The sequence below is a fragment of the Bacillus sp. AY3-1 genome (assembly GCF_008368785.1).
Lineage (GTDB): Bacteria > Bacillota > Bacilli > Bacillales > Bacillaceae_G > Bacillus_A > Bacillus_A wiedmannii.
Window position 1 is genome coordinate 1 of record NZ_QORZ01000004.1, and the last position, 57,671, is coordinate 57,671.

49 protein-coding genes and 1 pseudogene (1 of these 50 running past the window's edge) are annotated in these 57,671 nt (G+C 35.0%); 32 read left to right on the forward strand and 18 right to left on the reverse strand.

The window, feature by feature from the left end:
- Positions 1–193: 193 nt before the first annotated feature.
- From DN389_RS29300 to DN389_RS01895, 6 genes and pseudogenes are all read left to right on the forward strand, one after another.
- Positions 194–1,207, forward strand: a pseudogene (locus tag DN389_RS29300) (HAMP domain-containing protein); the annotation flags it as partial.
- 120 nt (positions 1,208–1,327) lie between these two features.
- Positions 1,328–2,146: a methyl-accepting chemotaxis protein gene (locus tag DN389_RS29305; RefSeq protein ID WP_458102727.1), complete on the forward strand. Its 819-nt coding sequence runs from the start codon at positions 1,328–1,330 to the stop codon at positions 2,144–2,146.
- Positions 2,147–2,224: 78 nt separating this feature from the next.
- Positions 2,225–3,829 carry a sensor histidine kinase gene (locus tag DN389_RS01880; RefSeq protein WP_149236768.1) on the forward strand — a complete coding sequence of 535 codons (1,605 nt, stop codon included), beginning with the start codon at positions 2,225–2,227 and terminating at the stop codon, positions 3,827–3,829.
- The gene (locus tag DN389_RS01885) at positions 3,826–4,533 is read left to right on the forward strand and encodes a response regulator (protein WP_000598659.1); all 708 of its coding nucleotides are present in this window, start codon (positions 3,826–3,828) and stop codon (positions 4,531–4,533) included. Before DN389_RS01880 ends, DN389_RS01885 begins: the two co-directional genes overlap by 4 nt.
- Before the next feature lie 122 nt (positions 4,534–4,655).
- Positions 4,656–6,002 carry a 2-hydroxycarboxylate transporter family protein gene (locus DN389_RS01890; protein WP_000512725.1) on the forward strand — a complete coding sequence of 449 codons (1,347 nt, stop codon included), beginning with the start codon at positions 4,656–4,658 and terminating at the stop codon, positions 6,000–6,002.
- 60 nt (positions 6,003–6,062) lie between these two features.
- A complete protein-coding gene (locus DN389_RS01895; protein ID WP_075310641.1) occupies positions 6,063–7,262 on the forward strand; it encodes an NAD(P)-dependent malic enzyme in 1,200 nt (399 codons plus the stop codon).
- Between the two features lie 297 nt (positions 7,263–7,559).
- Here the strand turns inward: DN389_RS01895 and DN389_RS01900 are convergent, their stop codons facing one another.
- A complete protein-coding gene (locus DN389_RS01900; protein ID WP_060487037.1) occupies positions 7,560–8,084 on the reverse strand; it encodes a DUF4871 domain-containing protein in 525 nt (174 codons plus the stop codon).
- A 115-nt stretch (positions 8,085–8,199) separates the two neighbouring features.
- Positions 8,200–9,126 carry a DMT family transporter gene (locus tag DN389_RS01905; RefSeq protein ID WP_149236769.1) on the reverse strand — a complete coding sequence of 309 codons (927 nt, stop codon included), beginning with the start codon at positions 9,124–9,126 and terminating at the stop codon, positions 8,200–8,202.
- A 120-nt stretch (positions 9,127–9,246) separates the two neighbouring features.
- On the opposite strand from DN389_RS01905, the gene pdxR reads away from it, so the two are divergent.
- Positions 9,247–10,647, forward strand: a complete 1,401-nt coding sequence (gene pdxR, locus DN389_RS01910) for a MocR-like pyridoxine biosynthesis transcription factor PdxR (RefSeq protein ID WP_149236770.1) — start codon at positions 9,247–9,249, stop codon at positions 10,645–10,647.
- A 32-nt stretch (positions 10,648–10,679) separates the two neighbouring features.
- Here pdxR and DN389_RS01915 read toward each other — a convergent pair whose 3' ends face one another.
- The 3 genes from DN389_RS01915 to DN389_RS01925 form a co-directional block, all read right to left on the reverse strand.
- Positions 10,680–11,192 (reverse strand): GNAT family N-acetyltransferase, encoded by a 513-nt coding sequence (locus tag DN389_RS01915; RefSeq protein ID WP_000351216.1) that lies wholly within the window; start codon positions 11,190–11,192, stop codon positions 10,680–10,682.
- A 255-nt stretch (positions 11,193–11,447) separates the two neighbouring features.
- Entirely contained in the window at positions 11,448–12,902 is a 1,455-nt protein-coding gene (locus tag DN389_RS01920) for a HAMP domain-containing sensor histidine kinase (protein WP_088608953.1), read from the reverse strand.
- A 65-nt stretch (positions 12,903–12,967) separates the two neighbouring features.
- Positions 12,968–13,639, reverse strand: coding sequence for a response regulator transcription factor (locus tag DN389_RS01925; protein ID WP_088121252.1), 672 nt, complete (start codon positions 13,637–13,639; stop codon positions 12,968–12,970).
- A gap of 329 nt (positions 13,640–13,968) precedes the next feature.
- On the opposite strand from DN389_RS01925, the gene DN389_RS28715 reads away from it, so the two are divergent.
- The gene (locus DN389_RS28715; protein ID WP_001068388.1) at positions 13,969–14,091 is read left to right on the forward strand and encodes a hypothetical protein; all 123 of its coding nucleotides are present in this window, start codon (positions 13,969–13,971) and stop codon (positions 14,089–14,091) included.
- Positions 14,092–14,601: 510 nt separating this feature from the next.
- Here the strand turns inward: DN389_RS28715 and DN389_RS01930 are convergent.
- A complete protein-coding gene (locus DN389_RS01930; protein ID WP_000405878.1) occupies positions 14,602–15,108 on the reverse strand; it encodes a GNAT family N-acetyltransferase in 507 nt (168 codons plus the stop codon).
- A 230-nt stretch (positions 15,109–15,338) separates the two neighbouring features.
- Positions 15,339–16,145, reverse strand: coding sequence for a formate dehydrogenase accessory sulfurtransferase FdhD (gene fdhD / locus DN389_RS01935; RefSeq protein WP_088121253.1), 807 nt, complete (start codon positions 16,143–16,145; stop codon positions 15,339–15,341).
- A 299-nt stretch (positions 16,146–16,444) separates the two neighbouring features.
- On the opposite strand from fdhD, the gene fdhF reads away from it, so the two are divergent.
- The 7 genes from fdhF to DN389_RS01970 all read left to right on the forward strand — a co-directional run bounded on the left by fdhF (position 16,445) and on the right by DN389_RS01970 (position 27,950).
- Positions 16,445–19,381, forward strand: a complete 2,937-nt coding sequence (fdhF, locus tag DN389_RS01940; RefSeq protein ID WP_149236771.1) for a formate dehydrogenase subunit alpha — start codon at positions 16,445–16,447, stop codon at positions 19,379–19,381.
- A gap of 12 nt (positions 19,382–19,393) precedes the next feature.
- Positions 19,394–19,876, forward strand: a complete 483-nt coding sequence (locus tag DN389_RS01945) for a helical membrane plugin domain-containing protein (protein WP_001040529.1) — start codon at positions 19,394–19,396, stop codon at positions 19,874–19,876.
- Positions 19,877–20,032: 156 nt separating this feature from the next.
- Entirely contained in the window at positions 20,033–21,904 is a 1,872-nt protein-coding gene (locus tag DN389_RS01950; RefSeq protein ID WP_149236772.1) for a glycerophosphoryl diester phosphodiesterase membrane domain-containing protein, read from the forward strand.
- 369 nt (positions 21,905–22,273) lie between these two features.
- Positions 22,274–23,407, forward strand: a complete 1,134-nt coding sequence (gene ald / locus DN389_RS01955; RefSeq protein ID WP_001219749.1) for an alanine dehydrogenase — start codon at positions 22,274–22,276, stop codon at positions 23,405–23,407.
- Positions 23,408–23,510: 103 nt separating this feature from the next.
- Positions 23,511–24,926 carry an amino acid permease gene (locus tag DN389_RS01960; protein ID WP_001284892.1) on the forward strand — a complete coding sequence of 472 codons (1,416 nt, stop codon included), beginning with the start codon at positions 23,511–23,513 and terminating at the stop codon, positions 24,924–24,926.
- Positions 24,927–25,182: 256 nt separating this feature from the next.
- On the forward strand, positions 25,183–25,560 hold the full coding sequence (locus tag DN389_RS01965; RefSeq protein ID WP_149236773.1) for an ArsR/SmtB family transcription factor: 378 nt from the start codon (positions 25,183–25,185) through the stop codon (positions 25,558–25,560).
- Positions 25,561–25,583: 23 nt separating this feature from the next.
- The gene (locus DN389_RS01970) at positions 25,584–27,950 is read left to right on the forward strand and encodes a heavy metal translocating P-type ATPase (protein ID WP_097917733.1); all 2,367 of its coding nucleotides are present in this window, start codon (positions 25,584–25,586) and stop codon (positions 27,948–27,950) included.
- 197 nt (positions 27,951–28,147) lie between these two features.
- Here the strand turns inward: DN389_RS01970 and DN389_RS01975 are convergent, their stop codons facing one another.
- A complete protein-coding gene (locus tag DN389_RS01975) occupies positions 28,148–29,611 on the reverse strand; it encodes a nicotinate phosphoribosyltransferase (protein WP_000222888.1) in 1,464 nt (487 codons plus the stop codon).
- 199 nt (positions 29,612–29,810) lie between these two features.
- On the opposite strand from DN389_RS01975, the gene DN389_RS01980 reads away from it, so the two are divergent.
- The 3 genes from DN389_RS01980 to DN389_RS01990 all read left to right on the forward strand — a co-directional run bounded on the left by DN389_RS01980 (position 29,811) and on the right by DN389_RS01990 (position 33,078).
- Positions 29,811–31,082, forward strand: coding sequence for a helix-turn-helix domain-containing protein (locus DN389_RS01980; protein ID WP_064449798.1), 1,272 nt, complete (start codon positions 29,811–29,813; stop codon positions 31,080–31,082).
- A gap of 2 nt (positions 31,083–31,084) precedes the next feature.
- A complete protein-coding gene (locus DN389_RS01985; RefSeq protein WP_000738188.1) occupies positions 31,085–31,210 on the forward strand; it encodes an NprX family peptide pheromone in 126 nt (41 codons plus the stop codon).
- A gap of 167 nt (positions 31,211–31,377) precedes the next feature.
- Entirely contained in the window at positions 31,378–33,078 is a 1,701-nt protein-coding gene (locus DN389_RS01990) for a M4 family metallopeptidase (RefSeq protein WP_149236774.1), read from the forward strand.
- Between the two features lie 63 nt (positions 33,079–33,141).
- Here DN389_RS01990 and DN389_RS01995 read toward each other — a convergent pair whose 3' ends face one another.
- Entirely contained in the window at positions 33,142–33,690 is a 549-nt protein-coding gene (locus tag DN389_RS01995; RefSeq protein ID WP_088121262.1) for a TVP38/TMEM64 family protein, read from the reverse strand.
- Between the two features lie 396 nt (positions 33,691–34,086).
- Between DN389_RS01995 and DN389_RS02000 the strand changes: the two genes are divergently transcribed.
- A complete protein-coding gene (locus tag DN389_RS02000; protein WP_064477118.1) occupies positions 34,087–34,605 on the forward strand; it encodes an RNase A-like domain-containing lipoprotein in 519 nt (172 codons plus the stop codon).
- A 15-nt stretch (positions 34,606–34,620) separates the two neighbouring features.
- Positions 34,621–34,893 (forward strand): hypothetical protein, encoded by a 273-nt coding sequence (locus DN389_RS02005; RefSeq protein WP_087983406.1) that lies wholly within the window; start codon positions 34,621–34,623, stop codon positions 34,891–34,893.
- A 39-nt stretch (positions 34,894–34,932) separates the two neighbouring features.
- Here the strand turns inward: DN389_RS02005 and DN389_RS02010 are convergent, their stop codons facing one another.
- The 3 genes from DN389_RS02010 to DN389_RS02020 form a co-directional block, all read right to left on the reverse strand.
- Entirely contained in the window at positions 34,933–36,195 is a 1,263-nt protein-coding gene (locus tag DN389_RS02010; protein ID WP_088121263.1) for a VanW family protein, read from the reverse strand.
- A gap of 234 nt (positions 36,196–36,429) precedes the next feature.
- Positions 36,430–37,449 (reverse strand): LCP family protein, encoded by a 1,020-nt coding sequence (locus DN389_RS02015; protein ID WP_303394014.1) that lies wholly within the window; start codon positions 37,447–37,449, stop codon positions 36,430–36,432.
- Between the two features lie 185 nt (positions 37,450–37,634).
- Positions 37,635–38,813, reverse strand: a complete 1,179-nt coding sequence (locus DN389_RS02020; protein WP_098086114.1) for a NupC/NupG family nucleoside CNT transporter — start codon at positions 38,811–38,813, stop codon at positions 37,635–37,637.
- 91 nt (positions 38,814–38,904) lie between these two features.
- Here DN389_RS02020 and gloA2 point away from each other — a divergent pair, with 91 nt between their 5' ends.
- From gloA2 to aspA, 3 genes are all read left to right on the forward strand, one after another.
- On the forward strand, positions 38,905–39,291 hold the full coding sequence (gloA2, locus tag DN389_RS02025) for an SMU1112c/YaeR family gloxylase I-like metalloprotein (RefSeq protein WP_098190561.1): 387 nt from the start codon (positions 38,905–38,907) through the stop codon (positions 39,289–39,291).
- 107 nt (positions 39,292–39,398) lie between these two features.
- Complete coding sequence (locus DN389_RS02030; protein WP_097917728.1) at positions 39,399–40,697, forward strand: hemolysin family protein; 1,299 nt, start codon at positions 39,399–39,401, stop codon at positions 40,695–40,697.
- A gap of 274 nt (positions 40,698–40,971) precedes the next feature.
- A complete protein-coding gene (aspA, locus tag DN389_RS02035) occupies positions 40,972–42,405 on the forward strand; it encodes an aspartate ammonia-lyase (protein ID WP_098190559.1) in 1,434 nt (477 codons plus the stop codon).
- 40 nt (positions 42,406–42,445) lie between these two features.
- Here the strand turns inward: aspA and DN389_RS02040 are convergent, their stop codons facing one another.
- Entirely contained in the window at positions 42,446–44,065 is a 1,620-nt protein-coding gene (locus tag DN389_RS02040) for an L-lactate permease (RefSeq protein WP_046957351.1), read from the reverse strand.
- Positions 44,066–44,888: 823 nt separating this feature from the next.
- On the opposite strand from DN389_RS02040, the gene DN389_RS02045 reads away from it, so the two are divergent.
- The gene (locus DN389_RS02045) at positions 44,889–45,176 is read left to right on the forward strand and encodes an ArsR/SmtB family transcription factor (protein WP_000081429.1); all 288 of its coding nucleotides are present in this window, start codon (positions 44,889–44,891) and stop codon (positions 45,174–45,176) included.
- Positions 45,177–45,367: 191 nt separating this feature from the next.
- Positions 45,368–45,547, forward strand: a complete 180-nt coding sequence (locus DN389_RS02050; RefSeq protein WP_000382688.1) for an acid-soluble spore protein H — start codon at positions 45,368–45,370, stop codon at positions 45,545–45,547.
- Positions 45,548–45,588: 41 nt separating this feature from the next.
- Here the strand turns inward: DN389_RS02050 and DN389_RS02055 are convergent, their stop codons facing one another.
- Positions 45,589–46,974 (reverse strand): peptide MFS transporter, encoded by a 1,386-nt coding sequence (locus DN389_RS02055; RefSeq protein ID WP_046957350.1) that lies wholly within the window; start codon positions 46,972–46,974, stop codon positions 45,589–45,591.
- 381 nt (positions 46,975–47,355) lie between these two features.
- On the reverse strand, positions 47,356–48,321 hold the full coding sequence (locus DN389_RS02060) for an ABC transporter substrate-binding protein (RefSeq protein WP_060487020.1): 966 nt from the start codon (positions 48,319–48,321) through the stop codon (positions 47,356–47,358).
- Between the two features lie 172 nt (positions 48,322–48,493).
- Here DN389_RS02060 and DN389_RS02065 point away from each other — a divergent pair, with 172 nt between their 5' ends.
- The 3 genes from DN389_RS02065 to DN389_RS02075 are packed head-to-tail and all read left to right on the forward strand — an operon-like array spanning position 48,494 to position 51,387.
- A complete protein-coding gene (locus DN389_RS02065; RefSeq protein ID WP_149236775.1) occupies positions 48,494–49,498 on the forward strand; it encodes a FecCD family ABC transporter permease in 1,005 nt (334 codons plus the stop codon).
- Positions 49,495–50,553: a FecCD family ABC transporter permease gene (locus DN389_RS02070; RefSeq protein ID WP_087983390.1), complete on the forward strand. Its 1,059-nt coding sequence runs from the start codon at positions 49,495–49,497 to the stop codon at positions 50,551–50,553. The genes DN389_RS02065 and DN389_RS02070 overlap by 4 nt, the downstream gene beginning before the upstream one ends.
- Positions 50,554–50,565: 12 nt before the next feature.
- Complete coding sequence (locus DN389_RS02075; RefSeq protein ID WP_098856869.1) at positions 50,566–51,387, forward strand: ABC transporter ATP-binding protein; 822 nt, start codon at positions 50,566–50,568, stop codon at positions 51,385–51,387.
- Between the two features lie 32 nt (positions 51,388–51,419).
- On the opposite strand, the gene DN389_RS02080 is transcribed toward DN389_RS02075, so the two are convergent.
- Positions 51,420–52,151 (reverse strand): class I SAM-dependent methyltransferase, encoded by a 732-nt coding sequence (locus DN389_RS02080; RefSeq protein WP_149236776.1) that lies wholly within the window; start codon positions 52,149–52,151, stop codon positions 51,420–51,422.
- A gap of 213 nt (positions 52,152–52,364) precedes the next feature.
- Between DN389_RS02080 and DN389_RS02085 the strand changes: the two genes are divergently transcribed.
- The 4 genes from DN389_RS02085 (at position 52,365) to DN389_RS02100 (ending at position 55,627) form a co-directional block, all read left to right on the forward strand.
- The gene (locus DN389_RS02085; RefSeq protein WP_000095914.1) at positions 52,365–53,555 is read left to right on the forward strand and encodes a glycine C-acetyltransferase; all 1,191 of its coding nucleotides are present in this window, start codon (positions 52,365–52,367) and stop codon (positions 53,553–53,555) included.
- Positions 53,556–53,599: 44 nt separating this feature from the next.
- Entirely contained in the window at positions 53,600–54,565 is a 966-nt protein-coding gene (locus DN389_RS02090) for an L-threonine 3-dehydrogenase (RefSeq protein WP_098190766.1), read from the forward strand.
- Positions 54,566–54,675: 110 nt separating this feature from the next.
- Positions 54,676–55,218, forward strand: coding sequence for an orotate phosphoribosyltransferase (pyrE, locus tag DN389_RS02095; RefSeq protein ID WP_142343652.1), 543 nt, complete (start codon positions 54,676–54,678; stop codon positions 55,216–55,218).
- Complete coding sequence (locus DN389_RS02100) at positions 55,205–55,627, forward strand: NUDIX hydrolase (protein ID WP_001189955.1); 423 nt, start codon at positions 55,205–55,207, stop codon at positions 55,625–55,627. The genes pyrE and DN389_RS02100 overlap by 14 nt, the downstream gene beginning before the upstream one ends.
- Positions 55,628–55,665: 38 nt before the next feature.
- On the opposite strand, the gene DN389_RS02105 is transcribed toward DN389_RS02100, so the two are convergent.
- A complete protein-coding gene (locus DN389_RS02105) occupies positions 55,666–57,549 on the reverse strand; it encodes a vWA domain-containing protein (RefSeq protein WP_088121273.1) in 1,884 nt (627 codons plus the stop codon).
- Between the two features lie 3 nt (positions 57,550–57,552).
- Positions 57,553–57,671, reverse strand: the 3' end of a protein-coding gene (locus tag DN389_RS02110; RefSeq protein ID WP_000892986.1) for an ATP-binding protein. 775 nt of this gene lie beyond the right edge of the window; 119 of the gene's 894 nt are visible here — the last part of the coding sequence; its start codon lies off the right edge, out of view — the gene reads right to left on this strand; the stop codon is at positions 57,553–57,555.

A 57,671-nucleotide genomic window follows, 5' to 3' on the forward strand; every position in this document is an offset into this window, starting at 1 on the left:
AAGCTGAAGTTCTCTTATTTTTTATGATTAAATATTTAGAAGTAGTGAATATGTAAAAATGCATAATTGACAAAAAAATTACATGTTATCATTATATATTGTTTTATATATGTTACTTGTATAAAATTACACAAGTATCCACATTACATAAAGGAGGATTATTATGCAAAAAATATTTAACTGGGTTAAATGTATGAGTATCAAGAAAAAATTAATCATTTCATTTTTTCTTATTTTAACTATACCAGGACTTATTATCGGTGGTGTTTCATATCAAACTGCCAAAACAAATTTTGAACAACAAATTACAGGTAAAGCAAAGGAAAATATTTCAGTTTTAAATACTGTTATTTCTCAAAATATAGAAGAGAAATTTGTTGATGCGGCGTACTTCGCAGATATTTTAACAGAGGACACATATCCAAACGGACAAGAAGAAATAGTAAGAACGAAGTTAGCGCAATATATAAAACTTCATCCAGAAGTAGAAGGTATTTATATGGGAACACAGGCAGGAAAGTTTATAAGAGAACCATTTATCCAAATGGCTGATGGGTATAATCCAACAGATAGATCTTGGTATAAAGAAGCACATGAAAATAAAGGGAAAGTAATTGTTACTGCACCATATCAATCAGCATCTACTAAAAATATGGTAGTGACAATTGCTAAAGAAGTAAAAGATGGTAAAGGTGTTATAGGAATTAACTTAAATTTAGATAACATCTTAAAAATTTCCAAAATGATTAACATTGGTGAAAAAGGTTATGCAGTTATTCTAGATCAAAATAAGCAAATTGTTAGTCATCCATCTAGAAAACCAGGTGCAAAAGTTACTGATCCGTGGATTAAACCAATTTATGAAGAAAAACAAGGAAATGTGTCTTATACAGAACAAGGTGATAAAAAGAATTTAATCTTTGCAACAAATGAGAAAACAGGATGGAAAGTAGTTGGGGTTATGTTCGACGAAGAAATTACCCAAGCTGCGAATCCAGTGTTTTATAAGACTTTGATTGTCATTGCTATCGCTATTGTATTTGGTAGTGTATTAATTTATTTCATTACAAAGTCTATTACAAGACCATTAAGAAAAATAGCTGACTCGGCACATAAAATTAGTAAGGGAGATTTGACAGAGAAAATTACAATCCATTCCAAGGATGATATAGGGAAATTAGGGAATTCATTTAATGAAATGTCTGCCTCTTTACAAGATGTGATTACTCAAATTAGTTTTTCAGCAGAACATGTCGCTGCATCGGCTGAAGAGTTAACAGCGAGCGTACAGCAAGCAAATGATGCGACAGATCAAATTACAATTGCAATGGAACAAGTATCAGGTGGGGCTGAGTCACAAAGTCAAGGTGTTGAAGAAGGTGCGGCTACATTACAACAAGTAAATACAGCAATTCAAGATGTAACTGGAAGCGCGGAATCAATTTCTATCTCCTCATTACATGCGAGAGAAAGAGCTGAAGAAGGGGAAGAATTGGTTGAACAAACAGCAAAACAAATGCAGTCTATTTCTAAATCGGTATCCGAGTCAGATGCTATTATTAAACTTCTTGATGAGAAATCAAAGCAGGTAGGAGCTATTTCTGAAGCGATTCAAAACATCGCTACTCAAACGAACTTATTAGCTTTAAATGCGGCTATTGAAGCGGCAAGAGCAGGTGAACAGGGCCGAGGGTTTGCTATTGTAGCTGATGAGGTTAGAAAATTAGCGGAGCAATCAGGAGAATCATCTGGAGAGATTGCAAATTTAATTGCAGAAATTAAGGCGGATATTGAACATACTGTTAAGGCGATGGATAATGTGAATGGAGAAGTTCAACAAGGCCTTGATGTTGTAACAAAAACGAAAGCAAGTTTTACGGAAATTTTAAGTTCTACTACACATATTGTTTCTCAAGTTAATCAAATGGTAGAAACAACGAAGAGAATTGCTGGAGATGCAAATGAAGTGACAAATGCTATTGATGAAATTGCAGCGGCTGCAGAAGAAAATACAGTTAGTATGCAAAGTGTTGCTGCTTCAACAGAAGAACAAGTGAATTCAATGGAAGAAATTAGTTCAGCTTCGCAAAACTTAGCTGGGATGGCCGAAGAACTACAAGCGATGACTAGTAAATTTAAAGTATAATAACAGCAGATAAGTAAGGTGATATTATTTTCACCTTACTTATTTTTCTATTCAGCAATTAGGGGAGTCATTAACGGGATGAAAAAAAGAAAAAGATTATGGAATTTATGGAAAACGATTACATTGTTAGTTTGTACAGTTGTAATTTTTTCTTTACTTGTGACAGATATATTAATTAGTCATAATGTAGAACGGACGACGGAGGATAGCCAAGCAGAGAAAGCAAAAACAATTGCACACATTGTGGCGAATGATTCAATTGTAATCGATGGTTTGATTGGGAAGGCAGATACTTCTGCAATCCAAACGTATACAAATAGAATATTAAAAAACACAGGTGTTCAATTTATTGTAGTTATGGACATGAATGGAATAAGAAAATCACATCCAAATCCTCAAAAAATAGGCCATCATTTTATTGGGGGAGATGAAGGGCCTGCATTGAAAGGAAAGGAACATGTATCGCTGGCAGAAGGAACTTTAGGTATTTCAATGCGAGTGTTTGTACCTGTATTTTCTGAAACAGGTGAACAACTTGGAGCGGTGGCCGTTGGTATTTCAGCAGATAATGTAAAAGAGAGAGTTAAGGAAAGTAGACATATCATTTACATTGGTGTCGGAGTTGGAGTACTAGTCGGAATTATAGGAGCAATATTGCTAGCTAGACATATAAAGAAAAGTTTATTCGGTCTTGAACCTCACAGGATAGCGAAAATTCTTGAAGAAAGAAATACGATGCTACAATCTGTAAAGGAAGGTATTATTGCTGTAGATAAAGAAGCCAATGTAACTTTAATAAATAATGAGGCAAAACGATTGTTTAAGAAAAGTGGACTTGAAGAAGATTTTATCGGTAAAGATGTTGAGTTGTATATGCCTAATTCACGTATAAAAGAAGTATTACAAACGGGAGAGGTACAATTAAACGAAGAACAAAATATTTATGGAATTACGATTGTGACGAATCGTGTTCCTTTATATGTAAAAGGAGAAATAGTTGGTGCAATTGCAACATTTCGTGATAAAACAGAGGTTAGAAAATTAGCAGAAGAATTAACTGGTATTAGACTATATGCGGAAGCATTACGGGCACAATCGCATGAATTTATGAATAAAATGCATGTCGTATTAGGACTTACACACATGAAGCAGTATGAAGAATTACAGAAGTATATAAGCGGTATGGTATCAGAGCATCAATATGAAATTGGTGGGGTTATGGAGAGAATAAAAAGTCCAGTATTTGCTGGTTTTTTACTTGGGAAACTTAGCTATGCTAGAGAGAAAAATATAAAATTAATCATAAGTGAAGATTCTTACATGCCGGAAATAGATGATGAAAGTATTATTCATGAACTAATTACGATTGTCGGAAATTTAATTGATAATGCATTAGAGGCAGTGATGAATTGTAAAAAGAAGCAAGTTGAACTTGAGATACAATATGGGGATACATTAATCATTACAGTACAAGATACGGGGAAAGGTATACCAGAAGAAGAAATAGGGGTATTATTTACGAAAGGTTATTCCACAAAGGGAGATAACCGCGGTTATGGTTTGTATCTTGTAAAAGAAAGTATACAGCGAATAAATGGGAAAATTCATATGCATTCATTAGTAGGAAAGGGAACAACGATAACAATTGAAATACCTAGAGGTAGGGATGAGAGGCAAATATGATTAAAGTTTTAATTGTAGAAGATGACCCGATGGTAGCAATGTTAAATACGCATTATTTAGAGCAAGTAGGAGGGTTTGAACTTGTTCAAGCAGTTAACTCCGTTAAAGAAGCGATAGAAGTATTAGAGGAATCACGAGTAGATTTAGTATTACTTGATATTTTTATGCCTGAAGAAACTGGATTTGAGCTTTTAATGTATATTCGGAACCAAGAAAAAGAAATCGATATTATGATGATTTCAGCTGTACATGATATGGGGAGTATTAAAAAAGCATTACAATATGGTGTAGTAGATTATTTAATTAAACCATTTACATTTGAACGATTTAAAAAGGCATTAACTATATATCGAGAAAAACTTACTTTCATGAAAGAACAAAAAAAAATTAGTCAATCGGAATTAGATTCGTTAATTTTGCAAAAAGAAAAAAGAGAGCCTACTGTCACTAAAGAGCTTCCGAAAGGATTAACAAAACAAACTATGCAATTAATTTGGCAAAAGATCGAGTCGCTGAATGGACGAGCGTTTACAACAGATGAAATGGCGCAATTAGTTGGAGTTTCAAGAGTTTCTATTCGAAAGTATGTAATGTTTTTGACTGAAGTTGGAGTATTAGAAAACGAAATGGTGTATCAACACGTAGGAAGACCAGTGAGTAAATTAAGATGTATTGACAAAAATAAAATAGAGTTTTACGTATAAGCGACTTATTATAAGTCGCTTATACTTTTTTTAATTACAAAATCAATTACAAAACTTACAAAAACTATTTTTACTATTGAAAGCGTTTTAATATTGTTATTAAGAAAACAAGGGGGTGCCATATGGGAATTCAAAAGAATGTGGAAGCGGTATCATTTTCTGAAGGAAATGAAGTACAAAGAGAATCTTTCGCTTCTAAAATTATGAATGTAAAAATCGGTGTTATACCTTTACCGTTATATGTAGTATTGGCTGCTATTATTTATGGGGCATCTGTATATAATAAATTGCCAGCAGATATGATTGGTGGATTTGCAGTTATTATGATCATGGGTATTTTCTTAGGCGACATTGGGATGAGAATTCCAATTTTAAAAAATATCGGTGGTCCAGCAATACTTTCGTTATTTATTCCATCATTACTTGTATTTTTTAACTGGATGAATCCAGCTTCAATGGAAGCTGCGACTATGTTAATGAAAAAATCGAACTTTTTATATTTATATATTTCTTGTTTAGTAGTCGGAAGTATTTTAGGAATGAATCGTAAAGTATTAGTACAAGGTTTCGTTCGTATGTTTATACCTTTAGTAGTAGGGACGTTAGCTTCTGTAGCAGTAGGATTATTGGTCGGTTCACTATTTGGGTTTGAAATGAAGCAAACATTTTTCTTTATCATCGTACCAATTGTGAGTGGTGGTATTGGGGAAGGGATTTTACCATTGTCGCTAGCTTATAGTGATATTTTAAATGAATCATCAGCAACGTTTGTATCACAACTTATTCCAGCGGCTATTATTGGAAATATGTTTGCAATCGTGAGTGCAGGGTATATGAAGCGTTTAGGTGAGAAGAAACCAGAGCTTAGTGGTAACGGTGTATTAGTGAAAACAGACAATCAAGCAGAGTTATTAAAAGAACAAAATACAGAGAAGCCAATTGACTTCTCATTAATGGGAGCAGGTTTATTAATTGCGTGTACGTTCTTCATCTTCGGAGGATTTGCTTCTAAGTTCATCGGTATTCCTGGGGCAATCATTATGATTTTCTCAGCAGCACTTGTGAAATACTTTAAATTAATGCCAGCAAAAATGGAGCAAGGAGCATTCCATTTATATAAATTCATTTCGAAGAATTTAACTTGGCCGTTAATGGTTGGACTAGGATTGCTATATATTCCGTTAAAAGACGTAGCAGCAGTTCTTTCAGTAGGATATGTTGTTGTGTGCGCATCAGTTGTTCTTACAATGGTAGCATCAGGTTTTCTTGTAGGGAAAGTGATGAAAATGTATCCAGTTGAATCAGCAATTGTAACGGGATGTCATAGTGGTTTAGGTGGAACTGGAGATGTTGCTATTTTATCAGCTTCAAATCGTATGGAATTAATGCCGTTTGCGCAAATTTCAACACGTTTAGGCGGGGCAGCAATGGTTGTAACAGCGACAATTTTATTGAAAATGTTTTCATGATCAAACAAGCTAGCTATATTCATATAGCTAGCTTGTCAATTTAAGGGGGAGATTATAAGTATGTTAGATAATCAAATTAATGAAAGATCATTGTTACTGCATAAAGAATTAGTAGGGAAAATTGAAATTACAAGTAAAGTAGAAGTAAATTCAGCGGATGATTTAAGCCTGACATATACACCAGGTGTAGCGGAGTCTTGCAAAGCAATTGCGGCGGATGAAGAAACAGTGTATGACTATACGGCACGCGGTAATATGGTGGCAGTTATCTCAGATGGAACAGCGGTACTTGGTTTAGGGAATATTGGACCGAAAGCAGCTATGCCTGTTATGGAAGGGAAGAGTATTTTATTTAAGAAATTTGCGAATGTAGATGCTTTCCCGTTATGTTTAGGTACGACTGATGTGGATGAAATCGTTACTCTTGTGAAAAATTTAGAGCCTACGTTTGCAGGAATTAACTTAGAAGATATTGCGGCACCACGTTGTTTTGAAATTGAAAAGCGATTAAAAGCAGAAACAAATATTCCTGTATTCCATGATGATCAACATGGGACCGCTATTGTCGTCTTAGCAGCTGTTATTAATGCATTAAAAGTTGTTAGCAAACAAATGGATAATGTGAAAATTGTTATTAACGGTGCGGGTTCGGCAGGAATTGCAATTGGAAAATTATTATTAAAAGCTGGTGCAAAGCGCATTACGTTAGTTAGCTTAGAAGGTATTGTTTGTGAAGGTGAATCATGGATGAACGAAGCACAAATTGAAGTTTCCAAAAAGACAAATCGAGAATATGTGCGTGGAGCGTTAAAAGAAGCGATTCATCAAGCTGATATTTTTATTGGCGTATCTGCTCCTAACGTATTAACGAAAGAACTTGTACAAACGATGAATGAGAAAGCAATTGTGTTTGCTATGGCGAATCCAATTCCAGAAATCTTCCCAGAGGATGCATTAGAGGCTGGGGCAGCTGTAGTAGGAACTGGACGCTCGGATTATGCGAATCAAGTAAATAATGTATTGGCGTTCCCAGGGATATTCCGTGGTGCGTTAGATGTGCGCGCGACTGATATTACAGAAGAGATGAAATTAGCGGCAGCATATGGGATCGCTAACATCATTACGGACGAAGAACGTAATGCGAATTATGTAATCCCGAATCCGTTAGATAAAAGAGTTGTTCCAAGTGTTGCGGAAGCTGTAGCGAAAGCGGCCATTGATTCAGGTGTGGCGCAAATTATGAAAATACCAAGTTATTAATAGCTAAAAGCAGTGCCTAAAAAGGCACTGCTTTTTTGAGATAAGAAATCAAAATAATGAAGAAGTGTAAAATTATTTATTTGTGTGTCTTCACTATTTATTTAATTCCATTGCAACTTGTTTACCATTTACTAAAACCTCAGTTACTGCTACGATTACTTCTATCATTTTTTTCATCTCTCATCTCTCCTCGTGTCATTTCTTACTTTAAGTATAAGAGAAGAGAGATACTTCAACTATCGAAGTACATGACGGAGAAATTACATTGTTGTAAGAAAGTGTTTTAGTTTTGTCACTTTACTCAGCGGTAATTAAAAACTGATCATAATATTTTTCATTCACATATATATTTAATATCCATAATCCAGATGAAGGTAGTGACATAGTGAGAGGGAGTTCGTTTGTAGTAGAATCAATTGTATTTGAAGTAGTCCAAGTTGGTTTGGAAGTTTCTTGTTGAAAGAGTACGGGTGTTGGAGTTATTGATCCTTGTTTTAGTGCAATAATAGATAGTTTTCCAGTTGGCATTTCAGGATCTAAAAAGTACCACATTATTTCATTTTTTTCATTTGCGATAATAGGACTATCAGCCATTGCGATTTTTTCTTCGATGCCTTTTAAAGGTATTTTTTCTTGTATGAAGGAGGGTGTTTCTTCCCAATTTACATCTTTTAAAACGCTAAGATGAAAGAAGGAAGGTGCATTAACTTGAGTGGATGACGTTGCGATGGCTTCTTTTTTAGGTGTTTCTGAATCAGGTTGCGCTTGTGTGCATCCAGCGATGAGAAAAGAGAAAAGTAGCATAGTTCCGATTTTTTTCATGGTGTCACACTCCTAAATTTTATTGTTAGTGTAATTGTATTTGCTAGAAAGCGGGACAATTCCTTTAAAGTATAAAAAGAGGTCGTAAGTTTTGTACGACCTCTTTTGACATTTTCTATATTTGTTCAGTTGAAAAGGTAGGTTCATTCTCTTTTTGTGGCATCGTTAAGAAAATAACAGAAAGAACGATACATACGCCGCCTAATAATTGATATGCTCCAAAGGATTCATTTAGCCAAGCGATTGAAACGATGGCAGCTACAAGTGGTTCAATGCTAGATAAAATGCTCGTTTCTGTTGCTGCTAAATATTTCAGACTACCGATATAAAGGAGGAAAGAAAGAGTGCCACTTATGATGATAAGAATAAGCATAGAAAAAGTTCTTGATGTAAAAGTTTGTGAAAGCTGATTCCATTCAAACGAGCGATTACAAATAAGCAGGGCAATACCGCCAATTAACATTCCCCAGCCAATTACTACAGTTGTTCCGCATTCTTTAATAAGAGAGGCTGGATGAAGGGTATAAAATGCAAATCCAATTGCTGTTAATAGGCCGAAAATAATGGCTTCTTTCGATAAAACAATATTTTCAATGGAACCGTTTGTAATAATAAAGTACGTTCCTGTTAGGGCAGTTATAATTGCGAGTAGTTGCATAGAAGCAGGGAATTTTCTTTGTCCAAATGAGACATAAATGGTAATAAGAACAGGACCTAGAAATTGAAATAATGTCGCTGTGACCGCATTACTAATATGAACTGTTTCGATAAAGGCATATTGCGCACCGAGCATGCCGAGAATAGAGAAAATAATAAGTTGTATAGAATGTCTAGGATGTTTCCAAATTTGAAATATGTTTTGTTTCTTTATAAGCAAGAAAGATAAAATAAATATTCCCGCAAGCAACAAGCGAATTGTTAAAAAATCAATTGATGATACGTTAGTATGTTGAAATAGCCACTGAATCATCGGGCCAGATAATCCCCATAAGGTAGCTCCTGTAATAATCATAATGAGTCCAATCCGTCTATTGTTGTTCATGATCATGCATCTCCTCTCGAGTATTTGATTTTTTATGTGTGACATGATAAAAGGAATTATATATAACTTCTGGTACTGTAAAAAGTATCAGATTTTAGTTTTATTAAGGGGTCAGATATTATGTTAGAATTAACGCCTAATTTAAATACGAAAAGTAAAATAGCATTGTATGTGCAATTGTATGAGTATATAAAAAAAGAGATTAAAGATGGAACGATTCCGGCTTTTACAAAATTACCTGCTAAAAGAAAGCTGGCGAGCTATTTACAAGTGAGTAAGAATACAGTAGAAGCAGCTTACGAGCAATTACTTGCAGAAGGTTATATTGAATCGGCATCGAGAAAAGGTTATTTCGTATGTAAAATTGAACAAATGATTTATGTAGAAGGAAGCGAAGCGAAAGTAGAAGAAGTATCGTTTCGGGAGGAGAACTATACATTTGATTTCACCCAAACAGGGGTTGATATGGATACTTTTCCGTTCACTATGTACCGCAAGCTTATAAATGATGTATGGCAGCCGCATAATAATGAGTTGCTTTTTCTTGGACACCCTCAAGGAGAATTGAACTTAAGGGAGGAAATTGCGAGCTATTTGTATGAATCTAGAGGTGTGCGTTGTTCAGCTAGTCAAATTGTATTAGGGGCGGGAACACAAATATTAGTGAAGTTACTTTTTCAATTGTTGAAGGGAAGCAATTATGCTGTTGAAAATCCAGGTTATCATAGGAAAATGGTCGTTTTTGAACAGGGAGAGAAGAAGGTTCAAATGTTGTCTTTAGATAGAGACGGAATTTGTATGGCAGATTTAGAAAATAGCGATGCGAATGTTGTATTTGTAACTCCATCTCATCAATTCCCATATGGAATGATTATGCCTATTACGAGAAGGACGCAGCTTTTACAATGGGCGAAGAAAGAGGAAGACAGGTATATTATTGAAGATGATTACGATAGTGAATTTCGTTATTCAGGAAAGCCAATGCCGGCACTACAAGGTTTAGATACAGATGGGAAAGTTATTTATATGGGGACGCTCTCAAAAGCTTTGTTGCCCTCATTACGGATGAGCTATATAGTATTACCGAAGAATGTAATTGAAAAATATCAAAAGGAATATTTGTTTTATACACAAAGTGTTTCAAGAATGGACCAAGAAGTGATTAGAAAGTTTTTAAATGAAGGCTATTGGGAAAAACATATTCATAAAATGCGCGTCGTCTATCGAAAAAAGAGGGATCGACTTGTTTTTGAAATAGAGAAGTATTTCTCTAATCGTGTTGAAGTGATAGGAGAAGATTCTGGATTACACATTTTATTAAAAGTGCATAATGGAATGCGAGAAGAAGAACTAATTAAAGAAGCTGCAAAATATAGTATTAAAATATATCCTGTTTCTACGTACTATAAAGACGGTGCTGCGCCTGAAAATGTAGTTTTACTTGGGTTTGCAATTTTATCAGAAGACGAAATTGCGAAAGCGGTTCAATTATTACATAAGGCATGGTATACAAGAAAGTAAAAAACATCCTCCAGGCATGAGGATGTTTTTTATTATTTATTTTCATCTAAGAATAAGACCATATGCTCTTCGTCCCAATACTGTCCGTTATATTTCAGTGAACGTTCTTGTACACCGAATGTTTTAAAACCTAATGATTCATAAAGTTTCTTCGCACCATCGTTGCCAACAACAACATCAAGCATAACTTGTTCTACTTCTAAAGATTTAGCAAGTTCAAGACATTCTTTAATAAGTGCTTTTCCTGCTCCAAGTCCGCGTGCTTTTGGAGACACATATACAGAACCAATTTTAGCTTTATGTTCTTGTTTTACATATGGTTTCGTTTCCAGCGTTGCAACTCCGATTAATTGTCCATCTTTAAATGCACCTAGCGTATAGTTTTCATCTTGTGCTAATTTTTGTGCTTTATATTCAATCGCACACTCTTTATTAATAATATCTTCATAAGAAGAGCTGAAAGCTTCAGGGTTTTGCTTTAATCCTTCTACACGAAGTTCTAAGTAAATTTCTGCTTCATCTTTTGTTAATACATGGATATCCAATTATATCACCCTCCAAATCTTTGCAAATGTACCTTTACCCCGCTATTTGCGGGCAGTAAGAATCCAACTTTAAAATCCGGCGAATGCGCGGAATTTAGGTGGGAGATAACTGCCCGTAAATGCCCGATTGGTTAAAGTTTTACTTTATTTTATATTGAAATAAGAATAATTTCAAAAGGTTAGCTTATATGAGCTGATTTTATGAACAAAATAACACCAGTAGTGTTTACTACTACTGGTGTTTTCACACGCATCTTATTCAAAAGGTAGCTCGATTCTAAAGTTTGTTCCTACTCCTAATTGGCTTGTTACTAGAATGGAACCGTTATGCAATTCTACAATTTCTTTTGCAACAGCTAGCCCGATACCTTTTCCTCCAGTAGCTCTCGTTCTAGATTTATCAACACGATAAAAACGATCAAAAATATGCGGGATATCTTCTTCAGGAATACCTTCTCCTTCATCGGCTACACTTATTGTAAAAGAATCTGTTTCTGTGAGTACGCGTATCGTAATAGTAGTGTTTTCTGGCGAATGTTGATAAGCGTTGTGTAATAAATTTAACATAACTTGTTCCATACGTCTTTCGTCTATGCAAACTTCTAAATCATCTTTGCAATATACATGGAGTTGCATTTGTTTATTTGTTAATGTTGTTTTTGTTTTTTCAACCATTCGTTCTAAAAATGGTTGAAGAATCACTTTTTGTTTTTTTATAACAAACTGGTGTTGTTCTAATTGCACCAGCATAAATAAATCTTGGACGAGATCGGTTACACTATCTGTTTCATCCTCAATGATTTGTAAGTATTCTTCACGCTCTTCTTTCGTTAAAGAGTCTCTCTTTGCTACCTTCGCATAACCTTTCATATAGGTTAATGGAGTTAATAGTTCATGGGCAACACTAGCGAGAAATTCATTGCGTTCTTTTTTCATATAAGTCAGTTCACTAGATAAATCTTCAATCGTTTTTGCTAAACTTCCAAGTTCATCATTCCGTTTAATACCTAATTGAATTGGCTTATTTAACTTTGACATTTTTTCTGTTGCCTTCTTCATTTTTATAAGCGGTTCTGTAATAACACGAGAAAAAACAAAGACAGAAATAGTCGTTAAAATAATTGTTAAAACACTAATGATAAGAAATTGGTTCATGAGTTTAAGTAACATATTTTCTAAGAAAGATGTTTTTAATAACATATATAACTTTCCTTGAAACTTTGTTGTGTTAAGTTGGCTTACTGTTGTGATGAATTTTGATTTTTTCCAGTTTCTTTCAACGATTAATCCGCTTTCTGGGACAGATTCTGTTTTACAAGTAAGTTGTTTTTGCATTTCTTTTGTTACGGGTTCTGAGGTGGAAATAATTTTGCCGTTATGGTCAGTAATAATGATAGCTATATCGGAGTTAGAAATTGATTCCGATTCAACTAAGTGTGCAGCCGCATTCGCAATATCGAACTCGGGGTACACGGGGCGTTTAGGATTTTTATTGTGTTCAGCGTGTTGCATTTCTTTATAATATTCATCCCGTCTCTCGCGACTTTTAATTTTTTTACTATAGCGATTACCTTTTTCTAAAAGAGCAAGTGTTTCTTCCTCAATCCGCATTGTTGAAATGCTTTTGTAAAAAGAAACGAAAGCAATTGTTTCAATGCATAAAGCTAATATTAAAAAGTATGTCCCGATTTTAAGTGAAAGTTTACTCATTTTCTCACCATACCTTATTCATAATAAAGGGTCAGTGGTACGATATTTTCCACTGACCGAAGTAATTATTCACTTTTCCATTTATATCCGACTTTATAGACAGTTTCTAAGTAATTTTCAACTGGAAATCCTTTTTTGCGTAGTTTATCACGGATATTGCGAATATGTGAATCGATTGTTCTATATTCAATGTCTGTTTCATAACCCCAAATTTTTTCGATTAAATCATCTCGGCTATAAGCACGGTTTGTATTTTGTAAAAATAGTCCAAGTAACGAAAATTCGATAGGAGTTAGTGAGATTTTTCCGTCATATACTGTGACAGTATGTTTCGTTTTATCCCACTCAATACCATTGAAGCTAACGAAGCCGTCTTTCTTTGTACGGCGTAATATAGCCTCGATTCTTGCGACTAATACATGCTCATCAAAGGGTTTTGTAATATAGTCATCCGCGCCCATAGTGAGGCCTTTCACCATATCGTAATTTTGATTACGAGCTGTTAGCATAATAATTGGAACGTTGGAAATTTGACGGATTTGATAGCAAGTATCCCATCCATCCATATTAGGCATCATAACATCTAACAAAATAATATCGAAGTCTTTTTGTTCTATTAACTTTAGTGCTTCAAGGCCAGAGGTAGCTTTCATACAAAAATAGCCACGAGGACTTAAGAACAGATCTAATAATCGTAACATGCGTTCTTCATCGTCTACTAATAAAATTTTAACCATAATATTGTGCACCCCAAACTGTTCATTCTACTTGTATAGTTTACATGAAAATAATAAAAAACTCTTTTTATGTGATTGAGTTGAAGAGTTATTTTTCGCTCAGAGTAATTGACATAAAAAATGCACTAGTTTTGCACAACTATTTTTTATAATAGAAAACGTAGCGACACAAAATACCCTATGTTGCGACATAACGTCATGTCATTTTATTTATAAAATGACAATTCCATTCTATTGTGTATGTGAGATAGAGAGGGTTTTCGTATTCACCTCGCATCGGATAAGAAAAATTTCCTATCTCACACTTTTTTTAAAAGGAGATCATACACATGAATCCAAAAGAAGAAATTTCAAAAAAAGAAAAGCAAGATCGTAATACGGTTGTCATGTGCATTGCCGTATCTATGGTTATTATTATAAGTTGTGTAAATAAAATTTTGGGGATTTTATAATATAGAAAAAGCTTATTGCTTCTTAAGAAGCAATAAGCTTTTTTTCGTTATTAGGGGAATAGTTTTATATAATAAACCAAGGTAAAATTGCTAACCCAGAAGTTACAATTGCTGTAGTAAATATTAAAAGCATAGCTCGTTTGTTTTGTTTCATGTCACATTCTCCTTTATATATCAATTGAATGCTATACGTTCATTTCATGATTGGTACCTCACTAATGAAAGTGTCACTTTACCCCGCATTAATGGGCAGTAAGAATTCCATCTAAAGATGTAGTGGATGCGAAGAAGTTAGATGGAAGATCAACTGCCCATAAAAGCCCGATTGGTGAGGGCTAATACTCAGTGGAGGTAAAGCTTTCCACTGAGTAAAGTTTTACTTTATACTTTTAGTATAATGAATGGAAAGGTTTGGTACGATCGATAAAGGTGACATGAAGATTACATTGTTGTAATGAAAAAAGCACCTTCCTTAATAAGAAGATGCTTTTAAAAAACTATATTGAAGTATTAATCATTTAAGAACAGAACCATATGTTCCTCGTCCCAATATTGCCCGTTATGTTTTAATGAACGCTCTTGTACGCCGTAAGTTTGGAAGCCTAATGACTCATATAATTTTTTTGCGGCATCGTTACCAACTACAACATCGAGCATAAGTTGTTCTACATGTAATTTATCGGCATTTTCAATAATTGCTTTAATTAGAGCTCTTCCTGCTCCAAGGCCACGCGCTTTTGGGGAAACAAAAACGGAACCGATTTTTGCTTTATGTTCTTGTTTAATGAAAGGCTTTGTTTCTAAAGTAGAAATGCCGATTAAATCGTTATCTTTGAAGACCCCTAGAGTATACTTATCCGGATTGCTTAATCGTTTTGCCATAGCAGCTACAGGATCCTCATGTTTAAGAACATCTTCATAAGAAGAGCTAAAAGCTTCCGGGTTCTTCGTTAAACCTTCCATACAAACTTTTAAATATATTTCTGCGTCCTCTGTCGTTAATAAGCGAATTTCCATAGTTATAACCTCCTTGGTCGATTTCAAATAAAATAAATCCATTACTTCTATAAGATTGTGTATGCGTTTTGTTAACAGTCTCTTTTAATTTGTAAAAGAATGAAAAGATATATGCTACAATGTTTTGTTTTTAATATGTAATGAAATTATATATTAACTTCATTAACTATTCAAGTCTTTAATATATTACATTTTTATAACTAAAATAACTCCTCAACCGAGGAGTTATTTTAGTTATTCGATTGATAACCATCAATTCGATGTGGATGTGTGTAAATATTGCAAGATTCATTTCTAATAAATCCTACGACTGTAATGCCTAAATCGTGAGCAAGTTGTAATGCTAATTTTGTTGGAGCGGATTTAGATAAAACCATTTCACATCCGATTTTTGAAACTTTGAGTAAAATTTCGGATGAAATACGCCCGCTAAATGCGATGATTTTTTCTTTAACGGATATATCGTTGCGTAAACAATGACCATATATTTTATCTAATGCATTATGTCTTCCAATATCCATTCTTGATAGGAGGATATTGTTTCGATCACATAGCGCGGTATTGTGAACCCCACCGGTTTGGCGAAAGGTAGTGGAAGATTGTTGTAAAGTATTCATTAAGTGAAAGCATTCTTCAGGAGTAATTTTTACATGTATATCATGTAAATCTTTTGCTTTTGCTGCATCGTTAACGAAAATAAAACCTTGTCTACCTTTTCCGCAGCAAGAAGTGATGTATCGTTTATTATATAAAGTTTGATAGAGTGGATTTACTTTTGATGATGTTACATGGACAATTCCGTTATCTTTTTGCACCCATAGTTCTTCAACATCTTTATAGGAAGCAATAATTCCTTCAGAAATTAAAAAACCAATTACCATATCTTCAATATAATTTGGTGTGCATACAACTGTTACATATTCTTCACCATTTAATTTAATAGTAATAGGAGATTCTGTAACAATCTCATCCAGTTGTTTTGAAAATGTACCAGATTGATAGCGTACAATTGTATAAGTCTCTTGCGTAGGCCCCATATTTAATTCCCCTTTTATATGTATTTCTCTCCCATATTTATCATAAAACAATGGGGAAATAAAAACACCTATTAGCAAGGAAATCACAGATTATTTTGGTTATTATTGTATATGTACGATATAATAGAACTGTAGAATAGTGATATTTTCAAGCTTTCGTAGTTATACCTTATAACATCTAGAATCGACTTCATAAGAAAAGTATTCGGACAGAGCGTTCAAAAATATGTACAGTAATGCGATTTTGAAAACGGATTCATAATTGTGTTGTACAGTTGGTTGTAAGGAGAGGGGAAACTATGGCAGAACAGACAGTCCATGTAACCGTGGATGGTAAAGACTTTTCCACATCGGGTGAAAAGACGATACTACAATTATTTAACGAGAGTAATTTGGAACATCCTCAAATTTGTCATGTACCAGAAGTAGATCCAATTCAAACTTGTGATACGTGTATTGTAGAAGTAAATGGGAAGTTATTACGTGCTTGTTCAACAAAATTAGAGAACGGTATGCATATTGAAAGACAGTCCCAGCGTGCAAAAGAGGCACAGACTGAGGCAATGGATCGAATATTAGAGAATCATTTATTGTATTGTACCGTTTGTGATAACAATAATGGTAACTGTAAAGTTCATAACACGGTACATATGATGGGAATTGAAGAACAGAAATATCCGTATGAGCCGAAAGTAAGTGCTTGTGAAGTGGATATGTCACATCCGTTTTATCGGTATGATCCAAATCAATGTATTGCTTGTGGACAGTGTGTAGAAGTATGTCAAAACTTACAGGTTAATGAAACTATATCGATAGACTGGAACTTAGATCGTCCACGTGTTATATGGGATCATGGTGTAAGCATAAATGACTCATCTTGTGTAAGTTGTGGGCAGTGTGTAACAGTATGTCCATGTAATGCGTTAATGGAAAAAACAATGCTAGGTGAAGCTGGGTTCATGACTGGATTAAAACCAGATGTGTTAGATCCAATGATTGATTTTGTAAAGGATGTAGAGCCTGGATATAGTAGTATTTTAGCGGTTTCAGAAGTAGAGGCTGCGATGCGTAAGACGAAAGTTAATAAAACAAAAACAGTTTGTACATTTTGTGGTGTCGGTTGTTCCTTTGAAGTATGGACAAAAGATCGCCATATATTAAAAGTACAACCTGTTTCAGATGCACCTGTTAATGGTATTTCCACATGTGTAAAAGGTAAATTTGGATGGGACTTTGTAAATAGTGAAGATCGAATTACGAAGCCATTAATTCGCCAAGGAGATATGTTTGTTGAAGCTTCATGGGAAGAAGCATTAGAAGTTGTTGCTTCTAACATGCAGCATATTAAATCTGAATATGGCAGCGATGCATTTGGATTCATTTCTTCATCGAAAGTAACGAATGAAGAAAATTACCTTATGCAAAAACTAGCTCGACAAATATATGGAACGAATAATGTAGACAACTGTTCTCGTTACTGTCAGTCGCCAGCGACAGATGGTTTATTTAAAACTGTCGGTATGGGCGGGGATGCTGGAACAGTGAAAGATATAGCTGAAGCAGGACTTGTCATTATCGTTGGTGCGAATCCAACAGAAGGACATCCTGTACTTGCGACGCGTGTAAAACGTGCTCATAAATTACACGAGCAAAAACTAATTGTAGCAGACCTCCGTAAACATGAAATGGCAGAGCGTGCGGATTTATTTATTCATCCGAGCCAAGGAACGGATTACGTATGGCTTGCTGGTATTACGAAATATATTATTGATCAAGATTGGCATGATAAAAAGTTCATAGCTGAAAACGTAAAGAATTTTGATGAATATAGCAAAATGGTAGAGAAATATACGCTGGACTATACAGAGAAAATTACAGGGATTTCGAAAGAAAATCTGAAAGAAATGGCCCGTATGGTATATGAAGCAGATGGTACTTGTATACTTTGGGGAATGGGTGTAACTCAAAATACAGGAGGAAGTACGACATCAGCAGCAATTTCAAATTTACTACTTGTTACGGGTAACTACCGTCGTCCTGGTGCAGGTGCATATCCATTAAGAGGACATAATAACGTACAAGGTGCTTGTGATATGGCAACATTACCAAACTGGCTTCCAGGTTATCAAGCAGTATCAGATGATACGCTTCGTGCTAAGTTTGAAAAAGCATATGGTACAACTATTCCGAAAGCGCCAGGATTAAATAATATTGCAATGTTACTTGCGGCAGAAGAAGGAAAACTACGTGGTATGTATGTCATGGGTGAAGAAATGGCTTTAGTCGATTCAAATGCGAACCATGTACAACATATTTTATCGAATTTAGACTTCCTCGTTGTTCAAGATATGTTCTTATCAAAAACAGCTCGTTTTGCTGATGTTATTTTACCGGCAGCACCAAGCTTAGAAAAAGAAGGAACGTTTACGAATACAGAGCGCCGTATTCAAAGATTATATGAAGTATTGAAACCGCTTGGTGATTCCAAACCAGATTGGTGGATTTTGCAAAAAGTTGCTCGTGCACTGGGCGGGGATTGGAATTACGAAAGTCCAAGTGAAATTATGGACGAAATCGCATCACTTGCACCGTTATACTCTCAAGCGACGTATGACCGTCTAGAAGGATGGAATAGTTTATGTTGGGGTAGTCATGATGGTAGCGATACACCGCTATTATATGTAGACGGATTTAACTTCCCAGATAAACTTGCTCGTTTATCATTAGATGAATGGGTACCACCGGTTGTAGCACCAGATGAGTATGATTTACTTTTAAATAATGGACGCATGCTCGAGCATTTCCATGAAGGGAATATGACGAATAAGTCGGCTGGTATTTTATCTAAAGTATCTGAAGTATTCGTTGAAATTTCACCGGAACTTGCTATAGAGCGCAATGTGAAAGATGGTGGTCTTGTGGAATTAGCATCACCATTTGGGAAAATTAAAGTACAAGCGCTTATTACAGATCGTGTAACGGGGAAAGAGCTATATTTACCGATGCATGCAACAGTAAATGAAGAAGCGATTAATATTTTAACTGGGACGGCAACAGACATTTATACGTGTACACCGGCGTATAAACAAACGATGGTGAAAATGCGTGTGTTACGTGAAAAAGGAAACCGCCCGTTACCATATTCGAACCCGCGAGATAAAAAGCGTAATCCGCAAAATGGTGTTGAAATCGAGCAAAAGTGGCAAAGAAAACAATACGTATCACTTGTGGACTAGGGGGCGGAGATAGTGGCGAAAGAAATTACGTTAATTAAAAAGAAAGTTGTAACAGAGGAAGAACAGAAACAGCAAGTAGCAGATGAACTTCTAAATGAGCTATCTAATAATCGTGAAGCAGTAGAAGAAACAATGCAGCTTTTAGCACAGTTGCAAAAGGCTGGTATATTAGATGCGGCGATTAGTTTACTTGCTGCGAAGGAAGATGTTTCAAAGATCGCTGTGGAGCAATTAAATCGTGAACCAGTTAAAAATGCACTTAACAATATGATGGGAGCGGGGGAAGCACTATCCTCAGTTGACCCAGAAGTAACGAAGCAAATCACATCGAGTTTAGTCACTGGATTACAATTTGCAACAGATGAATTAAATAGTGGCAAAAAAACAAAAGTGATGGATTTCTTTAAAGTGTTAAAAGATCCAGATATCAATAGAGCCATTACATTCGGTTTTAGCTTCTTGAAAGCATTTGGACAAGGGTTAGAGAAAAAATAGAGTAGATGAAAAAAGTGATGGGGAGTAACCATCACTTTTTTCATTGTATGTATAAGAGTGTTCATGTTAAGCGGAATATATTATTATTAAAAAGATGGATTAGAAATGGAAATGTGGAATCCATCTCAAATATCGTTTTAGAATGTGGAGGAATATATGCAACACCGTAAAAGACTATCTATACCAGGAGTAATTGGACATTCCTTTCAAACAGTTAGATTTGCTTTTTGGAATGTATTAACCTTTCAACTTGCTTATAAATTATTAGCAGCGATTGTATTTGTCCCGCTATTTGGGATCATTTTTAATAAGTTATTGTATTTTGGTGGTTATGCAAATGCGACGAATGATGAATTATTAGCGTTTTTAAAGACGCCATACGGCATATTGGCAATCGTAATTTTATCATTGTTAGCACTGTTTCTTATTTTTACGGAATTTGCGGTGCTTATTATTATTTCGTACTTTGCTCATAAAAGGCAAAAGGTGAGATTACGTCCGATTTTGTATAAAACAGTAACGTATTTACCTTCCCTTTTTACATATTGCTTACCAGGATTTGTTTTGTACGCAGTTGTGTTATTACCACTATTAAGTACGGGGTATAAATCTGCATTGATTCCTGAGATTCAAATTCCTAATTTTATTACAGGTGAACTATTTAAGACAACAATGGGTCAAGTTGGATATTATACTTTCTTTGCTGTAGTTGCCTATTTAAATCTTCGTTGGATCTTTGTTTTACCTATTATTGTTTTAGAGGAAAAGCCGTTCCGCACCGCAGCACGAAAAAGTGCAAACTTAGTAAAAGAAAGCTTTTTTAAAGTATTATTCTTTTTAGTAGGTTTTTTCATATCTGTAGGAATTGTCTTTCTTTTATTTATAGGAATTTATTTACTTTGTCTGTGGGGAGTATATGAATTTACAAACCCAGCAGGGACATTTGCATTATTAGCGGAATCAACGATATCTGTGTTTTTAACGAGTACATTGTATTTATTTAGCTTTATCGTGACACCATTTTATATTATGGCGATTACGCGATTGTATTTACAAAAGGTTCCAGTTGAAGATGTTTTATTAGAAGAAGGATTAGATTATTCGAAAACGAAAGCAGATAAATGTTTCTTCCAAAAACATCGTTGGAAATTTATTGGCGTATATATTGTAGGAATTATTACTGCGGGAATGGTTGTTGCCTTCATTGTGACCTTTATTACAAATACATATAAAGAACCAATTATTATGGCTCATCGTGGTTATATTTCAAAAGGTGTAGAGAATACGAAAGAAGCTGTGCAGGGGGCTATTGATGCGAAAGCAGACTATGCTGAAATTGATGTACTGCAAACGAAAGACGGTGAACTAGCAGTTATACATGATTTGAAGCTAAAACGTCTTGCTAATGCTAATGTTCATGTGTCAGATTTAACGATGGACGAGTTAAGACAGCTTACTCTTAGTCAAGATGGGTTTTCAGGACAAATAAGTACACTTGATGAGATTATTAAGCTGTCAAAGGACAAAATCAAACTTAATATTGAAGTGAAGCTTCATGGTGGCGAAAAAGATTTCGTAAACAAAGTATTAAAAGTGATTAAAGATAATGAATTTGAGAAGCAATGTGTCATTCAAACGTTACACTATCCGCTTATTAAAGAGTTTAAACGTGCAAATCCCAATATAAAAGTAGGATATATACTGTATGCAAGTAGAGCTAACTTAAAGAATGTGAAAGCTGATTTTTATGTAGCAGAAGAATACATGTTAAATAAGAAATTAGTAAAAGAAGCAAGAAAGTTAAACAAGCCGATTTACGTATGGACGGTAAATGATATGGAAAGTTTAAAGGGATATTATAAATTAAACGTAGATGGTATTATTACCGATTATCCTGAAGATGCACGTGAAACAATTAAGATGTTAAAAGAGCAAGAAGCGGAAGAAAGTGATCTGTTTGATAAAATTAGCGAAACAACAGATGATTTATTTTCCAAGTTATTTATAAGTTACCCAGCTGCTGGCTAAATGCCTGCAGCTGTTTTTTTAGGAAAAGAATATATCTCTAAAGTATTGTACAAATTATTAACTGTATATGTATACGGAATCACTCGGGTTTCTTACATTGTTACATTATTGTCGAATAATAAGTGAATGCTGCTTATTTTTAGGGAGTATAATAAAAATAGAGTGATAGATAATGAAATGGAGCGAAGATGCTAATAGAATCAATGTTTCATATATTTACACTATTCTAAATATATAAACTTTTAAAAAATGATATGTTAGCGTTTTCATAACTTTTAAGTTATGCTAGAATAAGGACATAAGTTATTAATTATTACAAAAAGAAAAAAGACTTTCTTTTTTCTGTTAATTATAAGGGGGCATTTCATTATGCGTATTGGGGTACCAGCAGAAATTAAAAACAACGAAAACCGTGTGGCAATGACACCAGCAGGTGTTGTACATTTAATTCGTAACAATCACGAAGTATTCATTCAAAAGGGTGCAGGTCTAGGATCTGGTTTCACAGATGCTCAGTATGTTGAAGCGGGAGCAAAAATTGTTGATACGGCTGAAGAAGCTTGGAACATGGAAATGGTTATGAAAGTTAAGGAACCAGTTGAAAGCGAATACAAACACTTCAGCGAAGGTTTAATCTTATTCACATACTTACACTTAGCTCCAGAACCAGAATTAACGAAAGCGTTAATTGAGAAGAAAGTTGTTGCGATTGCATACGAAACAGTACAATTAGAAAACCGTTCTCTACCATTACTTGCACCTATGAGTGAAGTAGCTGGTCGTATGGCTGCACAAATTGGTGCACAATTCCTTGAGAAAAACAAAGGCGGTAAAGGTATCTTACTTGCAGGTGTTCCAGGGGTTAAACGTGGTAAAGTAACAATCATCGGTGGTGGACAAGCTGGTACAAATGCTGCTAAAATTGCAGTTGGACTAGGTGCGGATGTAACAATCATCGACTTAAGTGCAGAACGTCTTCGTCAATTAGATGACATTTTCGGAAACCAAGTAAAAACTTTAATGTCTAATCCTTACAATATTGCAGAAGCTGTAAAAGAGTCTGATCTTGTAATCGGTGCAGTATTAATCCCAGGTGCAAAAGCGCCAAAACTTGTAACAGAAGAAATGATTCAATCAATGGAACCAGGTTCTGTTGTTGTAGATATCGCGATTGACCAAGGTGGTATTTTCGAAACAACTGACCGAATTACAACTCATGATAACCCAACTTACGAAAAACACGGCGTTGTTCATTATGCAGTTGCAAACATGCCAGGTGCGGTTCCACGTACATCAACTCTTGCATTAACAAACGTAACAGTACCATATGCAGTACAAATTGCTAACAAAGGCTACAAAGAAGCTTGCCTAGGCAACTCTGCATTACTAAAAGGTATTAACACATTAGACGGCTATGTAACATTCGAAGCAGTTGCAGAAGCTCACGGTGTAGAGTACAAAGGTGCTAAAGAATTATTAGAAGCAGAAACAGTATCTTGCTAATAGAAGCATTATACAAAACAAAATCGAACAATATATAAACCAACATGATAAGAGCTAAGAGTGAAGATCTCTTAGCTCTTCTTGGCAAAAGGGGGCATACATCGTGGCCAACCTATTTAAAAAGAAATCCGTTACGCAATTGTTAGGGGAAAGTAAAAGTAAAACTTTAACGAAAACGCTAGGGGCATTCGACCTAACAATGCTAGGGATTGGTGCGATAATTGGTACAGGAGTTCTAGTATTAACTGGATTAGTAGCAGCAAGAGATGCTGGTCCAGCAGTTATTTTCTCATTCATGATTGCAGCAATTGTTTGTGGATTTGCAGCTTTATGTTACGCAGAAGTTGCATCTACACTTCCTGTTTCAGGTAGTGTGTACACATATTCATATGCAACAATTGGTGAGTTTGTTGCCCATTTAATGGGATGGACATTGTTATCCGTATATGTCGTAACGACTGCCGCAGTAGCCGGGGGATGGACGGGTTATTTCCATAATTTAGTGAGTGGATTAGGACTTGAAATTCCTAAAGCCTTGTTAACGATTCCATCGCAAGGTGGTATGGTAAACTTACCAGCAGTTATCGTTACGTTAGTGATAACTTGGTTATTATCACGAGGTACGAAAGAAAGTAAGCGTGTGAATAACATAATGGTATTAATTAAAATTGGTATTGTTGTTTTATTCATTGCAGTTGGTGTATTCTACGTGAAACCAGAAAACTGGATACCATTTGCACCGTACGGTTTAAGTGGAGTGTTCGCAGGGGGAGCAGCAGTATTCTTTGCTTTCTTAGGATTTGATGCATTAGCAACTTCTGCTGAAGAAGTAAAAAATCCGCAACGTGATCTACCGATTGGTATTATTGCTTCGTTAGTTATTTGTACAATCATTTATGTTGTAGTTTGTCTCGTTATGACAGGTATGGTTTCTTATAAAGAATTAGATGTACCAGAAGCTATGGCATATGTGTTAGAAGTTGTAGGACAAGACAAAGTAGCAGGTATAATCGCAATTGGAGCTGTAATTGGTATTATGGCTGTAATTTTCGCTTACATTTATGCAACAACTCGTGTATTCTTCGCAATGAGCCGTGACGGTTTATTGCCAAAATCTTTCGCGAAAATTAACAAGAAGACTGAAGCGCCAACATTTTCAGTTTGGTTAACAGGAATTGGTAGTGCTTTAATTGCTGGATTTATCGATTTAAAAGAATTGTCGAATTTAGCGAATATTGGAGCGTTATTAACATTCGCCATGGTTGGTGTAACTGTTATCATTCTTCGTAAAACGCATCCGAAATTACAACGTGGATTTATGGTACCACTTGTACCGATCTTACCGATTATTTCAGTTGCATGTTGTCTATTCTTAATGGTAAATTTACCATTAAAAACATGGATATACTTCGGTGTTTGGTTAGCAATCGGAGTAGTTGTATACTTTGTTTATTCGAAAAAACATAGTCATTTAAAAGACGATGGAAGTTCGCAGGATAATTTAGAACAAGCTAATTAAAAGGGATATAAGTATAGGTAAGCCTTGTGCGTCTAGGGAGCGCGCAAGGCTTTTTTCTTTTGGGCAAAATGTACATCCTTTTTTGTATGAGAATGTAATGGATGCGGAAAATATGTGTACGCCTTATTAAAATGTGAACAAAATGTTCGGAAAAATGTATGAGATTTCATTGACACATATGAATGGACGCTCATATAATAAGAGTATAAGATATATGAATAATTGTTCATATGTTCAAATGAAGAGGTGAGCTATAATGGCTGTAAATAAAGTAGAAACACCACAAGAGACATGTTCTCAAACGATAATTCATGAAGAAGTTGTTGATCAAGTAAAACAAACAATTCCAACTGATGAAAGTTTAAGTAAAGTAGCAGAATTATTTAAAGTATTAGGCGATCGTACACGGACGAGAATATTACATGCATTATTTGAAGCTGAAATGTGTGTTTGTGATTTAGCTTATTTATTAAGAATGACACAATCATCTATTTCGCATCAGCTTCGTGTGTTAAAGCAAGCGAAACTTGTAAAGAATCGTAAAGAAGGAAAGGTCGTTTATTATTCGTTAGCTGACCAGCACGTAATTCATATCTTCGAGCAAGCGTTTGAACACGTAAACGAGGAAGAATAAAAAGAACGCGAGGAGGGAGAACGATGGCTGAAGCATTAGTGAAAAAGAAACTGGTGTTAGAAGGTTTAGATTGTGCGAACTGTGCAATGAAAATTGAAAAAGGCGTTGGGAATATAGAAGGAGTAAATTCTTGCTCTGTAAATTTCGCGACAAAAACAATGGTTTTAGAAACAGCACAAAATACAGAAAGCGAAGTTGTTACAGAAGCAAAACAACTCGTTACAAAATTAGAACCGCACATTAAAGTGCAAGAAGAAAACAACACAAAAGTAGCAAAAGAAGTGTTTATATTAGAAGGTTTAGATTGCGCAAACTGTGCGATGAAGATTGAAAATAAAGTGAAAGAAATGCCCACTGTTTCAGCAGCAACTGTTGATTTCGTATCAAAGAAATTAAGAGTTGAAGTAGCGAATAAAAGAGAATTAGAAGCGACTGTAGCAAATATAACAAATATCGTTCAAAAGTTAGAACCAGATGTAAAAGTTGTTCGTGAAGAAAAAGGTGGGCATGACCACGGACATAGTCACGACCATGGTGAAGCAAATGTGAAAAAGATGGTAGGACGATTAGTGGTCGGCGGAATTTTGACAGCAATTGCTGCATTAGCGGGCTTACCACAAATGATAACAATTCCGTTATTCGTCCTTGCGTATTTATTAATAGGCGGAGATATCGTTTGGAGAGCGGTAAGAAACATAACTCGCGGCCAAGTGTTCGATGAGAACTTCTTAATGGCAATTGCAACACTAGGAGCTTTTGCGATTCAACAATATTCAGAAGCTGTTGCGGTAATGCTATTCTATCAAGTAGGGGAACTATTCCAAAGTATTGCGGTCAATCGCTCCCGAAAGTCAATTACTTCATTAATGGATATCCGTCCTGATTATGCGAATGTGAAGGTTGGAAATGAAACGAAACAAGTATCACCAGAAGATGTACAAATCGGCGATTATATTATCGTGAAGCCTGGTGAGAAAGTACCATTAGACGGAAAAGTAGTTGAAGGAACATCAATGGTAGATACTTCAGCATTGACTGGTGAATCTGTACCACGTGAAGTCGAAGTTGGAAATGATGTATTAAGTGGTTTTGTGAACCAAAATGGTGTATTAACAATTGAAGTGACAAAAGAATTTGGTGAATCAACTGTATCAAAAATTTTAGATTTAGTTCAAAATGCAAGCAGTAAAAAAGCGCCAACAGAAAACTTTATTACGAAGTTCGCGCGTTACTACACTCCAGTTGTAGTTATTACAGCAGCGATTATGGCGTTTATTCCACCACTTATTTTAGAAGGAGCTACATTCTCAGAATGGATTTATAGAGCTTTAGTGTTCTTAGTAATCTCTTGTCCATGTGCGTTAGTTGTATCTATTCCTCTTGGATTCTTTGGAGGAATTGGTGGTGCATCTAAAAGTGGTGTGTTAATAAAAGGAAGTAACTATTTAGAAGCTTTAAATGATGTGAAATATATTGTTTTTGATAAAACAGGAACATTAACAAAAGGTGTCTTCAAAGTTACAAAAATGGAACCAAGCGAAGGTATTACAAATGAAGAATTATTAGAGTATGCAACATTTGCTGAAGTGTATTCTAATCATCCAATTGCACAATCTATTCGAAAGGCATACGGAAAATCAATTGATGAAAAAATAATCGATGAGTATAGCGAAATTTCTGGTCACGGTACAGTCGTAAAAGTACAAGGAAAAGAAATTTTTGCAGGTAATGCTAAATTAATGAAAAAAGAAAACATTACATTTAAGCAACCAGAAACGGTAGGTACATTAGTTCACGTTGCTGTAGATGGGGAATATGCAGGTTATATCGTTATCTCTGATGAGGTAAAAGAAGATTCAAAACAAGCAATTCAAAAATTAAAAGAACTAGGTATTAAGAAGACAGTCATGTTAACGGGTGATGCAAAATCCGTTGGTGAAGCTGTTGGTAAAGAATTAGGTTTAGATGAAGTTCACGCAGAACTATTACCGCAACAAAAAGTCGAAGAGATTGAAAAAATTGATGCGGCGAAGAACGGAAAAGAAAAAGTTGCTTTCGTTGGTGATGGTATTAATGACACACCGGTATTAGCAAGAGCAGATGTTGGTATTGCGATGGGTGGTTTAGGATCAGATGCAGCGATTGAGGCGGCAGACATTGTTATTATGACTGATGAGCCTTCAAAAATTGCAACAGCCTTAAATATTGCAAAACGCACACGACGCATTGTATGGCAGAATATCATCTTTGCATTAGGGGTAAAAGGATTAGTTTTATTACTTGGTGCTTTTGGTATTGCAACAATGTGGGAAGCTGTCTTCTCAGATGTTGGTGTGACACTACTTGCAGTGTTAAATGCAATGCGTGTACTACGAGTGAAAGATTTATAAAAAAGAGGACGCAACCTGCGTCCTTTTTTTTAGGTTATTTTGTTGAAATTGACTCAATAATAACAAATATTATTTTATAAATAAATAACGTAATATTAAAATTTGCAAATAAAAAATATTTGTCGTACTATTTTAATATATTTTCCACAAAGATACATATCGTATTGAAAAAACAGAGAAGGAAAAGCTTCTCTGTTTTATTTTTGTATATTTTTTTCAACTTGTTCTCGAACAGTTTGAATATAATTCATTTTATGATCCCAACATTCTTGACTTAAATCGACAGGGTACTCTTCGGGATTTAAAGTTCGCATATATTCTTCCCAAAATAGTGCGAGACTCTGTTCGTTATATTTTTGAATATCTAATATATCTGGTAATTCATATGTTCTTTCGCCGTTAATGAAAATGTCTTTATGCAGTTCGCGTGCTTCAAAGTTTGTTACAAATTTACTTATATACGTGTGAACAGGATGAAACATTTTTAAACGTTCTTCTTTTCCTGGCTCTTCAGAATCTAATGCAATATAATCGCCTTCTGCATGATCGTTAACTCGATTGATAATGCGATAAATTCGTTTCAGTCCTGGAGTGGTAATTTTTTCAGGGTTAGATGAAATTTTAATTGTATCATTTAACTTTCCATCAGTATCTTCAATCGCAACTAGTTTATAGACAGCCCCTAACGCTGGTTGTTCAAAGGACGTAATTAATTTTGTTCCAACGCCCCATACATCAATTTTTGCGCCTTGAGATTTCAAGTGCATAATTGTGTATTCATCTAAATCGCTAGAAGCAATAATTTTTGTATTTGTAAACCCAGCTTCATCTAGTAGTTTTCTTGCCTTTTTAGATAAATAAGCCATATCACCACTATCAAGGCGAATTCCATAAAAATCGATACGATCCCCAAACTCTTTCGCGACGCGAATCGCATTTGGAACACCTGATTTTAAAGTGTCGTATGTATCAACGAGAAAGACACATTTTTTATGAGTTTCAGCGTATTTCTTAAACGCGACATATTCATCGCGATATGCTTGAACGAAAGAGTGAGCGTGTGTGCCTGCTACAGGTATTCCGAAGCGCTTCCCAGCCCGTACGTTACTCGTAGATGAGAAACCACCAATAAAGGCAGCGCGTGTGCCCCAAAGAGCAGCATCAAACTCGTGGGCACGTCTTGTGCCGAATTCTAAAAGTTCATCGTTATTTGCAGCATGCTTCATACGAGCAGCTTTTGTTGCAATTAATGTTTGGTAATTCACAATGTTTAACAGGGCAGTTTCAATAATTTGTGCTTCGCCGAGCGGTGCGTCAACACGTAATAAAGGCTCGTTATTAAATACCACTTCACCTTCTTGCATACTTCGAACGGTCCCAGTGAATTTCATATTTTGTAAATAATGAAGGAATTCTTCTTCAAATTGTAATTCTGCTAAATAAGCGATATCGCTTTCGGTAAAGCTGAAGTTTTCTATGTACTCTACAATCTTTTCAAGGCCAGCAAAAACAGCATAACCGTTCTCGAATGGAAGCTTTCGAAAGTATAAATCAAACACCGAGCGGCGATTATGAATACCATCTTTCCAATATGTATAAGCCATATTAATTTGATATAAATCTGTATGTAAGGCATAGCTATCGTCTTTATAATAAGTCATCGCGAAAACACCTCCATAATTTGGTTATAGTATACCAATTTTTAATCGCTCGTAGCAAAGAATGGATATGAAAGTAGAGTCAAGAGGGAAAAAAATGAAATATTGCATATTTTTTAGAAAATTAACATTTATCAATTTATATTTCTCAAGATTTTATGTATTATTAGAGTAATGGGGGTAATGAGAATGGAGGAGGACAATGCAACAAACATTAGAAAAAATAGGCAAACAAGTCTTTTATAAACGGCTACAGCAAAAAATGACACAAGAAGAATTATGTCAGGGCATTTGTTCTGTCTCATACTTAAGTAAAATCGAAAATGGAAAGATCGAGGCATCAGAAGAAATTCTACAATTGCTCTGCACAAGGTTAGAAATTGCCGTGACGGATTTGAGAGATGTAGAAGAAGATGTGAAGGGGAAGCTGGATGAATGGTTGAATGCACTAGTTCATTTGGACAAGCCACAAGTAGAGCGCATATATGAAGAATTACAAGGTGAAATGAAGCATGTTTTGGATTTTGAAATTATAAATTATTATAGACTGCTTTATACGCGTTATTTAATTATGAAACGAGATTTTCTTGCTGTTGAAGAAGAATTAGAGAGATTAAAAAAGATGTACAAAAAGTATTCGCCATTTCAGAAATTATTATATACGTATAGTAAAGGTCTATATTATTTTTTACAGCATAAATATAAAACGGCCTTAGATTATTTAGTTCAAACTGAAGTGATGGCGAAAGAACAAGGCTATTATGAAACTGGAATCTATTATAATTTAGCTCTTGTTTATAATGAATTAGAAATAGAACATATGGCTTTACATTTTGCTCATTTAGCTATGGAAGGCTTTAAGAATGAATATAAATTTCGTCATGTAATTAATTGCCAGTTATTAATAGGGTTAAGTTATATACAGAAAAAACAATATAACGAAGCTTTAGGAATTTATAGAAATATTTTAAGAGAGGCTAATTCTTTTGCGGATAAAGATAACATAACAGCGATTGCTCTAAATAACATGGGGTATTTACATTACCATTTAAAGGATTATGCAAAAGCGAAAGAGTATTATTTACAATGTTTACAATACAAGAAGGAAGAAGATTTAGATTACATTGATGCTGTATATGAGATTGCATTGCAATGTATTGAATTGAAGGAATTTGAAGAAGTAAAAGAGTGGATTAATAAAGGGATAGAAGTTGCGAAAAGAGATGAGAAGTATAAAAGTATGTTATATACACTTTTAATACTTCAATATAAATATTTTGAAGAGAAGGGGGTGTATAAAAAGTTTTTAGAAACAGAAGCTTTAACATTTTTTAAGCAAGAGGAAAATAAAAAAGATTTAAAAAAGGTATATTTAGAATTAGCAAAATATCATGAAGAAGTATTAGAATTCCAAGAAAGTAATCGGTATTATAGACTAACTATTAATTTATTAGAAGAAAAGGGAGGAAGATGAATATGAAGAAAATGATTTTTGGTGCATTAGCATTAGTGGCTATATTAGTAGTGTTAGAACCTCAATATGCTTGGACTGGAGATATGTATGGTCAAGCTAAAGAAGTAATAGAAGTAATAAATTCTTAATGAAAAACCCCTTTCCGATTGGAAAGGGGTTTTTCAATATTTGTTCCTCAAAATTCTACAAAACTTGAGAAAATAATTATTTGAATTTTTAGTATATTAATAGTGGAAACATAGTGCTACGATAAAACTACTCTTTTTCAAAAAATAATTTATTAGGGGGAAGATTCATGAAAAAGAAAAGTTTAGCGTTAGTGTTAGCGGCAGGAATGGCAGTTACAACGTTTGGAGGGACAGGCTCTGCATTTGCGGATTCTAAAAATGTGCTCTCTACGAAGAAGTACAATGAAACGGTGCAATCACCTGAGTTTATTTCTGGTGATCTAACTGGAGCGACTGGTAAGAAAGCAGAATCTGTTGTGTTTGATTACTTAAACGCAGCAAAAGGTGATTATAAGTTAGGGGAAAAGAGTGCGCAAGATTCTTTCAAAGTAAAACAAGTGAAAAAAGATGCTGTAACTGATTCAACAGTAGTACGTATGCAACAAGTATATGAAGGAGTACCTGTATGGGGTTCTACGCAAGTAGCTCACGTAAGTAAAGATGGCTCTTTAAAAGTATTGTCTGGAACAGTTGCGCCTGATTTAGACAAAAAGGACAAGTTGAAAAATAAAAATAAGATCGAAGGTGCAAAAGCAATTGAAATTGCACAACAAGATTTAGGTGTAACACCGAAATATGAGGTAGAACCAAAAGCGGACTTATATGTATATCAAAATGGTGAAGAAACAACATATGCATACGTTGTAAATCTAAACTTCTTAGATCCAAGCCCAGGAAACTACTACTATTTCATTGAAGCAGAAAGCGGTAAAGTATTAAATAAGTTTAATACAATCGATCATGTGACGAATGATGATAAGTCACCAGTTAAACAAGAGGCTCCTAAGCAAGATGCAAAAGCAGTTGTAAAGCCTGTAACAGGAACAAATAAAGTAGGAACTGGTAAAGGGGTATTAGGAGATACGAAATCGCTTAATACAACGTTATCTGGATCATCTTACTACTTACAAGATAATACACGCGGGGCAACGATTTTCACATATGATGCGAAAAATCGTTCAACATTACCAGGAACATTATGGGCAGATGCAGATAATGTTTTCAATGCAGCGTATGATGCAGCAGCGGTAGATGCTCATTACTATGCAGGTAAAACATATGATTACTATAAAGCTACATTTAATAGAAATTCTATTAATGATGCAGGAGCGCCGTTAAAATCAACAGTTCATTACGGAAGTAATTATAATAATGCATTCTGGAACGGATCACAAATGGTATACGGAGATGGTGATGGTGTAACGTTTACTTCATTATCTGGTGGAATTGATGTAATTGGTCATGAATTAACGCATGCGGTTACGGAAAATAGCTCGAATTTAATTTATCAAAATGAATCAGGAGCATTAAATGAAGCAATTTCTGATATCTTTGGTACATTAGTAGAGTTCTATGATAACCGTAATCCAGATTGGGAGATTGGTGAAGATATTTACACGCCTGGTAAAGCAGGAGACGCACTTCGCTCTATGAGTGATCCGGCGAAATATGGTGATCCAGATCATTATTCTAAGCGTTACACTGGTTCAAGTGATAACGGTGGAGTTCATACGAACAGTGGTATCATTAACAAACAAGCTTATTTATTAGCAAATGGTGGTACACATTCTGGTGTAACTATAACTGGTATTGGTAAAGATAAGTTAGGTGCAATTTATTACCGTGCAAATACACAATATTTCACGCAATCTACTACATTTAGCCAAGCTCGTGCTGGTGCAGTACAAGCTGCAGCTGATTTATATGGTGCGACTTCTGCGGAAGTAGCAGCAGTGAAGCAATCATTTAGTGCTGTTGGTGTAAACTAAGGGTTTAAGAGAGTATTATTAATAAAATACTTCAAAAATAAAGAAGGAGCCTATGCTCCTTCTTTATTTTTTTCTCCATTTTTTCCACAAATAAAACAATCCAACACAACCCGCTATTGTTACAATCCACTTCGCTTCATTCGTTCCATTCATGACATGATAGGCAGAATATACTTCGATTAACAAAGCCGGTATTTTACCTATTGTGCTGGCAATACTGAAAGAGAGTAATGACATTTTGCCTAGAGCGGCAAATAAAGTAACGATACTTGATGGGATGAAAGGTATGAATCGAAACGATAGAACGAGTAGAAAGGCCTCTCTACCTTCTACATAAAGTAGGCGTTCTACCTTTGGATACTTATTTGCTTTGTTGTGAGTGAATTTCTGAAGGCCTATACGATAAATATAAAACGAGATAATAGCCCCTAATGCCTCACCTGCGATCGAAATAATGGTCCCGTTTGTTACACCAAAGAGCTGTATGTTAATAGCGGTCAAAAAAATACTAGGGATAAAACCTAAAAGACTGATGATGACGTTAATTAAGATACTAAGTGGAATTGCGATTGAATAATAGTCTGTTAAGAAGTTTTGAATTGTTTCAGCCATTGTTTAAAATCCTTTATCTTTTTTTGCATTACACCATATTTCCATTGTGTAGGCAAGCACAAATTTACATAATGTAGAAAACGTTGATAAAACACCATCGATATACCTTATATGGGTATTAGGTATATAAAATTAGGGGTATATTTTATTTTTTATAAAATCACCAAAAAACTCTGTTTTTAAAGGGATGTTTAGCTATTTTAGGGATGATTTAATCTGGGAAATAATTATAAAAACATAGGGGTATATTTCGGAGAGGATCCAAAATAGTAGTTTGATGAAACTAGGGTGGTAATATGGCAAAATTGATGAGGAATTTTAAAAATGTATATGTTTTTTCGTTGTGAAATTGACTTTTAGTGAAGTTACGATAATAATCATGGAAGAGGTGATATTATGAAACGAATAAGTAGTCTTCTCTTGAGTAGTTTATTGGCATTAATGCTGATCTTAAGTGGATGTGCAGGAAAAGAACAAAAAACAGAGAAACAAACAGGGAATCAATCGACATCAGTAGAAAAAATTAGTGATAATATTTTAGATGAAATGGAAGGGCCACCTAAAAATGGTCATACGATTGAAAGACATGTAGGAAAATCAGAAGAGGATTTGAAGAATCGCTTGAAGACAGATAAAGTATCAGCGGCAAGTACATACTATGATAAGGAAACAGCGACGAAAGCTGTAAAAGATAGTTTGAAGCAGCATGATAAGGAAATTCAAGATTGGTTAAAAAATTCTAAAGAGGCTCGTCTCGTATTAAATACAACTCATTCATTCCCAGTTGGAAAAACGGTAATAAAGAAAAATATGAATGTAAAAGACAAGTTAGTAAAAACTGTTACTGTTTTGGCGAGAGATAAGTCAGGAGATTTAGGATATAAGATCATTACTTCTTATCCATCTGATAAATAAGAAGGGGGAGTAAATATGTATACGACATTACAATATTTTCTCAAATCGTATTGTACGTTAAGTATCCATGAGGATGAAATAGTAGGCGTGATGGAAGAGTTTATAGAGCAAGAAGATGAAGAAATTGTTTTGAAATTACGCAATGAATTATTATATATGAAGAAAAAAAACGCTTGGGAAGAGGCGTGTGTATTAGCTGCGAAGCAAGGAAATCGCATGTGGTCTTTAGAAGAAACGAAAGACCATCTTGAAGCTTTTTTACTACTATTGCAAAAGAAAAAGGCGTGAATAGATCACGCCTTTTTTGTTTGCCAATTTGATGGTGTCTCATTGTGTTGGGGCACTTTTATATACGCTTTTTGAAATTTGTCCATTTGATACTACTTCACCGTTTTGTGTTACTTTTTTATACGTAACCGCTGTTATTTTATCACCAGTTCTACTAACTACTTGAGAAGAAACTTCAACATTTTTACCAGTATTTGTACCAAAAATGCGAGTAGTAATACTACCGCCATTTGAAAATGCTTGAATATAAATATGATTGCCTGTATTGTTTTTAAATTTTAAATCCGGACCATAATCTGCCACTGCTGCATCTTGCCCAAGTGGTAAATAATTTACGGGCATAGAATGATTGCTTCGAGAAACAATTCCTAAATCTGCTCTTAAAGCTGCGCTATATAAAGTGCTACTAACTTGGCAAACGCCTCCGCCTGCACTTTGTATAACTTTACCTTGTGAAAATACTGCTGCGGATTTATAACCATGGGCAGCATCCGTTACGCCAACACGGCCATTAAAACTAAACGTTTCATCAGGTGCGACAATAACTCCACTTAAAGTATTAGCTGACTTATTTACGTTATAGGACTGGTTTCCATTCCGACCAGCCATTGGAGTTGAATATTCAGCAATTACTTCTTTAATCCCCATTTTCTGTATATCTTCTGTAGAACGCTCAGGTTTTAAGAGTGTAACTGGTAATGTAACGTCCGATGAGCCAGAAGTAATGGCCTGCTGCGTTAAATCAGTTAATTTTCCTTTATCAATTTTTTCTCCATTTTGACTTTGGCTAATATTTACTGTAGAGCCTTCAACACTTAATTCTGCATTAATAGGATTTTTTAATGTTTCATTATATTTATCCTTCATAAAGCTTTCATAAGCAGTTGTATTTAATTGAGCTGTTAATTTATAGTCACGTTTTAATTCACCGTTTTCGGCCTGCTTCCGCATTTGGTAACGATTCATTGCGTTTCCTTCTTGTTCTTTAAAGATTTTGTCAATAATATCTTTTTCCTTATAATTTATCCCTAAATCTTTCCATGTGTACGTTTGTTTATCATTTTGGAATATGTAGGTAAGAGATTTTTGATCTAATTCAGTTACCTTTTGATTAATAATTGCTTGAATATCTTTTTTATTTTTTCCATCGAGAGAAATACCTTCAAATGTAGTATTTGGTAATGCAGTAGTATCTAATTGATTATTTAGTTTGGATACATATTGATATCCACCAACACCGCCTACACAAAGTAATATGCCTCCAGTAATTGCAGAACCGATCAGTATTTTACTTAGCTTCATTTATTTCCCCCCAGAAATTTTTGTATAAATATATGTATTACATTTTTTGTATAAAAATGATGAAAATAACATTATGTACGTACTAGTATACTATTATTTCCACTGTGTGTGTAATGTTTTTATAAAAAACGTTACACTGTTGTAATAATTGTCTCTTTTTGTCACAATATGTACGAGAAATAAGTTGAAAATTATAATAAAAAGGCTGTCTAGAAAGATCTAGCAGCCTTTTTATTATAATTTTTTATGTTCATTTTTATTCGTAACACCGAGATGTTCTTGTAGTGTTGTCGAAATATTATTGACGCTTTTTTCATTTGGAACGTAATAATAAATACCACCTATATATTTATCAGTACCTTCTACTTGCATTTTGTCCATTTTTAAATTGGAATCCATTGAATTTTTGGCAATTGTCATCATATCATCAAAAGTTAAATTTGTTTTTAAGTCTTTATCGACAGCGTCTAATAGGCCACCGATTTTATTAATGGAATTAAGAGATAGTGCTTTTGTAGCAATAGCTTCTAAAACAAGCTGTTGTCGTTGACCGCGCATATAATCACTGTCGATATGACGAGTTCTAGCTAGTGCTAATGCCTCTTCTCCATTTAAATGTTGACGTCCTTTTTTGAGGTGAATTGCATCTGCTTCGTCTTTACTATTTTGTTCTGAAAACTCAACCGGAACATCGACAGTAATACCACCAAGAGAATCGACAATTTTGATAAATGATTTAAAGTTGAATTTTACATAGTAATCAACTGGAACATCTAAAAATTTCTCCACTGTATCAATTGTACTATCCACACCACCGAATACGTGCGCATGTGTAATTTTATCGTATTTATCACGTGATTTAATGTAGACACGTGAGTCACGTGGAATACTGACAAGTTTAACAGATTTATCGTTTTTATTAATTGTTGCAAGTAATAGCGCATCCGTACGAGTTGCTTTTCCGTAATTCTTGTCCCTAATATCACTTTCATCAACACCCATAATAAGTACGGAAATGTTGTCAGTCATAGGTTTCACGGCTTTTTCACGTTTGCTGGATTTATCCCCGCGGCCCAGTTCAGAATAGGCATTACTTAATACAGACTTTGCTTTACTGTATATATGGAAGGAGTAGCCTCCTGCTCCAAGTGCTATAATCAGTAATGGAATAAGAAGGAACCAGAGTAGGCGTTTTTTCTTTGAGTTTCCTTTTTTGGCTCGGGTGTCTTTGTTCATATCATCGGATTTCATCATTTTTCTCCTTTAAAACTATCAAAGTGTATACATCTAGAAGCGCATTCAAACACATAAAAAATATTGTACGCTAAATAAAAGCGATTGTACATGTATAAAAAATAGATGTCTTGATTATTTATAAGACACCTATTCGTTATTGTATACAAAAGATAGGGATAAGAAAATGATAAAATTTTACCTGATTACAACATAATGCTTACGATAATTGCAGATAAAATGCTAACGAGAGTAGCTCCATATAGTAATTTAAGACCAAATCTGGCAACGACATTTCCTTGTTCTTCGTTTAACCCTTTTACCGCACCTGAAATAATGCCGATAGAAGAAAAGTTGGCAAAAGAAACGAGGAAAACAGAAATGATACCTATTGTACGGGGAGAGAGGCTATTAGAAATTTTACTAAGGTCCATCATTGCTACAAATTCATTCGTTACAAGCTTCGTTGCCATAATGCTACCAGCTGTGACAATTTCAGAACTTGGTACACCGATAAGGAATGCAATAGGCGCAAAGACGTACCCAATTAATTGCTGGAAAGTAATGCCGAATATAATGAGGAATAGGTCATTTATGCAACTCATTAATGCGACGAATCCGATGAGCATTGCACCGACAACGATTGCTACGCGAAAACCATCTAGAATGTATTCTCCAAGCATTTCAAAAAAGCTTTGCTTTTCGCCTTTAATTTCTAAAATATCCTCGTCATCTTTCACATCGTAAGGGTTAATGATGAGTACGATAATAAAACCACTAAATAAATTGAGAACGAGTGCGGTTACTACATATTTAGGCTCGATCATTGTCATATAGGCACCTACGATAGACATAGATACGGTTGACATGGCAGAAGCACAAAGTGTATAAAGACGGTGTTTTGGAATTTGAGATAATTGCTTTTTAACTGTAATAAAAACTTCTGATTGGCCGACAATGGCAGAGGCAATAGCGTTGTAAGATTCTAATTTCCCAAGACCATTTATTTTGCTAAGGAAGTAACCGATCCAATGAATAAAAAATGGTAGTATTTTGAAATGTTGTAGTATACCAATTAAGACGGAAATGAAGACAATTGGTAATAATACAGTAAGGAAAAATGACATTTCTCCTTTATTGGCAAGACCGCCAAATACAAAGTTTATACCATCAGCAGCATACTCGAGTAGCTTTGTAAACAGACTGGAAATGACCCGAATAAGTATGAGGCCGATTTCTGTATTTAATAATAAATAGGTTAAAATTAACTGTATAATAAGCATGATGAAAATTGGTTTAAATTTAATATGTTTCTTATTGTTGCTAGCAATATAAGCAAGGAAGAAAACAACGATAAGTCCCACGAAAAAAGTAATAAATTTCATAGTAAGCCCCCTAAAAGAGATATTCTGCTATATATGTTTTTCATTTCAAGGGAGAATATGCATCTTTGGTAAAGAAAGGAATGGAGAGAGCATGAATATATGTAGAGTGCACCACGTTGCAATTATTTGTTCGAATTATGAACGGTCAAAGGATTTTTATACTCGGATATTAGGTTTTAAAGCGATAAATGAAGTATATAGAAAAGAACGAGATTCTTATAAGTTAGATTTATGTGTAAGGGAAGAGTATCAAATTGAATTATTTTCATTTCCTAGTCCACCTGAGCGCCCAAGTTTTCCAGAAGCAGCTGGGCTTAGACATTTAGCATTTGCTGTTACAAATATAGAAGAAGCTGTAAACCATTTAAAACAATGTGGTGTGGAGACTGAAGCGATACGTATAGATGAAATTACGGATAAAAAATTTGTCTTTTTCCAAGATCCTGATGGCTTGCCTTTAGAATTGTATGAGGCTTGAAATTGGTGAATTTTATATAGGGTTGCTTTCAAATAAATGAAGAAACTAAAGTGAAACTTCTTTTTTAAAGGAGGTGTAACTTTAGCTAAGAAAGCTAAAGGACATATGTGGATATTTTAAAATTATTGATGGTAGCCATCCTTATTGCGTTAACAGCATTTTTTGTGGCTGTTGAGTTTGCAATTATTAAGGTGCGTAGCAGTCGTATTGATCAACTCGTTAGTGAGAAACGACGAGGAGCATTGGCAGCTAAAAAAGTAACTTCGAATTTAGATGAGTATTTATCAGCATGTCAGTTAGGTATTACAATTACTGCTTTAGGGCTTGGGTGGTTAGGAGAACCTACTATAAAACATATACTCGAGCCGTTGTTTTTAAAATTACACCTATCTCCTGCAATTGCCAGTACAGTTTCATTTATTATTGCCTTTGCAGTTATTACGTTTTTACATGTTGTCATTGGTGAACTTGCTCCGAAGACGCTCGCTATACAAAGGGCAGAGCAAGTTAGCTTATTATTATCGAAGCCAATTATTTACTTTTACCGAGTAATGTATCCGTTTATTTGGGCTTTAAATGGTTCTGCAAGGCTTGTGACAGGGTTATTCGGATTACATCCGGCTTCTGAACATGAAGTTGCTCATTCGGAGGAAGAATTACGATTAATCTTATCCGAGAGTTATGAGAGCGGAGAGATTAATCAAAGGGAATTTAAATATGTAAATAATATTTTTGAATTCGATAATAGAGTCGCAAAGGAAATTATGGTACCTCGTACGGAAGTTGTAGGTTTATATGAGGACGAACCATTTGAAACACATATTAAAATAATCGCACAAGAAAAGTACACAAGATATCCCGTATTTGGTGAAGATAAAGATGAAATTATTGGGATGGTTAATGTAAAGGATTTATTTATTCGTTATATGGATGGTAATCGAGACGAGGGGTGCTCGATTAAGCCATATACAAGACCAGTTATTGAAGTGTTAGAAAATATTCCTATTCATGATTTGCTATTACAAATGCAAAGAAAACGAATTCCATTAGCTGTATTATATGATGAATATGGTGGTACAGCGGGGATCGTTACACTAGAAGATATTTTAGAAGAAATTGTTGGAGAAATCCGAGATGAATACGATGAAGATGAACACCCGCCTATAGAGCATATAAGTGAAGGGTGTAAAATCGTAGAGGGAAAAGTGCTTATTAGTGAAGTAAATGATTTATTTGGCCTACACTTAATCGCTGATGATGTAGATACAATTGGTGGCTGGATTATGGTACAAAAGCAAATCGTTGCTGAAGGAGATATTATTGAAAAACACGGCTTTTCTTTTAAAGTTCTTGAAAAGGATATGCATCAAATTAAACGAGTGGAAATAAAGAAGGTAGAAGAATGATTTTCTATAAATTTTTATCCCGCTATTTGTGGGCAGTAAGACCCCTACCTCAAAATTCAGCGAAAGCGAAGAAGTTAGGTGGGGGATCAACAAAACCCCCACTGATTAAAGTTTCACTTTATAAAAGATATATATAGAAAAATAAATGTTTGCGCTTTCAAAAAAGGTGCTATATAGTGAAGGTGGATACTGAAAAATTCTTCTGAATGATACTCGTTTTTTAGAGGCGAATTTTTTAGATAAGGATTTAGAATGAAAAGTATAGGTGATGAAAATGATAGCAACGAAGGATATACGTATAGAGAAAGATTTTTTAGGTGAAAAGGAAGTACCGAGTGTAGCTTATTATGGGGTACAAACATTACGTGCTGTAGAAAATTTCCCGATTACAGGATATCGCATTCATCCGTCACTCATTACGGCAATGGCAATTGTGAAAAAAGCGGCGGCCCTTGCAAATATGGATACTGGTTACTTAGCTAAAGACATTGGATATGAAATTGCAGAGGCAGCGCAAGAAATTGTTGATGGGAAATTCCATGATCAATTTATCGTGGATCCAATCCAAGGCGGTGCTGGAACTTCTATTAATATGAATACAAATGAAGTAATCGCTAATCGAGCTTTAGAACGTATGGGATATGAAAAAGGCGAGTATATGAAAATTAGCCCAAACACGCATGTGAACATGGCTCAATCAACGAATGATGCGTTTCCAACGGGAATTCATATTGCAACTCTTATGATGTTAGAAGAACTTCTTATTACAATGGAAGAACTTCATGCTGCTTTCTGTGAAAAAGCAAAAGAGTTCGATCACGTCATTAAAATGGGGCGTACACATTTACAAGATGCTGTTCCGATTCGTCTTGGACAAGAATTTGAAGCGTATAGCCGAGTGCTTGAACGTGATATAAAAAGAATTAAACAGTCTCGCCAACATTTATATGAAGTGAACATGGGGGCGACAGCTGTTGGTACGGGATTAAATGCAAACCCTACGTACATTGAACAAGTGGTTAAACACTTGCGAACATTTAGTGGATTTCCACTTGTTGGTGCAGAGCATTTAGTTGATGCAACGCAAAACACAGATGCATACACAGAAGTATCTGCGGCATTAAAAGTATGTATGATGAATATGTCTAAAATTGCAAATGATCTTCGTATTATGGCATCTGGTCCACGTGTTGGATTGGCGGAAATTCAATTACCAGCTCGCCAACCAGGTTCATCTATTATGCCAGGTAAAGTAAATCCTGTTATGGCAGAAGTAATTAATCAAGTTGCTTTCCAAGTAATTGGTAATGATCATACAATTTGCTTAGCATCAGAAGCAGGACAATTAGAGTTAAACGTAATGGAGCCTGTACTCGTATTTAATTTAATTCAATCTATTAGTATTATGAATAACGGATTCCGTGTATTCCGGGAATATTGTATTAAAGGAATTACAACAAATGAAGAATTGCTGAAGCAATATGTTGAGAAAAGTGTTGGAATTATTACAGCGGTGAACCCTCATATTGGTTACGAAGCAGCATCTCGTATTGCACGTGAAGCAATTGAAACAGGAAAATCTGTTAGGGAGCTATGTTTAGAACATGGTGTACTGACAGAAGAAGAATTGGATATTATTTTAGATCCGTTCGAAATGACGCATCCCGAAATTGCTGGAGCTTCTTTACTAAAGAATAAGAAGATGTAATGTGAAAAAACACCGATCCATTTGGATCGGTGTTTTTTGTTTAAAAGATATTAAATACAGCATTTAATTGAAGTAAGCTAATAATAGCTAAGAAGATTAAACTATATTTCATCACTGTTTTAAATAGAGCAGATTCTTTACCAACTAGTCCAACTGCCGCACAAGCAACTGCTATGGATTGTGGTGAAACCATTTTTGCTATTGTGCCACCAACTACGTTTAATGAAACGAGAGTAGATGGTACGATGTTTAATTGATCGGCAGTTACTGCTTGAAGTGGTGCGAATAGTGAACCACTAGATACTACTGAACCAGTAATGAATACGCCAATCCATCCTAAGATTGGAGAAAGAATAGGGAATGCATTTCCAGTAGAAGAGAATGCAAGTCCAAGTGTAGATGACATACCAGAGTAGTTCTCTACGTAAGCTAAAGCGATAACGCTACAAATTGTATATACTGGAACCTTTAATTCTTTTATTGTTTCAATCATTAATTCTTTAATCATTTTGCCGTTTACACGGTAGACGATAAGTGAAACGATAATTGCTAATACAATCGCAGTAGTTGTAGAAGAGAATACATCTAGTTTGAAAATCGCTGCGAAAGGTGTATCAGCTTTTGTGATTGGTGCAGTTTTAATAACTTGATTATGAAGACCAGGGAATTGAATGTTAAATACTAAGTTTGCTAATGGACCATCCGGAGCAAATAAAGCTTTAATTGGTTTTAAATTAAAGATTGTTACAAATGCAGTTAAGAATATGAATGGAGACCAAGCATATAAAATTTGATTGAATGTATGAGATTCTTTTTCTTCTTGTTTTTCTTCTTTAGCAGAAGATTTTGGTTGCCAAACACGTAAGAATAATGCAAGAGCGACCATACTTACGACTGCTGCAAAAATATTAGTAAGTTCAGCGCCTAAGAAGTAAGTTACAACAAACTGAGTAATTGCGAAAGAAACACCACTTACAAGAATACCTTGCCAAGTTTCTTTAATGCCTTTAAATCCATCTACCATTGAAACAAGTAAGAACGGTAAAACAATACTAATGAATGGTAAAATAAGAACAGTTTGACGACCGACAGTTAATGCATCTATTCCAGTTAATTGTGCAGGTACTGTAACTGGAATACCCATAGCCCCCATAGCACCACCAGCGATATTAGCTACTAAGCAAATACCCGCTGCTTTTAATGGATTAAAGCCCATACCTACAAGTAATGCAGCTGTAATAGCAACCGGAACACCGAAACCAGCTGCGCCTTCTAAGAAAGCGCCGAAAGAATAAGCGATTAATAATACTTGTAAACGTTGATCATTTGTAATACTTGAAATACTATCACGAATGACATTGAATTGTTCTGTTTTAACAGTTAATTTGTAAAGGAAGATAGCTGCGATAACGATAGTACAAATTGGATAAAATCCAGATAAAACACCAAATCCGGCAGATGCTACCGCTGCAGTTGTAGGCATTTTATAAACAAATATAGCAAGAATAATAGCGACAATTACACTGTAAAGACCAGCCATGTAACCTTTCATTTTGAATCCCACTAAACAAATAATGAAGCAGAAAATTGGAAGTGCTGCGATTAGTGCAGATAACCAAATATTGTTTAATGGGTCATAAATTTGTGTCCAAGTACTCATAATAATGACAACTCCTATCTATTTTATGTGAAGAAATTCACATTATTTGTGAAACTATTCACAATCAACTTACATGCTTAGTATATTCTCCTTCAACACTATTGTCAACGTAAAAAAGTATAATTATTCCATAATAGTGTTAAAAGAAATGCTTTGTTCATAAAGTGGACAAAAAAGCGCACTCAAATGGATTTGAGTGCGCTTTTTGAAGTTATTTCCATATTATTTTGTCTGTTCATATATCATTGATTCCATATGTTAGATGAAGTCTTTGCATTAAGTATATAGGATGTTGGAATAGTTGAAATTTGATAGGTATCACATTCTGGTCCGAGTTGATCTAGTAAGAAAGAGAAAGCAAATGCATTTAATAGGAAGTTTTGAATAACAGTCTGAGCAAGTACAATACGAATTAAAACAACAATAAGTTAATTTTTAATATTATATTATTTTTTTACTGAAAATTCCTTTTAGCGTAACAAAGAGGTTAAATATAACCCAAATACGTTACGATAGGTTATCAATTATAGACGGTATTTTACAATATCATTACTGCACGTTGCAATGAGGTGAAAATATAACAAAAAGCCTGATAAAACAACGTTTGCAAGCAAAGTATTTGCAGCTCGTTGTTTTGCTTTTTCGTTATATCATATAGTATAATATTCAAAATCAGCAAGGAATTTTTCCTGAGCTCTTTGCTGGTTAAGGTGGAAAAAATTTTCAGCTTTATAGGTTGATAAAGTTATGTCGTAACAGGAAATATAAGAACAGATATATAAATAAATAAAAAGAAAATAAAAACGAAAATGAGGGGAACTTTATGAGCCAAAATCAATTCGAATGTCGTATTTCAGAAGAAGATGTACAAATGTTAAGAGCGTTAGCGCATCCGTTGCGTCTACGTCTAGTAATGGAACTAATGCAACGTGGGACTTGTAATGTAACACAATTACAGGAAGTATTAGAAATTCCACAATCAACAGTTTCGCAACATTTAACGAAATTAAAACAAAATAAAGTAGTGCGCTTTGAAAGACGAGGATTAGAAGTGTATTATCAAATTCATAATGATAAAGTAAGTGAAGTTGTAAAAACATTATTTTCTTAAAATTTGAATATTATGGAAAAAGACGTGTGGGATATACGTCTTTTTTTATTTGTCAGAAAGGTAATAGGAGAGAAAATGTTAGCAGGAAAGGAAGAAAAGGCTATCCATTAAAATGCTGCTATATGGAATATATTCTAAAGGGGAAAGAAAAGATAGAAAGGAGTGTAGTAAGTAAAAGGAGGAATAGTAGTATGGATGTAAAACGTGTGAAACAAATTTTATCTTCTTCAAGTAGCATTGACGTTACATATGAGGGCGTCCCAGTATGGATTGAGAGCTGTGACGAGCAGAGTGGGGTTGCTCAAGTGTATGATGTATCTAATCCTGGAGAAAGCGTTCACGTGAACGTGACGGCTTTAGAGGAGAAATGATAAAAAAGACGCTTCTAATTTTAGAAGCGTCTTTTCGAGTGTTATTCCATCATACTCGCAACTTTTTTAGAGAAGAGAAGGAGTACAAGTCCTAAGACGATAACGATAATACCGATACTTGCAAATACTTCAAGGTAGCCTAATGATTGTGTAAAGGAAGCAAGTTTACCTGCTAACCAGTTAGCCATACCCGTACCAGCTAACCATACCCCCATTAGTAATGATGCTAATTTTACAGGAGCGATTGCACTTACCATTGATAGACCGATTGGTGATAAGAATAACTCACCAATTGTATGGAAGAGATAAGTGATAACGATGAATAATAAGTTCGCTTTTACAGTTATATCTGCTTCACTACTTCCAGTTTTTAGAACTGCTAATGTTAAAACAAGGTAACCTATACCTAGTAAAATCATACCTAATGCCATTTTTGTTGGTACTTTTAAATCACCGCGTTTTGTTTTAGAAAGTTTTAACCATAGCATAGATACGAATGGTGCAAGTAGTACGATGAATGCTGGGTTAACTGATTGGAACCAAGATGTTGGAACTTCCCAACCGAAAATTGTACGATCAACAAATTTATTTGTATAAAGTGTTAGAGAACTACCAGCTTGTTCAAATCCTGCCCAGAAGAACACTACGAAACAAGTTAAAATTACAATTGCCCAAGTACGATTTTTCTCTTGTTTTGTTAAAGGTTTCTTTTCAACTGCAGGTTGATTTTTTGACTTTTTACCGACAACTGTTGTTCCTGCTTTACCAAGGTAACGAGGAGCTAATAAGTTGAAAACAATTTGTCCAATAATCATACCGATACAAGCTGCTAAGAATCCATATTTATATCCCATTACTATAACGCCATTAGCGCTTGTTTTAAAGAAATCTTCTGCTAAAAATCCACAAATAAGTGGAGCAAAGAAAGCACCTACGTTAATACCCATATAGAAGATAGTAAATGCACTGTCACGACGTGAATCATTTTTACCATACAATTCACCTAACAGTGTAGAAATATTTGGTTTGAAGAATCCATTACCAATAACTAATAGTATTAATCCAAGGAATAGTCCTGTTTTTGTATTCATTGAGAATAGTACAAAGTTACCGATTGCCATAATAATTCCGCCGAGAGTAATGGCATGACGTCTTGTGATATAATGATCTGTTAGCCATCCGCCTATAATTGGCATGAAATATACTGCCGCTGTAAAAGTACCATATAATTGTACTGCGACTGCCTTATCAAATCCTAACCCACCACTAACAGCAGCAGTTGTTAAATAAAGAACTAAAAGGCCACGCATTCCATAATAACTAAATCTTTCCCACATTTCTGTTAAGAACAACAAGTACAACCCTGGTGGATGTTTTTTTGGTGATTGTTGCTCTCCAGCTTTGTCTAATTTTAAAGCTGCATCCATTTTTGTTTCCCCCTAATCCTGTATAACGGATATTTATGTAATCATTTTAATTTACAAAATATTTAGAAGTCAATAGAATTATATGGAAATAGAAAGAAAATTTCTAAAAAAGTTCTATTTTACTTCGACCGTTACTGTATTTTGCCCTGAAAACGAGATGATAAGCGTTTTCAAATGTAATAATTGAATTCTAAAAGAAAATAAAATAGTGACTAATCAGAAAATTTAGATTAAAATATTTATTCTGATATAGAGAAAATATATTCTATTTACTTTTATAATATAACATATTGGGAATAAAAATACAAAACGAAATAATGTGACATTTAAGTGAATTGAAAAATAACCAGCTCCATAGAAGGGGAGCTGGTTAAGGAAATATTATTTAACAAAGCGTTTTTCAATATCATCTAATAGTAGGTTAGCAGCCATTACACCACCAGCTGTATTCCAAATAACGTCGTCAACTTTGTATGCTTTACCATTTTTCACTGCATTTAAGTTTTTAAATAGAGGATCATTGATATATTCTTTTTCTAATTCAGAGCCTTTTTTCTCGTTTCCTTTGTCGAATGTGAAGTAGAATAATACATCGCCATCCATTGCTGAAATACGTTCTTTAGAAACGTTACGTTCTGCAAAGTCATCTTTATTTTGATCACCAGGACGTTTAAATCCAAGCTCTTTTAAAATGACACCAGAGAATGTATCACCGTGATAAATACGAACATCACCAGGCATGAAGCGAACCATAGAGATTTCTTGATTTACTTTATCGCCTAGTTTGGTTTTTAAATCTTTCATACGTGTATCGTAATCAGTTAAAACCTTTTGCCCCTCTTTTTCTTTATTTAATGCTTTTGCATAAAATTTGAAGTTATCTTTCCATTCACCACGTAGTGTTTCAGAGAATACAGTAGGTGCAATTGCTGTTAGTTGCTCGTACACTTTTTCGTGACGCATTTTGTTACCGATAATTAAGTCTGGTTTTAAAGAAGCGATTGTTTCCACGTTCACTTGTCCTTCGTCACCAACAACTTTTACATCTTTCATTTTATCTTTAATATGTGGATACCATGGGTCACCAGTCCAAGATTTTACAGCTCCAACTGGTTTCACACCTAATTCAAGTAAAGCTTCAGTACCTTCATTTGTTAAAATGACTACACGTTTTGGATTAGCAGGAACTTCTGTTTTACCCATTGCATGTTCCACAGTCATCATTTCTTTTTTCGTATTTTCTTTTGATTCTTCTTTCGTATTTGACTTTCCACAAGCACTTAAAAGTAATGAAAAGGCTAGTAAAAATACAAATATTGTAAACGATTTCTTTTGCATGAATTTCATTATGTACCCCCTACATACTGAGAAGTTTTTTCAATAGCAAGCATGATATTAAGCTTTTATCTTTTGATTGTCAATACATATGGTTGAAAATAATTCTCATTTCCGTTGACAATGCGAATTAAGTTGAAATACACTTACAACGTATCATTATACATTGAAGGGGAAACGCTGCATGTTATTAAAAACAAATCAAGCAAAATGGATTGGATTATTTGTTGGAATCATTGCAGTCGTTATTTGTATTTGGGGAAGTATTATTTTCGGATATACAAATACGAGTTGGAAATTAGCGTTAGATGCTTTTTTTCATTTTAATGGTTCCAATGAACATATTATTATTCAAAATGTGCGTCTACCAAGGGCATTAATTGCAGCTAGTGTTGGTGCTAGTTTAGCCATTGCCGGTTGTCTTATGCAAACTTTAACGAAGAATCCACTTGCTTCTCCAGACTTTATTGGATTAAATTCAGGTGCTGCTTTCTTCATAGTTGTAGCAATTGTTATTTTTTCCGTGACATCATTATCAGCTTTCACGTGGATTGCCTTTTTAGGGGCAGCAATTGCAGCTGTGCTCGTATTTGCTTCTAGTTCTTTAGGAAAAGAAGGGACGACGCCTCTTAAGTTAACGTTAGCAGGGGTCGCAATTAGTGCGTTATTTTCATCATTAACGCAAGGATTACTTGTGTTAAATGAAAAAGCGCTTGAAGAAGTACTGTTTTGGCTTGCCGGATCTGTGCAAGGAAGAAAGTTAGAAATTTTACAATCTGTATTCCCATATTTATTAGTAGGCTGGATCGCATCTCTTATGATGGCAGGGAAAGTAAATACATTAATGATGGGGGAAGACGTTGCAAAAGGACTTGGACAAAGAACGATTTTAATGAAATCATTCGTACTATTTATTATTGTCCTGTTGTCTGGTGGTTCAGTTGCAGTCGCTGGTCCGATTGGATTTATTGGTATTGTTACTCCACATTTTGCCAGATTTCTTGTTGGAGTAGATCACAGGTGGAGAGTACCGTATAGCGGATTGTTAGGTGCAATACTATTAATCTTAGCTGATATAGCAGCAAGATATGTCATTATGCCACAAGAAGTACCAGTAGGGGTTATGACAGCGTTTATCGGGGCACCATTCTTTATTTATATTGCACGTAAGAGAGGGCTTAGCAAATGAAGAAGTATATTCCATTTCGTATAGGAAAAGGCGGGCTCTCGTTTTTAATGTATAAACGAGCTTGTCTCGTCTTATTCAGTTTACTAGTTGTTTTAATAGGATTATTTTTTGCGAGTGCAGGTATGGGAGACATGAAAATTCCTCCGTATGATGTATGGCAAGCGATTACTGGAAATGGCGATGCGATGTCAAATATGGTTGTAAACAAGTTTCGTATGCCGCGTATTTTGATTGCCATCCTTGTAGGAATCGCACTTGCTGTAGCAGGATGTATTTTACAGGGTCTCGTTCGAAATCCACTGGCTTCTCCTGATATCATCGGGATTACAGGTGGTGCAAGTGTTGCAGTTGTATTATTTTTAGCTATATTCAGTGATAAAAATAATGCGCTAACCGTAAGCATTCATTATATGCCGTTAGCAGCCTTCGCTGGGGCAACGATTGTAGCGCTTTTTGTATATTTATTTGCATGGAGAAATGACGGATTATCACCGATTAGTCTTGTTTTAATTGGTGTTGGTTTTTGGGCATTAACGAAAGCGGCAACGACTTTGTTTATGTTGTTAGCGCCAATTTATCAAGCGAGTCAAGCGAATGTATGGATTACAGGTACTGTTTACGGCTCTTCATGGCAAAACGTTATGGTGCTTGCGCCGTGGGTTCTCATTTTAACGGTAATATCATTTATAGCTGCTAGACATTTAAATGCACAAGAGCTAGGGGATGATATTGCGGTAGGACTTGGTGTTCCTTTAACGAAGTCACGCGTATTCATGTTATTACTGAGTACAGCTTTAATTGGTGGCGCAGTTGCCTTCGCCGGAGGAATTGGGTTTGTCGGTTTAATGGCACCTCATATTTCACGAAGACTAGTTGGTTCTTTATACGGTGCATTACTCCCAGTTGCGGCTATTGTTGGTGCAATTTTAGTACTTGCTGCAGATTTAATTGGGCGTACAGTTTTCACACCACTTGAAATTCCAGCAGGGGTATTTACATCAGCAATTGGTGCACCTTATTTTATTTATTTACTTTATAAAAGTCGGAATTCATAAAGGGAGATGAATATGCAAAAAGCATTGGAGACGAAACGTTTGACGTTGTCTTATGGTGAAACAATTATTATTGATGAGTTGAATTTAGAAATTCCAAAAGGCGAAATTACAATCTTTATCGGTTCTAACGGTTGCGGGAAATCAACTTTATTACGTTCACTAGCTAGATTGTTAAAGCCAACAACGGGTGACATTTTGTTAGATAATCAAGCCATTCAAAGTATGCAAACGAAGCAAATCGCTCGTCAAATGGCAATTTTACCGCAAGGACCGCAAGCGCCAGAAGGACTTACAGTATTGCAGCTTGTAAAGCAAGGACGTTATCCATATCAAACATGGCTGAAGCAATGGTCAGAAAAAGATGAAGAAATGGTACAAAGAGCACTTGCAGCAACAGGTATGACAGAATTTGCTGAGCGTGATGTGCATGCTCTTTCAGGTGGACAACGTCAACGTGCTTGGATTGCAATGACGCTTGCACAAGATACAGATATTATTTTACTGGATGAGCCTACTACATATTTAGATATGACTCACCAAATTGAAGTGCTAGATTTATTATTTGAATTAAATGAAACAGAACAAAGAACAATTGTTATGGTATTACACGATTTAAATTTAGCATGCCGCTATGCAGACAATATTGTAGCTATTCAAGATAAACAAATATATGCACAAGGTAAGCCGGAAGAAGTAGTAGATGAGAAGCTAGTACGTGATGTATTCCGAATGGAGTGTCAAATTAGTACGGATCCGTTATTTGGGACGCCACTTTGTATTCCGCACGGAAAAGGAAGACGTGTACGTAAAGAGGTTGTTCAGGCAATGAGATAATGAAAAAAGACGATGAGGATTCATCGCCTTTTTTATTTTCTACAAGAAAATAAGAGGAAGAGGGGAATTCGTAAACGTCGTTCATATTCTTCTTCGCTCTGAAAATAAGTTTGATTTGGTGTAGCTTCTTTTATATTTGTAATCGTAAATCCAGCTTGTTGTAATAATGTAAAATATTCTTCCGTTGTACGATGATATTTAATAACTTCTTGATCAATCCAAGGTTCAACGCGTTTTCCCATTTTAAAATAATCATCGACGAGCCAGCTCGTTCTTTTTCCACTCGTTTGCAAGCTTTCAAATGAAGAAGTAATAACAGGGTGTTGAACACTAAAAGTAAAGGTTCCATTTGTTTTTAAAGCTTCGTACACATTTTGAAAAATGATAGGAAGATGTTCAATATAATGTAAGGCGAGTCTAGACGTTACTAAATCAAAAGTAGAAGGAGGGTATGTGTAGTCTTTGAGGTTTAAACAATGGACGGTTCCATTTTTATTTTCTAGTTGTTTTTTAGCTTTTTCATACATAAGTTCGGAGCCTTCAATACCAGTGTAAGAGTGGCAGCCATTCTCTAATAATTCCTCGCCAAACTTGGCGTCACCGCAGCCTAAATCGAGGATTTTCTTTCCTTTCACATCACCAATGAGTTGAAAGAAGGCTGGCTTTTCAAGTGATTCATTTGGGCTATTTTCTCGGTATCTTCGTTTCATATATTGTTCAAAAAATGCTTCGTTATTATATACATCAGATTCAGTAAATGCCATGATTGAAGCCCCCTTAAATATTTTTTTTATTCTACCAAATATGAAAAGTAAATGATAGATTTCTTGTAATGAATCATATATAATCTAGAATTGTAAGCGGTTACTTTAAACTATTTTTCTATAATAAATTCTGAAAACGTGTTAAGCTAGTAGAGGGATTATTAGAACTATTAAGACAATAATCCGCTTACATGAACGATGGGAGGCTTCACAATGTCTAGTAAAACACTTGCAAAATTTTTAGAAGAAAATTTAGAGGATTTAAAATCAAAGGGGCTTTATAACGTAATTGATCCGCTTGAGAGTTCAAATGGACCGATCATTACAATTGGCGGAAAAGAATATATTAACTTATCTTCAAACAACTATCTTGGATTAGCAACAGATAGCCGTTTGCAAGAAGCAGCAATTGGCGCAATTCATAAGTACGGCGTTGGAGCAGGAGCTGTTCGTACAATTAACGGTACTTTAGATTTGCATATTAAATTAGAAGAGACAATTGCAAAGTTTAAACATACAGAAGCAGCAATTGCTTACCAATCAGGATTTAACTGTAATATGGCAGCGATTTCAGCCGTTATGGATAAAAATGATGCGATTCTTTCAGACGAATTAAACCATGCCTCTATCATTGATGGTAGTCGTTTATCAAGAGCGAAAATCATCGTTTATAAACATTCTGATATGGAAGATTTACGCCAAAAAGCAATCGCGGCGAAAGAATCAGGTCTTTACAATAAATTAATGGTAATTACAGACGGTGTCTTCTCAATGGATGGAGATGTTGCAAAATTACCAGAGATTGTTGAGATTGCAGAAGAATTAGATTTAATGACATATGTAGACGATGCACACGGTTCAGGTGTACTTGGAAAAGGTGCAGGAACTGTAAAGCATTTCGGTCTATCTGATAAAGTTGATTTCCAAATTGGTACATTATCAAAAGCAATTGGGGTAATTGGTGGATATGTAGCAGGGAAACAAAACTTAATTGACTGGTTAAAAGTTCGTTCACGTCCATTCTTATTCTCCACAGCATTAACACCAGCTGATGCAGCTGCATGTATGCGATCAATTGAAATTTTAATGGAAAGCACAGAGTTACATGATCGTCTCTGGGAAAATGGCCGCTATTTAAAACAAGGGTTAAAAGAACTTGGCTTTAACATTGGAGAAAGTGAAACGCCAATTACACCTTGTATTATTGGTGACGAAGTATTAACACAAGAATTTAGTAAACGTCTAAATGAAGAAGGCGTATATGCAAAATCTATCGTGTTCCCAACTGTAGCTAAAGGAACAGGACGCGTTCGTAATATGCCTACAGCAGCTCATACGAAAGAAATGTTAGATGAAGCAATTCGTAAGTATGAAAAAGTAGGAAAAGAAATGGGCATCATTTAAGTAACGACATCTTTTGAATAGCTTGCAAATGAGGAGTGGGGAAAATGAAAAAAATTCTAGTAACCGGTTCTTTAGGGCAAATTGGTTCTGAATTAGTAATGAAACTTCGTGATGTATACGGTGCATCAAATGTTATTGCAACAGATATTCGTGAAACAGATAGTGAAGTAGTAACGTCTGGTCCATTTGAAACGTTAGATGTAACAGATGGACAAAAACTACATGATATCGCAAAGCGTAATGAAGTAGATACAATTATTCATTTAGCAGCTTTACTTTCAGCAACAGCAGAAAAAAATCCGTTATTTGCTTGGAATTTAAATATGGGTGGACTTGTAAATGCATTAGAAGCAGCTCGTGAATTAAACTGTAAGTTTTTCACGCCAAGTTCTATCGGTGCATTCGGTCCATCAACACCGAAAGATAATACGCCACAAGATACAATTCAGCGTCCTACTACGATGTATGGGGTAAACAAAGTAGCAGGAGAATTACTATGTGATTATTATCATCAAAAGTTTGGCGTTGATACGCGCGGTGTACGTTTTCCTGGTTTAATTTCTTACGTAGCTCCTCCAGGAGGCGGAACAACTGATTATGCGGTTGAAATTTATTATGAGGCGATTAAAAAAGGCACATACACCTCATACATTGCAGAAGGAACATACATGGATATGATGTATATGCCAGATGCTTTACAAGCGATCATTTCATTAATGGAAGCTGATCCAAGTAAACTTGTGCATAGAAACGCGTTCAATATTACAGCAATGAGCTTTGAGCCAGAGCAAATCGCAGCATCAATTCGTAAACACATCCCGACGTTTACAATGGATTACGCTGTAGATCCTGCTCGTCAAACAATCGCTGATAGCTGGCCAAACTCTATTGATGCAACAGCAGCAATGAAAGAGTGGGACTTTAAAGCAGAATACGATTTAGACAAAATGACAACTGACATGTTGGCTAAGTTAAAAAAAAAGCTCACAGCTGAGTTAGTGATAAATTAATAGGGAGGGTCGATTCTTAGGAATCGACCTTTTATTTGTATTTTAGGAATATACAAATAATTACAAGTGTGATAGAATGAGCTAATTTGTGCATAAAGGGGAGAGATACAATGGAGAAATGGGAGTTAGCAAAGGGAATTTATAATACGTCACGCTTAACAGGAACATTTAAACTTCGATCAGGACAAGTATCAAATCAATACTTTGATAAGTACTTATTTGAATCTAATCCAGTACTGTTATTAGAAATTGCTAAACAATTGAAAGAGTTCATTCCTCCTGGGACAGAAGTACTTGCAGGTTTAGAGATGGGAGGAATTCCAGTAGCGACAGCATTATCTTTACAAACAGGTATACCTGTTGTATTTGTAAGAAAAGAAGCGAAAAAGTACGGTACATGTAAGTTGGCAGAGGGTGTTGATATTACTGGGAAGAATGTTTGTGTGGTTGAAGATGTTATTACGACAGGCGGTCAAATATTATTAAGCACGAAAGATTTAAGAGAATTAGGTGCGAAAGTCCATCATGTTCTAGGCGTCATTGAACGAACGAAAGAGGGAAAAGCAAACTTATTAAAAGATGGCTTACAGCTACATTCCTTATTTACAATGGATGAGTTAATTGAAGGAGAAAAGGAACATGCAAAGAGTTGACGTCGTATACGCACTAATACATGATGAAGAAACAGATAAAATATTAATGGTACATAATGTAGAACAAAACGTTTGGTCATTGCCAGGCGGGGCTGTTGAAAAGGGTGAAACGTTAGAGGAAGCTCTAGTAAGGGAAGTAAAAGAAGAGACAGGTTTAACGGTTCTGGCAAGTGGACTTGTTGCGATCAATGAAAAATTCTTTGAAGAGTCAGGGAATCATGCGATACTTTTTACATTCCGAGCAAATGTAGTAAAAGGTGAACTGATTGCGGGAGATGAAGAAGAAATTTCTGCAATAGAGTGGGTGAATCGAACGATCGCAAATGAACGATTCCCATTCTACGATGGCGGATTCGAGGCATTATTAGAAGTAGCCATTCCATATAAGTTTCAATCAGAAACAAAGTGATTGAAAGAAAAAACAGGAGCGACAACGCTCCTGTTTTTCTATTCAATCGTCTTCAGTAGTAACTTTTTCAATAGTGGTTTAATCTTCAGACGTAAATCTTCAGCATGATTTGCAACTAAGAAGTGATGGTTATAAATGTTCTTCATTAATTGATAAGTGGCTTCTTTCGCTTCGCCTTCTTCGATGAAGATTCCGATTACTTCCATACCACTTTTACGAGCAAGTTTGACTGCTTCGTGCGTATCTAAAATTCCGTCTTGTTGATAGTCTAGTGCAGAAGGTTCACCGTCTGTAAAGACAAGTAAGAATTTATGTTTTTCTGGTCTTTTCGCAAGCTTTTCGGAAACGATACGAATAATATACCCGTCGCGGTTATCTTCTTCTTCGCGAAGTTGCATAATTTCTGGACCGACGTTTGGTAACGTTGAGTTTTTATACGTAACAACTTCATGGATAACGTTCGGTTTATCTTCAGGTTTAGCACTAGAAGCATCTTCCCAAAATCCACTAATAGCGTGCGGGATTTTTAAAGATTTTAAAGCTTCATGGAATAGGACCACACTCTTCTTCGTTTCTTCCATTTTGTTATACATAGAACCAGAGCAGTCCACTAGTAGTTGGAATGCAACGTCAAGTTCTTGTGATTCTTGTCCTTTTTTATAAAACATGCGCGGCTGCTTTTCAGTATAAATACGAAGGAATTTCTTACGAAGTCTTCCGTAATATTTATCACTATTTGCATTCGTTTTATTTTCAATCGTTTTTTCGATAATTTTCTTTAATTCTTTTACATCTTTATTAACGACTGATTTGATAGCTTGGTAATCCTTTTTTTCATCAGGATTTGATTTGCGAGCTTCTTTAAATATATGAGAAGCACCAACGTTATACTTACCGTATGCACCCTCGTTTTGGCTAGAAGCGTGTGAAGCTCTTGCTTCTTCTGTATCAGCGCCATCAAAGTTGGATTGTGTACTTTTTTGAGAAGTACCTTGTACAGAACCAAGTGCTTGGTCGCCATCTTCTGATTCACGAGCAGTATCACCCATCATATTTGTTTTTGTTCCGCTTTCTAAATCAAAGCGTAAAAAGTTCTCGTTTTCATTGTTTTTATTTTCACGGTGCCATGTAGAGAAGCTTTCATCCATTTTGTTCTTATTTTCATCGTCATCTATGAGCTGCGTATCATCATTTGCTAATTTTTCAGCGCGACTGTCTTTCTCCTCTGCAATGACAGATAAATAAAGCGGAGCATGTCCGAAATAATTATTAAGCATATCACTTTCAAGAAGTCCTTCTAAACGATAGCGAATTTTTTCAACGATATACATAATGTCTTCTGTATTACGAGCTTGGAATGTTTCATGCAAAATTGCTTCAATTTGCTCGAAATATTCATTATTAAACATTTCATATTTATCGCTCGTTAATGAAAGATAGCAGAGACAAAATAGACGATCACCGTGATAGTTACGAACACGATTGATTTCATTTTGTGAACCAAAGTAATTGCGATACATTTCTTTTCTTCTTTTAAAAACATGCTTTGTGCCAGGGCGTAAGTTTTTTACGATTTCCTCAACACGTAAATCTTCTAATAGAACAAATAATTGTGTTAAAAACTTTTTTAAGGGTGATTCTTGTAATTCAATCGCATAAGAACGAATTAAAGTCATGTCCGAGTAATGTTTATTACCAAGTGCTTTTAAAAACACTTCGCTTTTTAATCCGATTACTGTATCCTCTTCTTTTCGATCATCCCAAAAGTGACTAATGACAACCTTTTTTTCAATTTCGTCGTAGTATGCTTTATAGCCATACTCAAGGTAGGCATCGTCTTCTTTTAGAAGAGCATACATTAAGTTTTCCATTTGTAAAAACAGCGACGCATCAATTTTTTTGTCACTAAAAATTTGTCTCATGAATTATCCCTCAAAGAAATAACTTTCTGCTAATTCACGGACAGTCATTTGTTCTGTTTCATCGTTTAATTTTGCGATAATACTACGTTCAATTGCACGCATAACAGGAATATATACACCTA

Excerpts from the sequence above, each read along its gene's own strand:
- DN389_RS29305 (WP_458102727.1), top strand. The coding sequence starts at position 1,328 with ATGGAACAAGTATCAGGTGGGGCTGAGTCACAAAGTCAAGGTGTTGAA.
- DN389_RS01880 (WP_149236768.1), top strand. The coding sequence starts at position 2,225 with ATGAAAAAAAGAAAAAGATTATGGAATTTATGGAAAACGATTACATTG.
- DN389_RS01885 (WP_000598659.1), top strand. The coding sequence starts at position 3,826 with ATGATTAAAGTTTTAATTGTAGAAGATGACCCGATGGTAGCAATGTTA.
- DN389_RS01890 (WP_000512725.1), top strand. The coding sequence starts at position 4,656 with ATGGGAATTCAAAAGAATGTGGAAGCGGTATCATTTTCTGAAGGAAAT.
- DN389_RS01895 (WP_075310641.1), top strand. The coding sequence starts at position 6,063 with ATGTTAGATAATCAAATTAATGAAAGATCATTGTTACTGCATAAAGAA.
- DN389_RS01900 (WP_060487037.1), bottom strand. The coding sequence starts at position 8,084 with ATGAAAAAAATCGGAACTATGCTACTTTTCTCTTTTCTCATCGCTGGA.
- DN389_RS01905 (WP_149236769.1), bottom strand. The coding sequence starts at position 9,126 with ATGAACAACAATAGACGGATTGGACTCATTATGATTATTACAGGAGCT.
- pdxR (WP_149236770.1), top strand. The coding sequence starts at position 9,247 with ATGTTAGAATTAACGCCTAATTTAAATACGAAAAGTAAAATAGCATTG.
- DN389_RS01920 (WP_088608953.1), bottom strand. The coding sequence starts at position 12,902 with ATGAGTAAACTTTCACTTAAAATCGGGACATACTTTTTAATATTAGCT.
- DN389_RS01925 (WP_088121252.1), bottom strand. The coding sequence starts at position 13,639 with ATGGTTAAAATTTTATTAGTAGACGATGAAGAACGCATGTTACGATTA.
- DN389_RS28715 (WP_001068388.1), top strand. The coding sequence starts at position 13,969 with ATGAATCCAAAAGAAGAAATTTCAAAAAAAGAAAAGCAAGATCGTAAT.
- DN389_RS01930 (WP_000405878.1), bottom strand. The coding sequence starts at position 15,108 with ATGGAAATTCGCTTATTAACGACAGAGGACGCAGAAATATATTTAAAA.
- fdhD (WP_088121253.1), bottom strand. The coding sequence starts at position 16,145 with ATGGGGCCTACGCAAGAGACTTATACAATTGTACGCTATCAATCTGGT.
- fdhF (WP_149236771.1), top strand. The coding sequence starts at position 16,445 with ATGGCAGAACAGACAGTCCATGTAACCGTGGATGGTAAAGACTTTTCC.
- DN389_RS01950 (WP_149236772.1), top strand. The coding sequence starts at position 20,033 with ATGCAACACCGTAAAAGACTATCTATACCAGGAGTAATTGGACATTCC.
- ald (WP_001219749.1), top strand. The coding sequence starts at position 22,274 with ATGCGTATTGGGGTACCAGCAGAAATTAAAAACAACGAAAACCGTGTG.
- DN389_RS01965 (WP_149236773.1), top strand. The coding sequence starts at position 25,183 with ATGGCTGTAAATAAAGTAGAAACACCACAAGAGACATGTTCTCAAACG.
- DN389_RS01970 (WP_097917733.1), top strand. The coding sequence starts at position 25,584 with ATGGCTGAAGCATTAGTGAAAAAGAAACTGGTGTTAGAAGGTTTAGAT.
- DN389_RS01975 (WP_000222888.1), bottom strand. The coding sequence starts at position 29,611 with ATGACTTATTATAAAGACGATAGCTATGCCTTACATACAGATTTATAT.
- DN389_RS01980 (WP_064449798.1), top strand. The coding sequence starts at position 29,811 with ATGCAACAAACATTAGAAAAAATAGGCAAACAAGTCTTTTATAAACGG.
- DN389_RS01985 (WP_000738188.1), top strand. The coding sequence starts at position 31,085 with ATGAAGAAAATGATTTTTGGTGCATTAGCATTAGTGGCTATATTAGTA.
- DN389_RS01990 (WP_149236774.1), top strand. The coding sequence starts at position 31,378 with ATGAAAAAGAAAAGTTTAGCGTTAGTGTTAGCGGCAGGAATGGCAGTT.
- DN389_RS01995 (WP_088121262.1), bottom strand. The coding sequence starts at position 33,690 with ATGGCTGAAACAATTCAAAACTTCTTAACAGACTATTATTCAATCGCA.
- DN389_RS02000 (WP_064477118.1), top strand. The coding sequence starts at position 34,087 with ATGAAACGAATAAGTAGTCTTCTCTTGAGTAGTTTATTGGCATTAATG.
- DN389_RS02005 (WP_087983406.1), top strand. The coding sequence starts at position 34,621 with ATGTATACGACATTACAATATTTTCTCAAATCGTATTGTACGTTAAGT.
- DN389_RS02010 (WP_088121263.1), bottom strand. The coding sequence starts at position 36,195 with ATGAAGCTAAGTAAAATACTGATCGGTTCTGCAATTACTGGAGGCATA.
- DN389_RS02015 (WP_303394014.1), bottom strand. The coding sequence starts at position 37,449 with ATGATGAAATCCGATGATATGAACAAAGACACCCGAGCCAAAAAAGGA.
- DN389_RS02020 (WP_098086114.1), bottom strand. The coding sequence starts at position 38,813 with ATGAAATTTATTACTTTTTTCGTGGGACTTATCGTTGTTTTCTTCCTT.
- gloA2 (WP_098190561.1), top strand. The coding sequence starts at position 38,905 with ATGAATATATGTAGAGTGCACCACGTTGCAATTATTTGTTCGAATTAT.
- aspA (WP_098190559.1), top strand. The coding sequence starts at position 40,972 with ATGATAGCAACGAAGGATATACGTATAGAGAAAGATTTTTTAGGTGAA.
- DN389_RS02040 (WP_046957351.1), bottom strand. The coding sequence starts at position 44,065 with ATGAGTACTTGGACACAAATTTATGACCCATTAAACAATATTTGGTTA.
- DN389_RS02045 (WP_000081429.1), top strand. The coding sequence starts at position 44,889 with ATGAGCCAAAATCAATTCGAATGTCGTATTTCAGAAGAAGATGTACAA.
- DN389_RS02050 (WP_000382688.1), top strand. The coding sequence starts at position 45,368 with ATGGATGTAAAACGTGTGAAACAAATTTTATCTTCTTCAAGTAGCATT.
- DN389_RS02055 (WP_046957350.1), bottom strand. The coding sequence starts at position 46,974 with ATGGATGCAGCTTTAAAATTAGACAAAGCTGGAGAGCAACAATCACCA.
- DN389_RS02060 (WP_060487020.1), bottom strand. The coding sequence starts at position 48,321 with ATGAAATTCATGCAAAAGAAATCGTTTACAATATTTGTATTTTTACTA.
- DN389_RS02065 (WP_149236775.1), top strand. The coding sequence starts at position 48,494 with ATGTTATTAAAAACAAATCAAGCAAAATGGATTGGATTATTTGTTGGA.
- DN389_RS02070 (WP_087983390.1), top strand. The coding sequence starts at position 49,495 with ATGAAGAAGTATATTCCATTTCGTATAGGAAAAGGCGGGCTCTCGTTT.
- DN389_RS02075 (WP_098856869.1), top strand. The coding sequence starts at position 50,566 with ATGCAAAAAGCATTGGAGACGAAACGTTTGACGTTGTCTTATGGTGAA.
- DN389_RS02080 (WP_149236776.1), bottom strand. The coding sequence starts at position 52,151 with ATGGCATTTACTGAATCTGATGTATATAATAACGAAGCATTTTTTGAA.
- DN389_RS02085 (WP_000095914.1), top strand. The coding sequence starts at position 52,365 with ATGTCTAGTAAAACACTTGCAAAATTTTTAGAAGAAAATTTAGAGGAT.
- DN389_RS02090 (WP_098190766.1), top strand. The coding sequence starts at position 53,600 with ATGAAAAAAATTCTAGTAACCGGTTCTTTAGGGCAAATTGGTTCTGAA.
- pyrE (WP_142343652.1), top strand. The coding sequence starts at position 54,676 with ATGGAGAAATGGGAGTTAGCAAAGGGAATTTATAATACGTCACGCTTA.
- DN389_RS02100 (WP_001189955.1), top strand. The coding sequence starts at position 55,205 with ATGCAAAGAGTTGACGTCGTATACGCACTAATACATGATGAAGAAACA.
- DN389_RS02105 (WP_088121273.1), bottom strand. The coding sequence starts at position 57,549 with ATGAGACAAATTTTTAGTGACAAAAAAATTGATGCGTCGCTGTTTTTA.